Raw genomic sequence first — 57,671 nt, 5'->3', positions numbered from 1 at the left:
ACGTGAGCCGGCCGGGCTCGCGCTCCGGGTCGATCTTGTCGATCAGGGCCAGCGCCTCGTCCACCGAGGTGGTCGGGCCGAGCTTCACACCGATCGGGTTGCGGATCTTTGCCGCGAATTCGATGTGCGCGCCGTCCAGCTGCCGGGTCCGCTCACCGATCCACAGCATGTGGCCGGACACGTCGTACAGCTTGCCCGTACGCGAGTCGACGCGGGTCAGCGCCGATTCGTAGTCGAGGACCAGCGCCTCGTGGGAGGCGTAGAACTCGACGGTCTTGAACTCCTCCGGGTCCACCCCGCAGGCGTTCATGAAGTTCAGTGCCCGGTCGATCTCACGCGCCAGCGCCTCGTACCGCTGCCCGGACGGGGAGGACTTCACAAAGTCCTGGTTCCAGGCGTGCACCTGACGCAGGTCGGCGTAGCCACCGGTGGTGAAGGCCCGTACGAGGTTCAGCGTCGCGGACGAGGCGTGGTACATCCGCTTCAGCCGCTCCGGGTCCGGGGTGCGGGCCTCGGGCGTGAACTCGAAGCCGTTGACCGAGTCGCCCCGGTACGACGGCAGGGTCACACCGTCCCGGGTCTCGGTCGGCTTCGAGCGCGGCTTGCTGTACTGCCCGGCGATCCGGCCGACCTTGACCACCGGCACCGAGCCGGCGTAGGTCAGCACCGCGCCCATCTGGAGCAGCGTCTTGAGCTTGTTGCGGATCTGGTCGGCGCCCACGGCGTCGAAGGCCTCGGCGCAGTCACCGCCCTGCAATAGGAACGCCTCGCCCTTGGCGACGGCTCCCAGGCGGGCGCGCAGCTGGTCGCATTCGCCCGCGAAGACGAGCGGAGGATACGACTCGAGGTCCGCGATCACATCGCGCAGAGCCTCGGGGTTGGGCCACTCGGGCTGCTGCGCCGCGGGAAGGTCTCGCCAGGTGTTGCCACCGGCGTGGGATTCAGCGTTCACGGTCACGGCGTCAACCTTACGGGGTCCTGACAGCTGTCCAGCCTGACGCCCAAAGAATGAGACATTCCTGCGCAGGCTGTCACACAGGCGTGGCGCCCGTGCGGCCCGGCAGAAACCGTACGGCCACCAGACGCGCTCCCCGCACGGTCTTCCGTGCGCTAGAGTCCGGACCATGTTCGCGCAGATGACCATGGACTGGTGGTGGACCGCCTCGGCGGCCCACTGATCGCGCGTTCCCCAGACCCGCGAAGGCCGCCCGAGGGGCGGCCTTCCGCGTGTGTGACATGGCGCACCCGGGCCGTTCCTCCCCCCACCCGGAAGGAACCCCACAGGTGCACACCGATACCGCCGCTCTCGTCCAGCGGCTCACCGCAGCCGACTGCCCGCCGTTCGCCCTGCTCCACCGCCGCGCCCCCGGCCGCGACCATGACACCGTCGAGGTGCTGATCGGCGCCGTGCGGGACGTGGACCGCCTCGCCGACATCCCACTGCCGCAGGGCGCACCGGAGGAGGGGCGCGCCGTGGCCGACGCGCTCGCGCTCGTACCGTTCCGGCAGATCCGCGAGCGCGGCTTCGACGTCCATGACGACGGCACGCCGCTGACCGTGCTGCAGCCGCGGGAGTCGTACGAGCTGCCGCTCGCCGCCGTACGGGACGCGCTGCCGCGGCACGCCGTACGGGTCGAGGGAGGGGCGTTCGACGTGCCCGATGCCGAGTACGCCGCGATCGTGCGACGGGTGATCGAGGACGAGATCGGGCAGGGCGAGGGCGCGAACTTCGTCATCCGCCGGACCTTCCAGGGCGAGATCCCCGGTTTCGGCCGGGCCGATGCGCTGGCGCTGTTCCGCCGGCTGCTGGCGGGTGAGCGCGGGGCGTACTGGACGTACGTCGTCCACACCGGAAATGGCGAAGGGCCCGATGGGCCTTCCTCGGAAGGGCGGTGGCGGGAGACGGGCGGGCGCACCCTGGTCGGCGCGAGCCCGGAGGTGCATGTCCGGATGACCGGCCGGACCGTCGTGATGAATCCGATCAGCGGCACATACCGCTATCCGGCGGAGGGTCCCAGCGCGGAAGGGCTGCTGGAGTTCCTGCACGACCGCAAGGAGGTGGAGGAGCTGTCCATGGTCGTGGACGAGGAGCTGAAGATGATGTGCACCGTCTGCGACCAGGGCGGGGTGGTGATCGGCCCGCGGCTGCGGGAGATGGCCCATCTGGCGCACACCGAGTACGAGCTGCGCGGTCGCAGCACGCTGGACGTCCGGGAGGTGCTGCGGGAGACGATGTTCGCCGCGACGGTGACCGGGTCGCCGGTGCAGAACGCCTGCCGGGTCATCGAGCGGTATGAGCCCTGCGGGCCGGGAGGGGCAGGGCGTGGCTATTACGCGGGCGCGCTCGCGCTCATCGGGCGCGACGCCTGCGGCGCCCAGACGCTGGACTCCCCGATTCTCATCCGCACCGCCGACATCGACGCGGCCGGCCGGCTGCGGGTCCCGGTCGGAGCCACGCTTGTACGGCACTCCGATCCGCACAGCGAGGTCGGGGAGACGCACGCCAAGGCGGCCGGGGTGCTCACCGCTCTCGGGGTCCGGGCGGCGGCGGCCACGGCGAGTGAATCGGTGCGGCGGCCGCGGCTGGCGGACGACCCGCGGGTGCGGGCCGCGCTGGACGCGCGCCGCGCGGACCTCGCGCCGTTCTGGCTGCGGATGCAGACGGCGGACCAGGGCTCGATGACCGGCCATGCGCTGGTCGTCGACGCCGAGGACACCTTCACCGCGATGCTCGCCCATCTGCTGCGGACCTCGGGCCTGGAGGTGACGGTACGGCGCTATGACGAACCGGGGCTGCGGGAGGCGGCGCTGTCCCACCGCGGCCCGGTGGTGCTGGGGCCGGGGCCGGGCGATCCCGGCAATACGGCGGACCCGAAGATGCGGTTCCTGCGGGGGCTGACGGCTGAGCTCATGGCCGGGCACCGGTACGGTCCCACCCGTCACCCGGCATCGAGGCCTTCGGGCCGCACCTCCTTGTTGGGGGTGTGCCTGGGCCATGAGCTGATCGCGGCCGAGCTGGGGCTGGAGATCGAGCGTAAGGACGTGCCCTGTCAGGGCGCTCAGGAACGGATCGACTTCTTCGGGCGTGAGGAGGTCGTGGGGTTCTACAACACCTTTACGGCGCGCTGCGACGGGGCGGCGGAGGCGGAGTTGGCGATGGACGGGACCGAGCTGAGCCGCGACCCGGTGAGCGGGGATGTGCACGCGCTACGGGGCCCGACGTTCGCGGGTGTGCAGTTCCACCCGGAGTCGGTGCTGACGCTGAACGGCGCCGCGATCACGGCCGGGCTCCTGGCGCCCGTCCTGGGCGCCCCCCGCTGTGGCTAACGGCCGCTGCGCGGCGGTGCTTTCCCGCCCGCCCGCCCCCATCGTGGGACGGACGGGCGGGAAACCCCCATGCCGAAGACGCGGCGGCTGGTCAGCCGAAGAAGACACCCGCCTCGGTGTACAGCTTCGGGTCGACGGTCTTGAGCTTCGTCGTCGCCTCCGCCAGCGGCACCCGCACGATGTCCGTGCCGCGAAGAGCGACCATCTTCCCGAAGTCCTGGTCGTGCACCGCCTCAATCGCATGCAGCCCGAACCGCGTCGCCAGCCAGCGGTCGAACGCGGTCGGGGTGCCGCCGCGCTGCACATGTCCGAGCACCGTCGTGCGGGCCTCCTTGCCGGTACGGCTTTCGATCTCCTTGGCCAGCCACTCGCCGATGCCCGACAGCCGCACATGCCCGAACGAGTCCACCGAGCCGTCCTTGAGGACCATGTCGCCGTCCTTCGGCATGGCGCCCTCCGCGACCACGACGATCGGCGCGTAACGGATCTTGAAGCGGGACTCGACCCAGGCGCAGACCTGGTCGATGTCGAAGCGCTGCTCGGGGATGAGAATGACGTTGGCGCCACCCGCGAGGCCCGAGTGCAGGGCGATCCAGCCCGCATGACGGCCCATCACCTCGACCACGAGGACCCGCATATGGGACTCGGCGGTGGTGTGCAGCCGGTCGATGGCCTCGGTCGCGATGTTGACGGCGGTGTCGAAGCCGAAGGTGTAGTCGGTGGCGGACAGGTCGTTGTCAATGGTCTTCGGAACGCCGACGCAGGCGATCCCGTACTCGTCGGCGAGCCGCGCGGCGACCCCGAGGGTGTCCTCGCCGCCGATCGCGATCAGCGCGTCGACCTCGTACTTGGCGATGTTTTCCTTGATCCGGCGGATGCCGCCTTCCACCTTCAGTGGATTGGTGCGCGAGGACCCGAGGATGGTGCCACCGCGGGGCAGGATGCCGCGCACCGCCGGAATGTCGAGCTGGACCGTGTCGCCCTCGAGCGGGCCGCGCCAGCCGTCCCGGAAGCCCAGGAAGTCGCAGCCGTACTCCTGGACGCCCTTGCGGACGACGCCGCGAATAACCGCGTTGAGACCGGGGCAGTCACCGCCACCGGTCAGAACTCCGACCCGCATGGAATCTTCCCTTCTCCCGCTTGGACCCGATATCGGGGCCACGCTAGCGGTGATCCAGATCACAGCAGCACGGAAGCCGGGTGAATTCTTCTTCTCCGGCGCTCAGTTGGGCTCAGCGTTTCACCCGTAAGAGCGCACGGTCGTACGGCTACTCGTCGTCCAGGCCGCGCTCTATGGCGTAGCGCACCAGCTCCACGCGGTTATGGAGCTGCAGCTTGCCCAGGGTGTTCTGGACGTGGTTCTGGACCGTGCGGTGCGAGATGACAAGGCGCTCGGCTATCTGCTTGTACGACAGCCCCTTCGCCACCAGCCGCAGCACCTCGGTCTCCCGGTCGGTGAGCCGCGGCGCATCCGGCGTGTTGGGGGCCGCGGGAGCCGGGTCGGCGGCGAGACGCCGGTACTCACCGAGCACCAGCCCGGCCAGCCCCGGGGTGAACACCGGATCGCCGACCGCCGTCCGGCGCACCGCGTCCAGCAGCTCCTCCGTACTGGCCGACTTGAGCAGATAGCCGGTCGCGCCGGACTTCACCGCCTCGAGCACGTCCGCGTGTTCGCCGCTCGCGGAGAGCACCAGGACGCGCAGCTCCGGGCGGGAGCCGACCAGTTCCTTGCAGACCTCGACCCCGGGCAGCCCGGGCAGGTTGAGGTCGAGAACGAGCACATCGGGGGCCGCGGCGCGGGCGCGCCGCACCGCCTGCGGGCCGTCCCCGGCGGTCGCCACCACCTCGTATCCGGCGGCGGTCAGATCGCGGGCCACCGCGTCCCGCCACATCGGATGGTCGTCGACCACCATCACCTTGAGCGGCGTCGGCTCGCTCATCGCCCTCCCTCACACCGTTCTTCGATCACTCGCCGCCGGGGCTCGGTCAACCCTTCCCCCAGCCGCCCGGGTTCGGCTGCTGCCCGGACGGTCCGCCCTGGGGCGCGCACCCTCCCCAGCTACCTCCCCAGTTGCCGCTGGGGGCCCCTCAGGAGGGTGCCCCACCCCGCGGAATCCTCAACTCGACTTCCGTGCCCTGCCCGGGGAGCGACAGCAGTTCGGCGCTGCCGCCCAGATCCCGCAGCCTGCCGCGGATCGAGAGCGCGATCCCGAGGCGGCCCTCGCGCTCGGCGTCCGCCAGCCGGCCCTCCGGGATGCCCGGGCCGTCGTCCCGCACCGTCACGATCACCGCCTCCGGCTCCTCCTCCAGCAGGATCCACGCCTGGGCGTTCTCACCCGCGTGCTTGCGCACATTGTCCAGGGCGGCACCGACAGCGGCCGCCAACTCGGCGGCCGCGGCAGCCTCGAGGAGTACGGGGGTGCCCGGTTCGGCGAAGGAAACCCTGCGGTCGGCGTACGGGGCGAGCAGCGCGCGCAGATCACAGGGGCCGCCGTCGCCTTCCTGGTCCACCAGCGTCGCGGACGTCGCACCCGCTGCGGATACGCGCTCCGCGTCCGCCGTCCGCGTGCCGGCAGTTGGTGCCGTACGGGGGGCGGCGACGAGTCCGCCTGCGACCAGAGCGCGCAGGGCGACCTCCTGCTCCCCCGCCAACCGGCCCAGTTCGGCCGCCTCGCCGCCGATCTGCGTACCGCGCCGCTGCACCATCGCCAGCACCTGCAGCACGCTGTCGTGGATGTCCCGGGCCAGCCGCTCCCGCTCGCGGGTGGCCGCCTCGATCTGCAGTGCGCGGGCGAGAGTCCGCTCACTGGCGCGGGCCACCTCGACGACGTAGCCGATCGCCGTGCACGCCACGAAGAGCAGCACAATGCTGTGCACATTGCTCTTGGCGATCTCACCGCGCTCGACGATGTTGGAGATCCCCATGACCGCGGAGGCGGCCGCGGCCGGGCGCCAGCCGCCCTTGATGGCGAAGCCCAGGACCGGGCCCGCGCTCCAGATCGAGGGCAGTGTCGTCTCGCCGCTCGCGACCCGTTGAGCGGAGTCGATCAACGGGGTGAGCAGTATCCCGGTGAGGCCGATGACCATGTCGGCCGCGAGGAAGCGGTAGGTGCAGCGGGTTGCCGAGGACACCTTGTGCGAGGTGGCCAGCGTCCAGACGTCGAGGACGGCTATGTAGGCCCAGCCGGCGAGCGGGTGGTCGTACTCGGGGTACGTGTAGGCGTACCGGGCCAGGGCGTAGGCCATGGTCAGCAGCCGGAAGGCGGTGAGCGCGTGCCACAACGGCTGTTCGACGGACATCCCGACGACGTGTCGACGCCCGCCGGCCGCTGTGGACCACGGCAGCATGCGCGCCACGGTGCGCGGTGCCAATCTCCCCACCCCCCGGCCAGGTCGGCTTACGACCCGGCTCTGTCCTGTTTCGCGTCCTCAGCCTGCCTCTTGGCCGCTTCCGCGATCTGCCGCTTGGCGGCGGCCGCGTACATGTCGACGTACTCCTGGCCGGACAGCCTCATGATCTCGTACATGACCTCGTCCGTCACCGAACGCAGGATGAACCGGTCGCCGTCCATGCCGCGATAACGGCTGAAGTCCAGCGGCTTGCCGATCCTGATGCCCGGCCGGACCATCTTCGGCATGATCGTGCCGGGCGGCTGCACCTTCTCGGTGTCGATCATCGCGACCGGGATCACCGGGGCGCCGGTGGCGAGCGCCACGCGCGCGAGGCCGCCGGGCTTGCCGCGGTAGAGCCGGCCGTCGGGCGAGCGGGTGCCCTCGGGATAGATGCCGAACAGCTCGCCGCGCTCCAGGACGCTGATGCCGCTCCTGATGGCGGCCTCGCCGGCGCCGCGGGCTCCCGAGCGGTCCACCGGAAGCTGGCCCACGCCCTTGAAGAAGGCCGCCGTCAACCTGCCTTTGACACCGGGAGTGGTGAAGTACTCGGCCTTGGCGATGAAGGTGACCTTACGGTCGAGCACCGCGGGCAGGAAGAAGGAGTCCGAGAAGGACAGGTGGTTGCTGGCCAGGATCGCGGGGCCCTCGGCTGGAATGTTCTCCAGACCTTCCACCCAGGGGCGGAAGGCAACCTTCAGCGCCCCTCCGATGGACAGCTTCATTGCGCTGTACAGCAACCGAGGACCTCCTGTATCTGACGAACAGACCTTAGCCTGCGGTGGCCGTGGTCCGTTCGCCGAGCCCACCGTCGGACCTACCCGGGTGTCGGTCCCGTCGCGTACCGTGAAGTACGCCCCGCGCCCGCGGCGCTCCCACCCCGCTGGACCACGCTGTCCACCGATGACGAACAGGAGACCTCTGGTGCAGGTCCTCCCCGGAGCCGAGCCGTTCCGCCACGAGGGCGGAGAGGTCGGTGTGCTCCTCTGCCACGGCTTCACCGGTTCCCCGCAGTCACTGCGTCCCTGGGCCGACTTCCTGGCCGAACGCGGCCTGACGGTCTCGCTGCCGCTGCTGCCGGGGCATGGCACGCGCTGGCAGGACATGCAGCTCACCGGCTGGCAGGACTGGTACGCCGAGGTGGACCGGGAGTTGCGCGTGCTGACCCAGCGCTGCCGCCAGGTCTTCGTCTTCGGCCTGTCGATGGGCGGGGCCCTCACCCTGCGGCTGGCCGCCCGGCACGGCGATGCGATCAGCGGCATCGTCGTCGTCAACCCGGCGATCAAGGTGCACGGGCTGTCGGCCTATGCCCTTCCGGTGGCCCGCCACCTGGTGCGGACCACCAAGGGCCTGGCGAGCGACATCGCCAAGGACGGCGTCCAGGAGGCCGCCTACGACCGGGTCCCGCTGCACTGCGCGTACTCGGTGCGCAAGTTCTTCCAACTGGTCGACTCCGAGTTGCCGCAGGTCACCCAGCCCATGCTGCTGCTGCACAGCCCGCAGGACCATGTGGTGCCGCCCGCCGACTCGGCGCACATCCTCAGCCGGGTTTCGTCCACGGATGTCATCGAGACGCTGCTGGAGCGTAGTTTTCATGTAGCGACCCTCGACTATGACGCCGAGCGGATCTTCCAGGACAGCTACGAGTTCATCGGGCGGCTCACGACGAGCGACGATGAAGCGGGCGGGGAGAAGGAAACGGCAGGCAAGGAAGGAACGGCGACCGGTGGCTGAGCGCAATACCGGCACGGGCCGTGGCGATGGCCCCGATCCCGTCGACGAGGACGCGGCGTGGGCGGCGATCGTGGCGGGGTACGGGGAGGAGCCCCCGGACCCTGACCTGTCCGCGGACGCGGACGCGGACGCCGACGGGGACGGGGACGCTGACGGGAAGGGGAACGGGGGCACGCACGCCGACGCGGACGGCAGCACGGACGCGGCGGGCAACGAGCAGGACCGGCCGAGCGGCGCCGACGCGGTGAGCCGGCCGCTCGGCTCCAGCATCACGGTGTTCGGAGCCGGCATCGGCCCGCGCGACTGGAGCGCGGCCGACGCCTCCGACGACGACTTCGACGAGAGCGACGAGGGGCACTTCGAACCCCCGGAGCCCCCGCCCCTCCCCCAGGCCGACCTCACCGCCAAGTTCGCCTGGATCGCGGTCCTCGGCGGTCCGCTGCTGCTCGTCCTGGCGGTGCTGCTGCAGTGGAACATGACGTGGTGGCTCGCCACCGTGGGTATCGGCGGTTTCCTCGGCGGCCTCGGCACGCTGTTCTTCCGTATGAACGACGGCGATGACGAGCAGGACGACGACCCGGGCCGGGGCGCGGTGGTCTGAATACCTGTGCGGTGACTGCCCTCGGTGGCCGACTCACCGGGGAGCGGCGGGCACGCGGAGGGCGGCCAGGACCGGAAGGTGGTCCGTGGCCGCCCTCAGGTCCGCTTCGGTGATGCCGGGCAGGCCGGCCGGGACGCCGCAGCCGAGCACATCAATGCCCGGCGTGGCCAGCACCGCGTCGATGCGCTGGTGCGGACGCGCGGCAGTGGAGGTGTACTCGCTGCCCCACGGTTTGACGGCCCGTGCGTCCTGCAGCTCCGCGGTCAGCCTGCGAAATGCCCGCCCGTACGGCCGCTCGTTCAGGTCACCGGCCGCGACGGCATGGGGGGCGCCCATGGCGGACAGCCGCTTGAGCAGCATCCCGGCCTGCTCGTAGCGCTCGGCCGCGTTCAGGCTCAGATGACAGCTGACCGCGCAGAGCCGGGCCCGGCCGAAGCGGACCACCGCCGTCGCGAAGCCGCGCCGGTGCAGGCCCGAGGTGCGGGGCAGCAGCACATCCTCGGTGTGTTCAACGGTCGCCCGCAACGAGGACAGGATCATGGGCCCGGTGGCTGTGGCGCCGCCGGTGACGTACACGAGGTCGGACTCGCGGGCCAGCCAGGCCGCGGCCTTGCGCCAGCGGAAGAAGCGCGGCGCCTCCTGGACGAAGAGGAGATCGGGGGCGCCGGCCCGGATGATTCGGGCCAGCGCCGCCCTGTCGTCGCGCATGGAGCGGATGTTGTAGCTGAGCACGCGGATCACCGCCGCGCCGTCCGGCTCAGTGCAGGAGGCAGGCAGGTCCGCGAGCATCAGCTCACTCCTCTCGGGCCGGTCCTCCGACCCTGTTCTCTCGGTCGCCCGGCCTGGCGTCAGCCCTGCCGGGCCAGGTCGGCGGCGCCCACGAGCCCGGCCTTGCCGCCCAGCTGAGCGGCGAGCACCTGGGCGTGCGGCCGGTACTGGCCGCCGACCAGCCAGCGGCGGAAGGACTTGCGGATCGGCTCGAGCACGAGATCGCCCTCGTCGGAGACCCCGCCGCCGACGATGAACGCCGACGGGTCGAACAGCGACGCCAGGTCGGCCAGCCCGGCACCCGCCCAGCGGGCCAGCTCGCGGAACGAGTCGATGGCCACCCGGTCGCCCTTGCGGGCGGCCTCACTGACGTGCTTGCCCTCGATGCCGTCCGGGGTGCCGTCGCCGAGCCCCAGGAGGATGGTGGCGTTCTCCGGGGTCGCGACGGCCCGCTGCTTGGCGTAGCGGACGAGGGCCCGCCCGGAGGCGTACTGCTCCCAGCAGCCCTGGCTGCCGCAGCCACACAGCAGACCGTCCGGGACGACGCGGACGTGCCCGAACTCGCCGGCGACGCCGAAGCGGCCCCGGCGCAGCTTGTTGCCGATGATGATGCCGCCGCCCAGGCCGGTGCCGAGCGTGATGACGATGACGTCCTCATGGCCCTGGCCCGCGCCGAAGCGGTACTCGCCCCATGCGGCCGCGTTGGCGTCGTTCTCCACGACGACCGGCAGGCCGACGCGCTGCTCGACCTTGTCCTTCAGTGCCTCGTGCCGCCAGTCGATGTTGGGAGCGAAGAGTACGGTGGCGCGCTTGTCGTCCACGTACCCCGCGGCGCCGATACCGACGGCCTCGATGTCGTAGCCCTCGCTGACCCTGCGAATCGCGTCCGCGATGGCGTCGATGACTCCCTGGGGCGTGGGCGGCGTGGGTACCTTGCACGTCTCGAGAATCGAGCCCTCTTCGTCGACCACGCCAGCTGCGATCTTGGTGCCGCCGATGTCGACGCCGATGGTGAGTCCCATGTGTCCCTCAGTTATCCGGTCGATCCCCGCTGCGTCCCAACCGTACCCGAGGGGCGGTCAGTCGAGGTCGATCGTCTCAGTCCCGGACCAGCCTTCGGGGTCCCGCGAACCCGTGCCGCGCGCCCCCTTGCCCCGGGGGCTGTCGCCGTGTGGCTGGTCACCTCGTGTCCAGCGGCGCTCCTGGCCCTCGACGGCGGCCCGGTAGGCGGCGAGCAGCTCGGAGCCGGCGGCGGCGAGATGCCCGAAGACCTCGGGGTTGCGCTCGACGACCGGCATCGCCGCGGCCTTCGCCTGGTCGATCAGCTGCTGTACGGCGTCCTGGGCGGCCTTGGCCGCATCCGGAATCTGCAGCGAGGAGAGCTTGTCGGCGAGCGCGTCGGCGAGCTTGCGCAGCTCCTCGGCGGCGCTGCCGGGCTGGGAGCCGTAGCGCGCGCGGTACCGGGCCTGCTCGGCGGCAAGGTCCTCGGCACAGGCCTTCGCCCAGGCGTCGGCGTCGGCTGCGTCGGCGGTGTCGGCTGCTGGACGCTCGGTGGCATCGCTCATGGCGGGCTCCTGCGGCGAAGTCTTCGTCAGGTGTTTCGACGGTACCCGACCCGCCGTATGCCGTTCACGGCGTACGAGGCCACAGGGCCGGATCGGGGGTGAAGCGGATGTTCAGCATGCCGTCGGCCAGGCCCGCCCCGGAGACGCTGCAGCGGCGCAGCGCGGACGGCAGGGTGACGATCCGGCGGAAGGAGCCGACGGCGATGACGAGTTCGTCGCCGCGCCGGACCAGGCCGAGGTCGCGGCGCTCGGCTCCGGGCAGCGGCAGCCGCCACAGCAGGATGCCTTCCTCGGCGTCGCGCCGGTCCTCGACGGTCCAGGGGTCACGGCGCGGGCCGTCCGGCCGGTCGAGTTCGTCGGCCAGGCCCTCGCCCTCGATGAGGCCGACGGTGCCGTCGTCGCCGCTCAGCGTGGTGGACGTGGCGCGGCCGGCGAGGTCGTCAAGGTCGTCGAGTCCGCGTGGGTCGCGTCCGAGGTGCGGCAGCTCGCACAGGGGGTGCGCGATGGCGCAGCCTTCGTACAGCTCCTTGAGCGCGCTCTGCTGCCGGCCGGAGAGGGCGGCGAGCCAGGGGTCGTCGGAGCCGGTGGGCAGCAGCCGGTTGACGACAACACTGTCGATGGGCAGGCCGTGCAGGGCGAGGCCGGTGCGGGCGGTGCGGAGGGCGGCGACGCCGGCCGGCCCGGGGTCGACCACGATCCGTACGCTCGTCGCGTTCGAGGCGAGCAGGCCCTGGGCGGCGGCGAGTTCACGCTCACAGCGGTCGGCGGTGTCGTAGAGCCACTGTGCGGGCATCGACATGCCCGCCAGCTGCGCGAGCATGGGGCGCAGCGCACGGGCGGCCTGCCGTTCCGGCGGCAGCAGCCGCCGCAGATAGCGCCGCAACTCCTCGGGCAGCGCGAGTACGGCCACGGTCTCCGGCGCGGGCGGCATGTCGATGACCACGACGTCCCAGGCGGCGGTGTCGTCGTGCAGCGCGCGCAAGGCGCGGAGGAGGGCGAAGTGCGGTGCGCCCGGGAGGACGGTCAGCTCCTCGCGCTCCAGAGGCGTCGCGCCGAGCAGGTCGAGGGCGGCGGCGGTGCGCTGCTGCAGGGCGAGGAACTCGTCGCGGAAGTGCTCCGCGGCGTCGATCCTGGCTGCCCACAGGCCGGGCGCGGCTTCCATAGGCGGACTCCAGGGCTTGCGCGCGGGGGCGTACGCGGCCGTCTCGTGCGCGGGCTCATGGGCCGCGTCGCGCGCCGGGAGCGGTCCGGTACCGAGCGCCGGCTCCAGCGTGCCGCCGGCGTCGGCGGAGAGCAGCAGGGTGCGGCGGCCGCGACGGGCCGCGGTCAGGGCGGTCGCGGCCGCCACCGTGGTGCGGCCGGCGCCTCCGGCGCCCGTGACCAGGACCGTACGCACGCTCAGGCCTGCGCCCCGCTCTCGACCCGCTTCTTCAGCCCGGCCAGGGCGCGGTCGATGATGACCTTCTCGGCCTTGCGCTTGATCATCCCGAGCATCGGGATCTTGACGTCGACGGTCAGCTGGTACGTGACCTCGGTGCGGTCGCCGTCGTCGATCGGCTTGAGGCTGTACGAGCCGTCGAGGGCGCGCAGCATCTGGGACTTGACGAGCGACCAGCTGACCTCGTTCTCGCCGCCCCAGACGTAGGCGAGGGTGTGGTCGTCCTTGATCGCGCCGGCGTCGAGCAGCAGCCGTACCTGCTCGGCCCGCCCCTGCGCATCCTTGGCGAGAACCTGGGCCTCCTTGACCTCTCCGGTCCACTCCGGGTAGCGGTCGAAGTCGGCGATCACCGCCATGACCACGGACGGTGCCGCGTCGATCGTGATGCTCGAGCTGGTGTGTTCCGCCATCGCCGGGGCTCCTCCACTACGGTCCGGTCCGCAGCCTGCATGCCTGCCGGTGAAGGCTACCGCGCGCAGGTCGGACGGCAGAGCGCGGCCCTTTTCGTGGCTCGCTCTCACCTACGGCGACATCCAGCCGTCCCTTCTGGGGCGGGCGGGTGGGCGAACCTCGGGCGAGCGGGCCGAAGGGCGCGCCGGTGTCGAAATCCACCGGCGGTAGTCCCCCTGGGCCCAACGGCCCGGGTGGGGGGTACCCCAGGGGGACCCGGAGGGCTCACCACTCGAGCGCGTACGGCTCCCCCGTGGCGGCGAAGTGCCCAACGTTCACGCACTCGGTCGCCCCGATCCGCATCCGCCGGACCAGCGGCTGGTGCACATGCCCGAAGAGCGCGTACCGCGGCCGCGTCGTACGGATCGCCTCCAGCAGCGCGGAACTGCCCCGCTCAAGGCGCCGGGCGACGGTGTCGTAGCACAGTTCCGGCACCTCGGGCGGGATGTGCGAGCACAGCACGTCCACCTCGCCCAGCGCAGCGATCTTCGCGGCGTACTCCTCGTCGTCGATCTCATACGGCGTGCGCATGGGCGTACGCAGGCCGCCGCCGACGAATCCGAAGACACGGTCGCCGATCTCCACCCGCTGCCCATCGAGAACGGTTGTGCCCGGCCGGGCGTATTCGGACCACAGATGCGGCATGTCGACGTTGCCGTAGGTGGCATAGGTCGGCCGCGGAAAGGCGGCGAACAGGTCCGCGTACTGCTTGCGCACCGCCGCCTCGATCGCCTCTTCGCGATCGATCCCGGCCCACAGCCGGGCGCCCAGCGCACGGGCCTCCTCGAAGCGGCGGGCGGTGCGCAGTTTGACAATGCGGTCGGCGTTCTCCACACCGAAGAGGTCGGGGAAGATGCCGCGCGAGTGGTCGGCGTAGTCGAGGAAGAGCACCAGGTCGCCGAGGCAGACCAGCGCGTCCGCCCCGTCCCCGGCGCGGGCGAGGTCCTGGCTGTTGCCGTGCACGTCGCTGACCACATGAACACGCATGCGCACGACCATACGCGGTGGAAACCGCTCCCCGGCAGGGGCTGGACCTGGGGCTACTTCCGGGTCACCGAGCGTCTGGACTACCCTGCGCAGGCAGCCGCCTCGCGGTATGTGACGCATCAAACATCTGACCGAGACCCCTATCCGGACAGCTTTACCGGTCGGTAACGTCCGGGCATCCACCCAACCTGCCCGACCATGGACAGCAGCCGGCGCAGCACAAGCACACAACGGCGTGGCGCCGGTGCCCGACGAGGAGCAGCAGTCTTGCGCGAGTTCAGCCTTCCGGCCCTCTACGAGGTCCCTGCCGACGGAAACCTGACGGATCTCATCCGCCGCAACGCCGCGCAGCATCCCGATACGGCTGTCATCGCCCGCAAGCGGGACGGCCGTTGGGAGGACGTGACCGCTGCCGCCTTCCTGGACGAGGTCCGCAGAACCGCCAAGGGCCTCATTGCCGCCGGCGTCCAGCCGGGCGACCGGGTCGGTCTGATGTCGCGCACCCGCTACGAGTGGACGCTGCTGGACTTCGCCATCTGGAGCGCGGGCGGCGTCACCGTCCCGGTGTACGAGACCAGTTCGCCGGAGCAGATCGCCTGGATCCTCGGCGACTCGGGCTCGGTTGCCTGCCTGGCCGAGACCGATGTGCACCAGACGGCGATCGAGTCCGTACACGACCGGCTGCCCGCGCTGAAGAACGTCTGGCAGATCGAGCGCGGCGCCGTAGAGCAGCTGTGTACCGACGGCGCGGCGGTCTCCGACGCCGAGGTCGACGAGCGCAGCAGGCTCGCGAACGCCGACTCCCCCGCCACGATCGTCTACACCTCGGGGACCACCGGCCGTCCCAAGGGCTGTGTGCTGACCCACCGCAACTTCTTCGCCGAGTGCGGCAACGTCGTCGAGCGGCTGCGCCCGCTCTTCCGTACCGGCGACTCCTCCGTACTGCTCTTCCTGCCCGTCGCGCACGTCTTCGGGCGGCTGGTCGAGGTGGCGTCGGTCCTGGCGCCGATCAAGCTCGGCCACGTACCGGACATCAAGAACCTCACCGACGAGCTGGCCTCCTTCCGCCCGACGATGGTGCTGGGCGTGCCGCGCGTCTTCGAAAAGGTCTACAACTCGGCGCGGGCCAAGGCCCAGGCGGACGGCAAGGGTAAGATCTTCGACAAGGCCGTGGACACCGCGATCGCCTACAGCCGCGCTCTGGACACCCCGTCGGGGCCCTCGCTGGCTCTCAGGTTCAAGCACACGGTCTTCGACCGGCTGGTGTACAGCAAGCTGCGGGCGGTGCTCGGCGGCCGTGGCGAGTACGCGATCTCGGGCGGTGCGCCGCTCGGCGAGCGGCTCGGCCACTTCTACCGGGGCATCGGCTTCACGGTGCTGGAGGGTTACGGCCTGACCGAGTCCTGTGCCGCGACCGCGTTCAACCCGTGGGACCGGCAGAAGATCGGCACGGTGGGCCAGCCGCTGCCGGGCTCGGTGGTACGGATCGCCGACGACGGCGAGGTGCTGCTGCACGGCGAGCACCTGTTCTCCGGCTACTGGAACAACGAGGCCGCGACCGCCGAGGCGCTGTCGGACGGCTGGTTCCACACCGGTGACATCGGCACCCTCGACGAGGACGGCTATCTGGCGATCACGGGCCGGAAGAAGGAGATCATCGTCACGGCGGGCGGCAAGAACGTCGCCCCGGCGGTGATCGAGGACCGGATCCGGGCGCATGCGCTGATCGCCGAGTGCATGGTGGTCGGCGACGGCCGGCCGTTCGTGGGCGCGCTGATCACGCTGGACGAGGAGTTCCTGCCGCGCTGGGCGGAGGAGCACGGCAAGCCGGCCGGTTCCACGGCCGCCGACCTGCGCGAGGACTCCGAACTGCTGGCGGCTGTCCAGACGGCGGTGGACGACGGCAACGCGGCGGTGTCGAAGGCGGAGTCGGTGCGCAGGTTCCGCATCCTGCCTGCCCAGTTCACCGAGGAGTCGGGCCATGTCACGCCCTCGCTGAAGCTCAAGCGCAATGTGGTGGCGAAGGACTTCGCGGACGAGATCGAGGCGATCTACAGCAGCTGACCCCCGTATATGGCACGGGCCCGGCACCACAGGTGCCGGGCCCGTTGGCCTTCCGGACGGCCGGCAAGGGCGGACGGTCCCTGACCTCACCGCCCGGCCGCGGGGTTACGGGTCACAGCAGGGCGGCGAGCCGCTCGGCGAGCAGGTCCCAGCGCCAGCGCTCCTCCACCCAGGCGCGGCCCCGCTCGCCCATCCGACGGCGCAGGTCCGGGTCCTTCAGGAGGGCGACGATCCGGTCGGCCGCGTCGTCCGGCGAATCCCCGCGGACCACCCAGCCCGTCTCCCCGTCGAGCACCGCGTCCGGCGCGCCGCCCGAGTTGCCCGCCACGACCGGCAGTCCGGTCGCCGAGGCCTCCAGGTAGACCATGCCGAGCCCTTCGACGTCGAGGCCGCCCCGGCGCGTTCGGCACGGCATCGCGAAGACGTCGCCCGCGCCGAAGTGGGCGGGCAGTTCCTCCCACTGGACGGGGCCGGTGAAACGGACGGAGTCCGCCACGCCCTGCTCGGCGGCCAGCTTTTCCAGCTCCCGGGCGTACGGGCCGCCGCCGACGATGAGCAGCACCGCATCCGGAACCTCGGCCAGGATCCGCGGCATCGCGCTGATCAGGGTGTCCTGGCCCTTGCGCGGTACGAGCCGGGACACGCACACCACGACGGGGCGGTCGGACAGGCCGAGCCGTTCCCGTACCTCCGGGCCGCCCGACTCCGGGTGGAAGGTCTTCTCGTCGACGCCGGGCGGCAGTTGGACCATGCGTGCCGCGGCCTGCGGGGTGAGGGCGGCGGCGATCCGGGACCGGGTGTACTCGCCCAGAAAGGTGATGGTGTCGGTGCCCTCGCCGATGCGCCGCAGCAGCTGCCGTGCCCCGGGCAGCTGTGCCCAGCCCGCCTCGTGCCCGTGCGTCGTCGCGACCAGCCGCCGAGCGCCGGCCTTGCGCAGGGCGGGCGCCATCAGCCCGAGCGGGGCCGCGGCCCCGAACCACACCGAGCGGCACCCGTGTTCGCGCAGCAGCGCGACCGCGCGGCGGGTCACCCGCGGGGTCGGCAGCAGCATGGTGGTTCGGTCGCGGACCACGGTGAAGGGCTGCTCGGCGTCGAAGGCGGCGGTGGCCTCGATGCCGTCCTGGGTGCGCTTCCAGGTGGAGGCGTAGACGACGACCTGGGCCGGGTCCAGGCGCAGCGCGATGTTGTGCAGAAAGGCCTGGATGCCGCCGGGGCGGGGCGGAAAGTCGTTGGTGACGATCAGGGTCTTGTCCATTGCCGACCGACAGTACCGGGTGCCCTCCGGGCGGCTTCACGGCACCGCCGAAGGGCGCGCCCCTGTCGAAAGCGACGAGGTGGGGTCCCCTGGGGGCACCTCCCAGACGGAGTCTGGCGGAGAAGCGAGAGGGAGAGGAAGAGGGCGCGAGGGACGAGCGACCGCGCGACGAGAAGTGTCGGCAGGGGCTCCGTGCGGCGGGAGGCCGGGCTGCCGCGCGCGCCTGGAGGCGAACGATCGAACCGGCGCTGCCGGGGCGTCCTGCCGGGGCGGCGGGGCGTCCTGCCGGGGCGTCCTGTCGGCGCACCGCGCGGCCTTCGGGCCCCGCGGTGCGCGGCCAGGCAAGATGCAGCGCATGAGCGATTCCCCGGACGCCGATCCCGGACGCGGGCGTCCAGACGGCCACCGGCGGCGCCTGCCGGGGCGACCCGTGGTGGTGTGGACGGCCACCCGAGTCGTACTGCTGCTGTGCGTGTTCAAGGTGCTGGTGCTGCCCGGCCCGGACGTCACCAGCGATGTCACGGTGATCTACCAAGGGTGGTCCGAGGTGCTGCGGACCGGCACCTTCCCGCTGGACGACGTCACGTGGCAGTACCCGCCGGCGGCGGGGCTGGCCATCCTCGCGCCCGGTCTGCTGCCGTTCCTCGACTACCCCTCGGCCTTCTTCCTGCTGGCGTGCGTGGCCGACGCGATCGTCCTGGCCCTGCTGCTGCGCTCGGCCGGCCGGGCACCGGCCACCGGGCACCGGCCTGCCGGGGTGTGGGTCTGGGTCGCCGGTGTGCCACTGCTCGGCCCGACCGCCTACGCCCGCTACGACCTGATGGTGGCGGCGGTGGCCGTGGCCGCGCTGCTCGCCCTGGGGCGCCACCTGCGCGCGGCGGGGGCGCTCGCGGCGTTCGGCGCGCTCCTGAAGGTCTGGCCGGCCCTGCTGCTGATCGGCATCCCGCGCGGCGGCCGCACCCGCGCCTTCTGGTCCGCGGCCGCCGTGACGGCCCTGGTCATCACCGTGCTCTTCACTGTGGCGATGCCGGGCGCACTGGCGTTCCTCACCTTCCAGCGCGGCCGCGGCACCGAGATCGAATCCCTGGGGGCGCTGGTCTTCCATCTCGCGCGGCACACCGGCTGGGACGGCCAGGTGCTGCTGAACTACGGCTCGGTGGAGTTCCTGGGCCCGTACGTCACCGAGGTGAGCCGGCTCGCGCTCGCGCTCACGGTCCTCGCCTTCGGCTGGCTGCTGCTGTGGCGGCTGCGCACGCGGGAGTTCACCGCCGCCACGGCGTACGACGCAGCCTTCACGGCCGTACTGCTGTTCGTCACGACCAGCCGCGTCATCAGCCCCCAGTACATGATCTGGCTCGTCGGCCTCGCGGCGGTGTGCATGAGCAGCCGCGGGAGCCGCCAGGGGCTGCCCGTCGCGCTGGTCCTCGCGGCGACGGCCGTGACGACGCTGGAGTTCCCGATCTGGTTCTCGCATGTGGTGGCGAGCGATCCGCTGGGCATCGCGCTGCTGATGCTGCGCAATGGTCTGCTGGTCGCGGCGACGGTCACGGCCTGCCGCCGGCTGTGGTCCCGGCCCGCCACCACGCGTGGTCAGCGTGCCGGTGCGGCGCACGAATCCGCCGATGCGCCCGGCGCGACGGCCCCCAGCCCCTGACCATGACGCCACGCCCCTGTCACCGCAGCCGGTCTCCGTACGGCGTCAGCCGAGCTCCCGCTGGACGTACCCGCGCCAGAGCGCAGCAAGTTCGCTCGTGCTCACGTGCAAGGTGTCACGCAAGGCCCGGTCCACCGTGCCACGGTCCTTGCCGGAGCCCACGGCGCGGTACAGCGCCGTCAGCCGGTCCTCACCCCACCGTTCCGCGATCATGCGGCAGACCAGCCAGCCGCCTTCGTACGCCCGGGCCAGCCGGTCGCCGTCCCCGCCAAAGCCGAAGTCGGCGTCGGCAGGCAGCTCTCGCGGCACACGGCCCGCTGCCACCTCGCGGGTCAGCGTGGGGGCGATCTGCCGGGCAGTGCGGCCCGTGCCGTGGTAGCCGGCCCAGTCGGCGAAGCCTTCCGACAGCCACAGCGGAGTGGCCGCGGAAGTGTCCCTACGGGTCGCGACATGCGCCGTCTCATGCGTGAGCACGACCCGCTGCCCGAAGGCGCCCAGCACGGCGTACGCCTCCGGGTTGACGATCACCCGGTCCGTCGGCGCGCCGCCGGAGCCGCCCGCCTCCCCCGTGGTCACGGCCGCGATTCCCCGATAGCCGGCCGCCGGCGTGCCCAGCAGCTCCGCCATCGACTCCACCGACTTCGGTACGAGCACCACCACCCGGTGTGCCCAGCCGCCTGGCCAGACCTCGTCGACGGCGGGCACGGCCTCGTCCGCGGTCCGCGCGATCTCCCGCAGCCGACGGGGATCCTGACCGACACCGAGCACCAGGCTGTGGCTGCCGCGCGCGACCGCGACCGGACCCTGCTCCCACAGCTGCCGGGCCTGCCGTCGCCCCCCGTCCGCCGGCAGCGCTTCCGCGGCCACGTACCAGCGGCCGTCCCGCCTGGTGAGGGTCAGCCGCTGCACCGTGGACACCGGCGTGGTGTCGTACCCCGTGAGGCGATACCGGAACCGCACCTGGGCGGCGATGCGCCGGCCGTCGCCGCGCGCGGCATCGAACCCGCCGATCCGGACCAGCTCGTACCGCCAGTCCGCCAGGGGTACGTCCGCAAGGTTGCCGAACACCCGCCGCTGCTCATCGCGATAGCCGTCCGCGGCGGGGTCGACGGCGGCCAGAAAGCCATCGGCGTCCCGGTGCAGCAGCGCGGCGGCCCGCCGGTCCAGCATGCGCTGGATGCCGCGGGCGTCGGAGTCCGGAACGGCCGGAGCGCCGCATCCGGCGAGGGCAGTCGCCAGCACCACCAGCACGGTGAGAAGCGTCGCGAGACGCGAGGCGACACGCGACGCCGCCCACTGCTCTGTCCCGCATCGGCCACTCGCCACGCGCTCGATCGTACGGGCGAACAGTTCCCCTGCGTACGGCCCGGGATGGCCAGGTGAGCGGCCCGGCGGCGCTCAGACCCGCGTCACCGACGAGACCGGCATCATGCCGACCGGGTCATAACGCACCCGGGCGCCGGGGTACGGGGCGTGCACGACCTGGCCGTTGCCGACGTACATCCCCACATGGCTGGCGTCGTCGCGGTAGACGACGAGGTCGCCCGGCCGGGCCTGGCTCAGCGGCACCTGGCGCCCGGCGTACCGCTGCGCCTGCGAGGTCCGCGGGATGGCCACCCCGGCCTGGGCGTACGACCACTGGGTCAGCCCCGAGCAGTCGAAGCCGCTCGGCCCTGCCTGCCCCCAGACGTACGGGCGGCCGACGGCCCCCCTGGCGGCCGCCACGGCCGCGGCGGCGCGGGGCGAGGACGGCCCGAGGCCCTGCCACCCGCCACCCAGGTCCAGCCGGCCGACGGCGCGCGACGCACGCCCGTACGCCGCCCGCTCCGCCGGGGAGAGCGCGTCCAGCATCCGCTGCGCGCGGGCCAGCCGGCGCTCCACCGTCTTCTTGTAGCGGGCCACCTCGGCGCGGCTGCGCTGGAGTTCGGCGAGCATGCCGGCGGACTCCTGGCGCTGCTGACGCAGCGAGCGCTGGGCTTCCTGCAGGGCGCGCAGCTGTCCGGCCTCGTTGTCGCTGATGCGGTCGAGGGTGGCCGCCCTGTCGAGGTAGCCGTCCGGGTCGGAGGAGAGGATGAGAGCGAGGGCGGGGTCGATGCCGCCGGAGCGGTACTGGGCCCCCGCGAGGACGGCGAGTCCGTCCCGCATCCGGTTGACCCGTTCCTGGCTGCGGGCCAAGCGGTCCTGGACGCGCTCGAGTTCCTTGCGCAGCCGGTCGGTGTGCTCGTCCGCCGCGTCGAACCGTTCGATGGCCTGCTCCGCCTGCTCGTACAGCTGGTCCACACGGGACCGCACATCGGCGGCGCTGTCGCCCGGTTCGGCCGCCACGGGTGCGGCGGACAGGGCCGCGGCGGCCGCGGCGGCCGACACGACGGTCGTCCGGGACGTACGGGTGGTCCGGTCCAGGCCGGACTGCGAAGAACGGCGATGGGATGCCACGTTCGACGGCGCTCCTACTCGTGAGCCGGTCCGCGCTTCCGGCTTCCTGCCGTCCGCGCAAACGGACATGGGCGCCAGGGCGGAACCGCGCTGACAGACGGGCGGACGCTAGCAGCTCGCCGGACGGCCGGCGGCGCGCCGATGCCGGGGTACGACAGCGCCCCGCCGGTGACGTCGCAGGTCACCGGCGGGGCGTGAAGTCAGGCGCGAGGTGTCGGATTCGCCCGATCGGGCGGGTGCCGACGGGGTGTCAGATCCGCACTCCGAACATGAACGGCATGTTGTTGATGGACTCGTAGCGCACCGTGGTGCCGGTCCGCGGGGCGTGCAGGACCTGCCCGTTGCCGGCGTAGAGGCCGACGTGGTGCAGGTCGCTGTAGAAGATCACCAGGTCGCCCGGCTTGAGGTCGTTGATGCCGAGGTGCGTACCGGCATTGGCCTGCGCCTGCGAGGTCCGCGGGATGGAGACGCCGGCCTGGTTGTACGCCCACGAGGTGAGGCCGGAGCAGTCGAAGGAGCTGGGACCGGTCGCGCCCCAGACGTACGGCGAACCGATCTTGCTCTGGGCGGCCGACAGGGCGGCGGCGGCGCGGCCCGAGGCGGAGGAGTCGTTGCCCAGACTGGCTCGCTGTTGGGCGCGGTTGGCGCGCGCCCGCTCCTCGGCGGCGAGGCGGGCCCGCTCCTCGGCGGTCAGGGAGTTGAGGAGGGCCTGTGCCTTGCGGAGCTTGGCCTGGACCTCGTCCTTCTTCTCACCCAGCGCCTTGCGGGTCTGGGAGAGCTCGGAGAGCTTGTCCTTGGCATCTTCGCGCTGCTGCTGCAGGGTGCGCTGCTTGTCGGCGATGCGCTGAAGGGCGTCGGCCTGCTTGGTGCTCAGCTGGTCGAGGGTGGACGCCTTGTCGAGGTAGTCGTCCGGGTTGGAGGAGAGCAGCAGCTGCACGGACGGGTCGATGCCGCCGGAGCGGTACTGGGCCGTGGCCATCGCACCCAGGCCGTCGCGGAGCTGGTTCAGCTCGTCCTGACCGCGCGCCACCTTGTCCTGCAGGTCGCCGATCTGCTTGTCGAGCCGGTCCTGCTTCTCCTTGATGCCGTTGTACTGCTCGGTCGCGTGCTCGGCCTCTTCGTAGAGCTTGTCGACCTTCGCCTTGACCTCGTTCTTGCTCGGCCCGGGGGCCGCCTGTGCGGCTTGGGAGGTCAGGGCGACGGCTGCGGCGGCGGTAGCGGTGAGCACGCTCACGCGAGCGCGGCTCGGCTGCTTGGGTCGACGGTGGGACGCCACGGGGGCGATCTCCTTCTTCCTCCAGCCGCCTACCGGGAGGTGGGGGTTGCAAAACCCCGGCTCCGCCGTCGGGCTCCCCCTGCTCGACATACGGATTCGGCGGTACCTCCGCTGTCGCCCCGGATGGACGATCAACCGCGCGGAGGTTCGAGGCCAGACCTTAGTGACCTTCTTGTGATCGGTTCAAATCCTGATCGGAAAAAACTTCCGCGCGCCATGTTTTCTTTACTTTCGTCACACAGGCAGTAATGGCGGCTTGACGCTGTGAAACGCCAATTCGGGCAATTCACGCAGGAGTTGATCAGGTACGCGAAAGCCGTTTCAGCAACAGAGCGGACGCGACCGGGCGGGCACCGGCACGCGCCACCCCGTCCGCCACCTCACGGTCACTGGAGACCACCACAACCGGCCGGCCGGTCGGCTCGGCCCGCACCAGCTGCCGGATCAACTCATCGGCGGTTTGCCCCGGTTTGCTGAACAGCACCCGGACTCCGCGCGGCGGCGCGAGCAGTACCGGCGCCGCCAGCTCCGCCCCGTCGAAGACACACGTCATCTCGGCGCCCGTCTGAGCCGCCAGCACCGCCAGCCCGCCGAGCAGCCGCAGCCGCTGCTTCTCCAGCGGCAGCGTCGGATAGCCGGTCTTGGTGACGTTGTAGCCGTCCACCACCAGATGCGCCTGCGGCAGCGCCAGCAGCTGGTCCAGCAGCGCCGGATCGCTCTCCGACAGCGCCCGGGCGGCGATGTCCTTCGGTGTCATCCGCCCCGGCTCCACCGCCTCCACCATGTCGGCCGGATGCATCGAGGCGGGTGGCAGGGCCAGTTCGCGCCGCAGCCCCTGCGCCGCGTCCAGCACCGTGTCCAGCAGCAGACGCAGCCGCATGTCCTCCACGCTGCGCCCCTCGCGCACGGCCCGGCGGCTCGCCTCGAGCGCCGACTCCGCCTCCGACAACCGGGCCTTGAGCCGGCGCAGCTCGCCCTCGGCAGCCGCCTTCTCGGCAGCGGCGGCGGACCGTACGGCCTCCAGCTCGGCGGCGGCCTTCCGCAGCGCCGCCTCGCCCCGCCGTACATCGCTCACGGCGCTGCGCAGCTTGCGCTGCAAACCGTCCGATTCCTTGCGAGCCGCGTCCAGTTCCGCGCGCATCCGATCTGCCTCGGCCCGGGCCGCGTTGCGGGCCTCCGCCAGCTCCTCGCGCAGCCGCCGCAGCTCGCGCGCCGCATCCTCGCCCGCCTTCTCGGCGTGCGCCCGCTGCGCCTCCTCGCCGGCGGCCGCGACCAGCTTGACCCAGCCGGGCGGCCGCAGCACATAGGCGGCCGCGGCCACGTCCAGCGGGTCCGCGGCGGCCGGGATGGAGCCCGACTCCAGAGCCTCGGCCAGCTCGGACTGCGTCTCCCGCAGCCGCTCGCCGACCCGCTGCCGGAACAGGGCGTGGCTCTCCAGCGCGGCCGCCATGGCATTGCCGGCGAACTTGGCCCGGCGGGTCGGGGTGAAACGGGCGTACTGCCTCAGCTGAGGCGGGAGTTCCGCGACCGTGAGCGTGCCGAAGGCGTCCGCGACGACCGCGACGACCCGGCGCCGGACTCCCTCCGGCAGCGGGCGGTCGAGCACCTCGTCGGCCGCCGCGCGGCCGTCATCGGCCTCGCCGGCGCCGTTCGTCCGCTCCACCACCTGTCACCGCTCCGTTCTCAGGCGTTCGCGCCCGGGCGGTCCACCAGTTCGATCTGGTCGACTGCGTTGCACCAGCGGCAGCGCACCGACTCGATGGTCTCACTGATCACCTCGCGCTCCTCGACCTTCGGCTCCCCGGCCAGGTCGAGGTGCACGTACTCGACCGCCTTGGTCGAGCGGGTCACATCGAAACGCGTGAGGTTGCCGCACAGAGTGCAGCGCCACCGGGTCTCGGCTGTCGGCTGGGGAACGCCCATCGGTTCCGCCCTCGTCTTCCTCGTCGTCCGCCTGTGCTGCCGCGTTTCTGGTAACCCTACGACCTGGCCACTCGCAGGCGCGGGGGCCGGGCAACCAACGGCGGCACGGCGAGGCACTCTGGGCAGGTCCGTCCCGTTACGACATGCTCTGGACATGATCCGGAAGCCGCTGGCGACGACCAAGGAGACGGCCCGCGGAGGGCCCGTGGTGACGTACAGCCTCATGGGCCTGTGCTGCCTGGTATTCGTTCTCGGGCCCACCTCCGGGCTCAGTCCCGCCTACGGCACGGGCGAGGACCTGCTTGCCGCCCAGGCCGCCTACTTCGAGCGCTGGGGCGTGATCCCCAGCGATCTGCTGACGGGGCGGCCGGGCGCCCTGGTCACCCCGCTGACCGCGCTCTTCGTACACGGCAGCTGGCTGCATCTGCTCGGCAACATGCTGTTTCTGCACGTCTTCGGCGGCATGACCGAGGCGCGGATGGGACGGGCCGCCTACGCCCTGTTCTACCTGGTCACCGGCTATCTGGCGCTGGTCGGATACGCGGTGGCGCACGCCGGCTCCACCCAGACGCTGGTGGGGGCCTCCGGGGCGATCTCGGGGGTGCTGGGCGCCTTCCTGCGCTTGTTTCCGAGCGCCCGGGTGACCAGCCTGTTCCCGTTTCTGTTCTTCCTGCCGCTGCGGTTTCCCGCCTGGGCGGTGCTGATCTTCTGGTTCGCCCTGCAGTGGCTGGCGGCCCGGACCGCCACCACCCAGCCGGGCGTGGCCTACCTCGCCCACCTTGTGGGCTTCTGCCTCGGCTTCCTCTTGGCCTCGGGGCGCTACCGGGGTGGGGCTAGAGTGAGCAGCGCAGCCAGGGCGAGCGAGGGAGACAGCCAGCCGTGATCACCGCAGTCGTGCTCATCAAGACCAGCGTGGACCGCATCCCGGAGATCGCCGAGTCGATCGCCGCCCTGGAGGGGGTCAGCGAGGTCTACTCGGTCACCGGTACGTATGACCTGGTGGCCATGGTGCGGGTGGCGCGGCATGACGACCTGGCGGATGTCATCCCGGGGCGGATCAGCAAGATCCCGGGTGTGACCGCCACGGACACGCACGTGGCCTTCCGTACGTACTCGCAGCACGACCTCGAGGCGGCGTTCGCGATCGGCCTCGACGCGTAGCGTCCCCTGGCCTTCGGCATGGGGCACCCCACCAGCGCGGCACCCTCACCCCGGCGCTGCCCGCCGGGGCTTTGCCGCGCCTACGGCACGGGGTTTTCCGCCCACCCGCCCCATAAATGGGGCGAGTGGGAAGACCTGACACATACCCCGCCCTCCCAGGGCGGCCGGTAATCCCCGCGCATCCGCCCGCCCGCCAATGAAGGGCGGCGTGCCCCGGGCGCGCACCGTCCGGGGCACACCGCCCGAGCCGTTCGGGGCGCTAGCCGCGGGCGGGAACACACCGCCCCTCCTCCGTCCGGTACGTCCACTTCGCCCCGTCCCGGACCAACTCCCTCACCGCCCCGAGGAACCGCTCCACGTGCTCGTCCGGCGTACCCGCGCCGAAGCTGACCCGGATGGCGTTCAGCGACCTCTCCCCCGGCTCCGCATCGGGAGCCCCGCACTCGCCCGGCTCCTGGGGCTCATTGCCCACCAGGGTCCGTACGAGCGGGTGGGCGCAGAACAGACCGTCGCGCACCCCGATGCCGTACTCCGCGGACAGCGCGGCCGCGAAGTGCGAGCTGGAACGGCGCGTACAGCTTGTGCCCGGAGAAGGCCACCCAGTCGACGTCCAACTCCGCGATGTTCACCGGGTGGTGAGGGGCGAGCTGGGCGGCGTCGAGGACGATGCGGGCGCCGTGCGCATGGGCGACGGCAGCCAGTTCGCGCACCGGCCACAGCTCACCGGTGACATTCGACGCGCCCGTCACGCACACCAGCGCGGTCCCGCCCGGTTTATGGCCGGCCAGGGCCCGTTCCAGCGTCCGCACCGCCTCCTGCGGGGAGCGCGGCGCATTGAGGTAGCTGACGTCGGCGTCCCGCCACGGCAGGAGCGAGGCGTGGTGCTCGGTCTCGAAGACGAAGACCTGCGTACCCTGAGGCAGCGCTCCGGCCAGCAGATTGAGGGAGTCGGTGGTGGAGCGGGTGAAGACGGCCTGGTCCCCCTCGCGGCAGCCGAGGAACTCGGCGACTGCGGCGCGGCTGTTCTCGAACAGGTCGGTGGACAGCTGCGAGAGATATCCGGCGCCCCGGTGCACACTTCCGTAGTACGGGGCGTACGCGGCGACATCGTCCCACACCCGCTGCAGCGCGGGGGCACTGGCGGCGTAGTCGAGGGCCGCGTACGTCACCTCGCCACCGGTCACGAGTGGCACAAGAACATCCCATCCAAGAACGGGCAATGGGGAACAAATCGACTGGTCGGCGACGGCGGTGGGGACAACCATGGCGAACTCCCGTGAAAACGCAGGCGAGGAGCACCGCGGCAGCGCAGGTGTGAGGAGCTAAAACAGCCGGGCAACGCAGCAGATGGCCGTGCCAGGGCGGTGAGCGGGGCAAACCCTGGCTGACGCGGCACTAGGTGTTACTGGCTTCGACCCACCGCTCCAGCACCCGCCGCGCCGCACCGGAGTCGATCGACTCCGCGGCCCGCTCCATGGCGGCCGCGATCTGCTCCACCAGCGGCGCGTCCGTGGGCCCCAGAGCCACCAGCGCCGCCGCCGAGTTGAGCAGCACCGCGTCCCGTACGGGCCCCTTCTCCCCGCCGAACAGCCGACGGGCGACATCGGCGTTGTACGAGGCGTCCGCCCCGCGCAGAGCCTCGACCGGCACCAGCTCGATCCCCACCTCCCGCGGGTCGAAGGCCTCCTGACGCACGGTCCCGTCGCGGACCACCCACACCTGCGAGGTGGCGGTCGTCGTCAGCTCATCAAGGCCGTCGTCGCCGCGGAACACCAGCGCCGAAGTGCCACGCTCGGCAAGCACACCGGCCACGATCGGCGCCATCCGGGCATCGGCGACACCAGTGGCCTGGGCCCGTACCCGCGCCGGGTTGGTCAGCGGACCCAGGATGTTGAACGTGGTACGGATGCCCAGTTCGCGCCGAGCGGCGGCCACATGGCGCAACGAGGGGTGGAACTTCACCGCGAAGCAGAAGGTGATGCCGGCCTCCTCGGCCACCTCCACCACCCGCTGCGGCGACAGTTCCAGATTGACCCCGAGCTTCTCCAGCACATCCGAGGCACCGCTCGCCGAGGAGGCGGCGCGGTTTCCGTGCTTGACGACCTTGGCACCCGTACCGGCCACGACGACCGACGACATGGTGGAGATGTTGACGGTCTTCGCGCGGTCGCCCCCGGTGCCGACGATGTCGACGCTCGGGCCGGGCACGTCGATCAGATGCGCGTGCGCGTACATGGTCCGTACGAGCCCGGAGACCTCGTCCACCGTCTCGCCCTTGGCGCGCAGCGCGACCGCGAAGCCTGCGATCTGCGCGTCGGTCGCCTCCCCCCGCATGATCCGGTCCATGGCCCAGGCCGTGTCGTCGGCGCTCAGGTCCTGGCCCTCGAGCAGCGTACTCAGCACGTCCGGCCAGGAGGGGGCACCCCCGGACGGAGTCTGAGGAAGGTCCGCCACGCTGTCGCGCCCCCTGGCTTCGCCGGGGGTGCCCCCACCTGCCGGGGTCACAACGTTCATGGTCCGCTCCTGGATCCGTGGGTGTCTGGGCAGGTCCAGCCTATCCGGGCCGGGGAGCGGCAAAGAGCCCCGTCCAGCGGATGGACGGGGCTCTTGCCGTGGCGATTCACGGGTTGGAGATCAGTGGTGGCCGTGGCCGCTGGTGATCTCCCGGTACTCCTCGGCGCTCGGCTTGGGGATCTGGTTGTCCCTGCCGTAGAAGGCCTCCGAGAGCTTCGCCCGCAGCTTCTGCGTGAGCGGGATCTTGCGCTCCACACCGTTCTTGTCGACGGCGGGCCCGATCTCGAGCGGCCTGGGCTGCTCGTGCTGGGTGAGCACGTACAGCTGGTCCTGCGAGAGCGGCTCGTGCACCTCGATGAACTCGCCGTGCGGCAGGCGCTTGATGATGCCGGTCTCGCGACCGTGCAGCACCTTGTCCCGGTCGCGACGCTGCAGCCCGAGGCAGATCCGCTTGGTGATCAGGAACACCAGCACCGGGATCGCGAAGAAGCCGATCCGGACGAACCAGGTCACCGCGTTGATCGACAGGTGGAAGTGGGTGGCGAAGATGTCGTTGCCGCCACCGATCAGCATCACGAAGTACGCGGCGACCCAGGCGGCACCAATACCGGTGCGGACCGGGGTGTTGCGCGGGCGGTCCAGGATGTGGTGCTCGCGCTTGTCGCCGGTGACCCAGGACTCGATGAACGGGTACACCGCGATGGCGATCAGCATCAGCGGGAACAGCAGGATCGGAACCAGCACACCCAGGTTGAGGGTGTAGTGGTGGCCGAAGTTGATCTCCCAGCCCGGCATCGCACGGACCAGGCCCTCGGCGAAGCCCATGTACCAGTCGGGCTGCGCACCCGTGGAGACCTGGTCGGGGCGGTACGGCCCCATGGCCCAGATCGCGTTGATGGAGAAGGTGCCGGCGATCAGCGCGATGATGCCGAAGACCAGGAAGAAGAAGCCTCCCGCCTTGGCCATGTAGACCGGCAGCAGCGGCATGCCGACGACGTTCTTCTCCGTCTTGCCGGGCCCGGGGAACTGCGTGTGCTTGTGGTAGAAGACCAGGATGAGGTGCGCCACCAGCAGGCCCAGCATGATGCCGGGCAGCAGCAGGATGTGGATCGTGAAGAACCGCGGAATGATGTCCGTGCCCGGGAACTCGCCTCCGAAGATGAAGAACTGGAGGTAGGTGCCGACCAGCGGGGTCGCCAGGATGACGCCCTCGATGAAGCGGACACCGGTGCCGGAGAGCAGGTCGTCCGGCAGCGAGTAGCCGGTGAAGCCGGTGAACATACCGAGCACGAACAGCAGGAAGCCGAAGACCCAGTTGATCTCACGCGGCTTGCGGAAGGCGCCCGTGAAGAACACGCGCATCATGTGCAGGAACATCGCCGCGAGGAAGATCACCGCGGCCCAGTGGTGGATCTGCCGGATGAGCAGACCGCCACGGACGTCGAAGCTGATGTCCAGCGTCGAGGCGTACGCCTCGGTCATCCGGATGCCGTGCATCGGGATGTAAGAGCCGTGGTACTCGACCTCGGCCATGCTGGGCACGAAGAACAGCGTCAGATACACACCCGTGAGGATGATGATGATGAAGCTGTAGAGGGCGACCTCGCCCAGCATGAAGGACCAGTGGTCCGGGAAGATCTTGCGCATGTTGGTCTTGGCCAGGCTGTAGATGCCCAGCCGGCCGTCGGTCCAGTCGGCAATCCGCTCGCCCTTGGAGGCCGGGCGCCGCGTGGCCTGTGCGCTCGTCGAAGTACTCATCCGCGCTCCCAGAAGCTCGGGCCGACGGGCTCCTCGAAGTCGCCGAGCGCCTCGAGGTAGCCGTCCTTGTTCACGCCGATCCGCAGCTGCGGCAGTGCGTGACCTGCCGGGCCGAAGATCACTCGACCGCCGTCGGACAGGTCGAAGGTGGACTGGTGGCACGGGCACAGCACGTGGTGCGTCTGCTGCTCGTACAGGCTGATCGGGCAGCCGACGTGGGTGCAGATCTTGGAGTACGCGACGATGCCGTCGTGCGACCAGTCGAGCTCGCGCTTGTCCTTGATGTCCTCCGGCTGCAGCCGGACGATCATCAGCGCCGCCTTGGCGATCTCGACGTTGAAGTCCTCGGCGTCGTCCTCCAGGCCCTCCGGCTTGGCGAAGGTCAGGGAGCCGACGGTGACGTCCTCAGGACGCAGCGGCTCATTGGTGTTCTGGTTGACCAGCAGCTTGCCCTTGCCCCACAGCGTGTGGCGGAGCTTGTCCTCCGGCAGCGGGCCGAGGTCGCGCAGCAGCACCACACCGGACAGCGGGACCATGGCCAGCGCACCGAGCATGGTGTTGCGGATCAGCTTGCGCCGGCCGATGCCGGACTCCTCGGCGCCCTGCTTGAAGTCGGCCATGACCTTGGCCTTGACCTCGGGCGGGGCCTCGATGGGGTGCCGGTCGTCGGCGATTTCCACGTCCGACATCAGGGTGCGGGCCCAGTGGACCGCGCCCGCGCCGATGCAGAAGAGCGCAATGCCGAGGGTGGCGCCCAGAGCGAGGTTGAGGGCGCTGATGTGACCGAGCGGCCACACGAACACGATCTCGTCGATCGGGAAGACCACGTACGAGGCGATGAAGGCGATCGTCGCCAGCATGGACGTGGTGAAGAGCAGCGCGACCGTGCGCTCGGAGCGCTTGGCGGCCCGCTCGTCGATGTCCTGCTTACGGTGCGCGTGAGGCGGCAGCCCCGGGTCGGCGAACGGGTTCTCCGCGACGGCTACCGCGCCTTCGTGAGCCGCCTGCTCACTTGGCAGGTGTTCTTCGGGCACGTTGTTGTGGGATCCAGTCTGACTCATGACTTCTTGGCCTTTGCGGTCCGGGCGGCGACCCAGATGGCGGCGGCGACGCACAGGCCGAGGCCGAAGATCCAGCCGAACAGGCCCTCACTGACCGGGCCGAGCCCGCCCAGGTTGAAGCCGCCGGGGCTCGCCGAGCTGCCGCTGTTGACCGTCTCCAGGTAGGCGACGATGTCCTTCTTGTCCTTCTCCGGCATCACGGTGTCCGGGAAGGAAGGCATGTTCTGGGGGCCGGTCTGCATGGCCTCGTAGATGTGCTTCGGCTCGACGCCCTCGAGCGACGGGGCGTACTTGCCGCCGGTGAGGGCACCGCCCTTGCCGGTGAAGTTGTGGCACTGCGCGCAGTTCGTACGGAAGAGTTCTCCGCCGTTCGCGATGTTCGCACCCTCGGGGCTGTACTCGTCCTTGGCCGGCTTCGCCGGGCCCGGGCCCAGGGAGGCGATGTACGCGGCCAGCTGGTCGATCTCGGCCTGCGTGTAGATCCTCTTCTTCTTCGGCACCTGGGCGCCCGGCTGCTGGGCCGGCATACGGCCGGTGCCCACCTGGAAGTCCACGGCGGCGGCGCCCACGCCCACCAGGCTCGGGCCGTCGGAGGTGCCCTGACCGCCGGTGCCGTGGCAGCTGGAGCAGCCTACGGAGTAGAGCTTCTTGCCCTCCTCGATGGAGAGGGATTGCGCGGCATCATCGGCCTGTGCCTTGTCCGCGGGCGCGAACGCGGCGTACAGCCCCCCGGTGACCGCCAGCGCGAAGAGTAGGACGACAAGCGCCGCCAGCGGATGGCGCCGTCGTGCGGAGAGCTTTTTCACGGATTACCCCGGTGTCAGGATCTTCTGCGTCGATGCTTCTGGCTGCTGTGTCTGTCGGTAATGCGGGTCTCGTTCAGCGACCGATTACTTGATCATGTAGATCGTGGCGAAGAGGCCGATCCAGACGACATCGACGAAGTGCCAGTAGTAGGACACGACGATGGCGGCCGTGGCCTGTTCGTGGGTGAACCTCCTGGCCGCGTACGTCCTGCCCAGGACCAGCAGGAAGGCGATGAGACCGCCCGTCACGTGCAGGCCGTGGAAGCCGGTGGTCAGGTAGAACACCGAGCCGTACGGGTCGGAGGAGAGCGAGATGCCCTCGTGCTTGACCAGCTCGGTGTACTCGAAGATCTGGCCGCCGATGAAGATCGCACCCATGATGAAGGTGATCACGAACCATCCGCGCAGCTTCTTCACGTCACCGCGCTCAGCGGCGAACACGCCCAGCTGGCAGGTGAGGGAGGAGAGCACCAGGATGGTGGTGTTGGTCGCGGAGAACGGGAAGTTCAGCGCGGAAGCCATTTCCTTCCAGTGCGCCTCACCGGTCACCGACCGCAGGGTGAAGTACATCGCGAAGAGGGCCGCGAAGAACATCAGCTCGGAACTCAGCCAGATGATGGTACCGACGCTGGTGAGGTTCGGCCGATTGACCGACGGGTGCGCGTGCCCGATTTCTACTGTCGTTGCTGTCGCCACGACCGACATTATGTCGGTCGCTTATCCCGCCCTCACTCCGGGGGGTGCCAATCGGTGTGTCAAGGACGTGTGCCCTGCTCAAACGGTGCTGAAGGCAGTCCCTCGAAGGAGGGAAGCGTATCTTCCGGAGCGCCCTGCCGGGCCCGCGCCGACCAGTCCTGACGAGCCGTCGGCCGGATCTTGAATCGTTGCAACCCTCTTCCCCGGAGCCGCTTGCGGAGTAGCATCCTTGCCTACCTTCGGTGGGGAGATCCCATGCACGCTCCCACCCAGTGCTGTGCTCATTGAGAAGCGTGGAGGAACGATGCAGCCGACTGCCACGGTGCTGGTCTACAGCGACGACGCGGGCACCCGGGAGCAGGTACGGCTGGCGGCCGGGCGCCGCCCCGCCGCCGATCTGCCGCCCGTCGAGTTCGTGGAGTGCGCCACGCTTCCGGCGGTCCTCAGCACCCTGGAGCAAGGCGGGATCGATGTGTGCGTACTCGACGGCGAGGCGGTGCCCGCCGGCGGGATGGGCGTGTGCCGGCAGATCAAGGACGAGATCTTCCAGTGCCCGCCGGTGCTGGTGCTCATCGGCCGGCCCCAGGACGCGTGGCTTGCGTCCTGGAGCCGGGCCGATGCCGCGGTGACGCTGCCGGTGGACCCGGTGGAGCTGGCGACCGCCCTGGCCGGGCTGCTGCGCGCCCGGCTCTCGCTGAACGCCTGAACCGCCGCACGTCTCCGGCAGGGACCGCTCACACCCGGGGCCGCAGCCGGGCCGAGTCGCCGGAAGTGCCGCTGTCCCCGGGCTTGGCCGTGATCTGGACGAGGCTGCCCTTGCGCCACTCGTCCCAGGACATGTTCCAGTCGCCGAAGCCGTTGTCGAAGGCGGTCATCATCTCGCCGTTGCTGTTGACGACCTGGACGATGTCGCCCAGCCGCACATTGTCGTACAGCCACTTGGCGTTGTCGGTGCTCATGCCCGTGCAGCCGTGGCTGGTGTTGGCGGAGCCCTGAGAGCCGACCGACCAGGGGGCGGCGTGGACGTACTCGCCGCTCCAGGTGACGCGGGTCGCCCAGTGGACCTGCAGGTCGTAGAAGTCCGAGGCGCCGATGCTGGCGCTGGTCATGCGGACGAGGGGTTCCTTGGCCAGGACGACCTTGATGCCGTTGCGGGTCTCGTAGCCCGGCTTGCCGGTGGTGATGGGGATCGTACGGAGGACCTTGCCGTTGCGTTTGACGGTCATGGTGTGCGACCCGGCGTCCGTGATGGCCTCGAACCGGTCGCCGATTTTCAGCTGCAGGGGTTCGGCGGCGCCCCCGTGCAGGCCGTTGCCAAGGCTCACGCCGTCCAGGTTGCTGCTCGCACGGATCGTGGTGTGAGCGGGCCAGTAGTCGCGGGGGCGGTAGTGGAGGGTCTTGTCGTCCACCCAGTGCCAGGCGCCCTCGGTTCGGGGCTGGGATTCGACCTTCAGCCCGTGTTCGACGGCGTCGCGCGCCTTGTCGTCCTTGACGGGGTGGCTGAGCTTGGCGGTGATCGGCTGTCCCACGCCGTACGTACCGGCGTCGGGGCCGAAGGTGATGCGTATCAGCTTGCCTGCGGAGGCGGTGTCGAACTCGACCGTCTTGCGGCCGGGAGAACCGTCCTCGTTCTCGGTGCTGACGCGGAGGGTGTAGTGGGCGCCTGCGGCGAGCGGCGATGTGCTGCGCCAGCGGGAGCCGTCGGCGGCCAGTTCGCCGCGTATGTAGCGTCCGGCGGCGTCGGTGACGGTCACATCGGTTATTCGGCCGTCATGACCCTTGGCGGATATCTCGAGCGGCTTGTCGGGATCTATTTTGCCGCCTGTCGACGCCCCGTCGAAGACGACCTGCCCGGCGGCGTCGTAGGGCTTGGCGGACAGCGGGTGCGACCCGGAGTCGCAGGCGGAGACGAACACCGCAACGGGTGCCGCCACCAGCAAGGCACAGCTCAGCACGGTTCGTATTCGAGGCGTGTGACTCATGGTCACAAGGTAGGAAAAACTACGCGAAATGGCGCGCTGGATTCGTACAAATGGGTCGGGTCCGGCAACCGAGGTTTACCGGACCCGACCCACGCTGCGGTGCCACGACGCGCTACTGGTTGGCGTTCTCGCCGTGGTAGTACTCGAACACCCAGCCGAACAGACCCACGAGGATCACAGGCAGGGAGAAGTACAGCAGCCACCAGCCGAAGATCACGCCCATGAAGGCGAGCGCGCCACCGATGGCCAGCGAGAGCGGCTGCCAGCTGTGCGGGCTGAAGAAGCCCAGCTCGCCGGCGTCGTCGGCGACGTCCGCGTCCTTGTTGTCCTGCGCACCGGTGTCCACCCGGCGAGCGGTGAACGCCAGGTAGTAGCCGATCATGATGCTCAGGCCGAAGGCGAGGAACAGCGCCGTGGTGCCGACCGGCTCATGCGACCACACGCCATACACGATGGCAATGGCCAGGATGAAGACGGCCAGCCAGATGAACATGCGTCCCTGGATCTTCACTTGCCGGCCTCCTTGCCAGCCAGCTCCTTCTCACCTGCGTGGAACTGGAGCTCGTCGAGCGCGGCGATCTCGGGGTGGTGCAGGTCGAACGCCGGGGATTCGGAGCGGATCCGCGGCAGCGTGAGGAAGTTGTGCCGCGGCGGCGGGCAGGACGTCGCCCATTCGAGCGAACGGCCGTAGCCCCAGGGGTCGTCCACCTCGACCTTCTTGCCGTACTTGGCGGTCTTCCAGACGTTGTAGAAGAACGGCAGGACCGACAGGCCGAGCAGGAAGGAGCCGATCGTCGAGACGGTGTTGAGCGCGGTGAAACCGTCGGCGGCGAGGTAGTCGGCGTAACGGCGGGGCATGCCCTCGGCGCCCAGCCAGTGCTGGACGAGGAAGGTGGTGTGGAAGCCGACGAAGAGCGTCCAGAAGGTGATCTTGCCGAGCCGCTCGTCGAGCATCTTGCCCGTCCACTTGGGCCACCAGAAGTGGAAGCCGGCGAACATCGCGAAGACGACGGTTCCGAAGACCACGTAGTGGAAGTGGGCGACCACGAAGTACGAGTCCGAGACGTGGAAGTCCAGCGGCGGCGCGGCCAGGATGACACCGGTCAGACCACCGAAGAGGAAGGTGACCAGGAAGCCGATGGACCAGAGCATCGGCGTCTCGAAGCTCAGCGAGCCCTTCCACATCGTGCCGATCCAGTTGAAGAACTTCACACCGGTCGGGACCGCGATCAGGAAGGTCATGAAGGAGAAGAACGGCAGCAGCACACCGCCCGTGACATACATGTGGTGCGCCCACACCGTCACCGACAGACCGGCGATCGAAATCGTCGCGGCGACCAGACCGATGTAACCGAACATCGGCTTACGGCTGAAGACCGGGACGATCTCGGAAACGATGCCGAAGAACGGCAGCGCGATGATGTACACCTCGGGATGGCCGAAGAACCAGAAGAGGTGCTGCCACAGCAGCGCCCCGCCGTTGGCCGGGTCGAAGATGTGCGCCCCGAACTTGCGGTCCGCCTCCAGTGCCAGCAGCGCGGCCGCCAGCACAGGGAACGCGATGAGCACGAGCACACCGGTGAGCAGCACGTTCCAGCAGAAGATCGGCATCCGGAACATCGTCATGCCCGGAGCGCGCATGCAGATGATCGTGGTGATGAAGTTGACCGAGCCGAGGATCGTGCCGAAGCCGGAGAACGCCAGACCCATGATCCACATGTCGGCGCCCACACCCGGCGAGCGGACCGCGTCCGACAGCGGCGTGTACGCGAACCAGCCGAAGTCGGCCGCGCCCTGCGGGGTGAGGAAGCCGGCCACCGCGATCAGCGAGCCGAACAGGTAGAGCCAGTAGGCGAACATGTTCAGCCGCGGGAACGCCACATCGGGCGCGCCGATCTGCAGCGGCATGATCCAGTTCGCGAAACCGGCGAACAGCGGCGTCGCGAACATCAGCAGCATGATCGTGCCGTGCATCGTGAACGCCTGGTTGAACTGCTCGTTCGACATGATCTGCGAGCCGGGACGAGCGAGTTCGGCGCGCATCAGGAGCGCCATCACGCCGCCGATCAGGAAGAACGCGAACGACGTGGTGAGGTAGAGCGTGCCGATCGTCTTGTGGTCGGTGGTCGTCAGCCACTTCACCACGACATTGCCCGGCTGCTTACGGCGCACCGGCAGCTCGTCCTCGTACGAGGCAGTGTCGGCACCCTGGGGTTCGTTGAGGATGCTCATTCCTTGTTCGTCTCCGCATTCTTGGCGGCTTCCGTCTGCGGGATGCCCGACGGGATGTAGCCGGTCTGGCCCTTCTTCGCCAGGTCCTTCAGATGGGCCTGGTACGCCTCCGGGGAGACGACCTTGACGTTGAAGAGCATCCGGGAGTGGTCAACGCCGCACAGCTCGGCGCACTTGCCCCGGAAGGTGCCCTCCTTGTTCGGAGTCGCCTCGAAGACGTTGGTGTGGCCCGGAATGACGTCCATCTTGAAGAGGAACGGCAGCACCCAGAAGGAGTGGATGACGTCACGCGAGGTCAGGATGAACCGGACCTTCTCGCCCTTCGGCAGCCACAGGGTGGGGCCGGGGCTGGGATTGCCGGGCGTCTTCTCGCCCGGGGTGCCCGTCTCGTAGACGCCCTCGGCGCCGGTCGGAACGCCCTTCAGGGCCCGGTCCGCGATGCTCGAGAGCTCCTTGGGCAGCTTGCCCGGCGTAGCCGGCTTGCCGTCCACGTCCTCGACGTAGTTGAAGCCCCAGCTCCACTGGTAGCCGACCACGTTGACGACATGGTCCGGCTTCTTGGAGATCTTGAGGAGCTCGCTCTCGTCACGGGCGGTGAAGTAGAAGAGCACCGAGACGATGATGATCGGGACCACGGTGTAGAGGGCCTCGATCGGCATGTTGTACCGCGTCTGAGCGGGGATCTCGACCCTGGTCCTGGACCGCCGGTGGAAGAACACGCTCCACAGGATCAGGCCCCACACCAGCACGCCCGTGGCGAGCGCAGCCGCCCAGGAGCCCTGCCACAGGGAAAGGATCCGCGGCGCCTCGTCCGTAACGGGGCTTGGCATACCGAGGCGGGGGAAGTCCTTGTATGTGCAACCGGTGGCGGTCGCAAGGACCAGGCCCGCGGCCAGCGCCTGCGGCAGCTTCCGCCGCATCGGGCGCCGCGACGAGCGGTCGGAGCCGTTGGGACTCACGTAGCGCCTTCCCGAGAGTCTCGCCCGCACGGCCGGCTGCGGCCGTCTCGCTGGTCGGTCGCCGGCCCTGGCGCGGGCAGGGGTTTGGATGTTTATGCGGACCAAACCCTACTGGACGCTTTTTGGGGCTGCGCGGGGAGGGTGCCCAACGCGCCGCGCCGCACCCCGAAGGGGTGGAATCGCGGGCTCCGCGACCCATCTGACGTGCCATCTCGCCTCCGGCGGGGTTGGGGGACGAGGGACGTCGGCCGGCGGACTGCCCGCCGGCGGGCGTCCCACCACCGGTGGCCTTCCGCCCCCACCGTCGAACTTGCCCCGGCCAAGCGGCCGGTGGCGCGGGTCTCTCACCCTACCCGCCCATAAATAGGCGGTTACGTGGGGAAATGCCCGGGGCGCAGCGCCCCGGCGGCCACAGTGGGCCGTGGTGGCACGATGCCAACGGACCACCGCCGTGCGCCGGGTGGCTGGGTCGGCGCCGGGCCTCCGGGGGGCCTGGACTGCGCGCCCTCGGGCCTGGCGGCCCTGGGCGGGGGCACCTCCCAGCGGTAGCTGGGGGAGCTTTTACGTCCAGGACCCCACCCCGGAGGCCCCGTCGCCTCCCGTCCGTACCCGGCGGCAGGCACAGCCGTGCCGGTGCAGGTTCGGTGCCGGTGCCGATCCGGCGCGGGGAGGGCGCGGGTTTGCGGGGGCGCGGCCGCGCGTGCGAGCCGGGGCCCCGGCGGGGTGCCGGGCCGTCCGCGAGTGCGGCGGCGGACGCAGGTCGGCGGCCGTACTGGGGCGGTGCCCGCGGGGGGGGAGCGTTAGCGTTCGTACGTGGCCTACTTCGATTCGGCATCGTCCGCTCCTCTGCACCCCGTCGCTCGCGAGGCGCTGGTCGCCGCGCTCGACGAGGGCTGGGCCGACCCGGCCCGGCTGTACCGCGAGGGCCGGCGGGCGCGGATGCTGATCGACGCCGCCCGCGAGGCCGCCGCCGAGGCCGTCGGCTGCCGGCCCGACGAGCTCTCCTTCACCTCGTCCGGCACCCAGGCCATCCACAGCGGTATCGCCGGAGCGCTGGCCGGCCGCCGCCGCATCGGCCGCCATCTCGTCGTGTCCGCCGTGGAGCACTCCTCCGTGCTGCACTCCGCCGAGGCCCACGAGAGGGACGGCGGCTCGGTCACCGAGGTCCCCGTGGACCGTGCGGGCCGGGTGGACCCCACGGCGTACGGACAGGCACTGCGCCCGGACACCGCGCTCGCCTGCCTCCAGTCCGCCAACCATGAGGTCGGAACAACCCAGCCGGTGGACGAGGTGGCAGAGCTCTGCGGTGAAGCCTCGGTCCCCCTGCTGGTGGACGCCGCGCAGTCGCTGCCCTGGGGGCGGGTCAGCGGCGACTGGTCACTGCTGGCCGCGAGCGCGCACAAGTGGGGCGGCCCGCCCGGTGTCGGCCTGCTCGCCGTACGCAAGGGGGTCCGGTTCGCCCCACAGGGCCCTGCGGACGAGCGGGAGAAGGGGCGAGCGCCCGGGTTCGAGAACATCCCTGCGGTGGTGGCGGCCGCCGCCGCGCTCCGGGCGGTCCAGCAGGAGGCCGCGACGGAGGCTGAACGGCTGCGCAAGCTGGTGGACGACATCCGGGCCCGGGTGCCTGAGCTTGTGCCCGACGTCGAGGTCGTCGGGGATCCGGTACGGCGCCTGCCGCACCTGGTCACCTTCTCCTGTCTCTACGTCGATGGGGAGACCGTGCTGCACGAGCTGGACCGGGCCGGGTTCTCGGTGTCCTCCGGCTCGTCCTGCACCTCCAGCACACTGACACCGAGCCATGTGCTGCGGGCAATGGGTGTGCTTTCGGAGGGGAATGTCCGGGTGTCGCTGCCGCTCGGCACCCCCGAGGAGGAGGTTGAGCGGTTCCTCACCGTCCTGCCGGATGTCGTGCGGGGCGTACGCGAGCGGCTCGGCGCGCCGACGGCCGACGCTGCCTCCGCGGCGTCCGAGGCGACGGGCGGGGAGACGCCCGCGCTGACGGTCGACTCGCTGGGCAAGCGGTGCCCGATCCCGGTGATCGAGCTGGCGAAGGTGATCGGGGACGTACCGATGGGCGGTCTCGTGGCCGTACTGGCCGATGACGAGGCGGCACGGCTGGACATCCCGGCGTGGTGCGAGATGCGGGGGCAGGAGTACGTCGGCGAGCGCGCGGCGGAGCGCGGCTCGGCCTACCTGGTCCGCCGCCTGTCGTAGCCGTCGGCGCCTGCGGCGCGGTTGTTTCCGCCCACCCGCCCCATGTGGGCGGGTGGGCGGAGCACCGGGAGGTGGGGGCAGAGCCCCCACAGGGCTGGGTCAGGCCAGGTGGGCCTGAACCTCGGCCGCCGCCTCCTCGCCGTAGGCCTTGGTGAAGCGGTCCATGAAGTGCCCGCGCCGCAGCTCGTACTCCTGCGTCCCCAGCGTCTCGATGACCAGCGTCGCGAGCATGCAGCCCAGCTGCGCCGACCGCTCCAGGGAGAGCTGCCAGGACACACCCGCGAGGAAGCCCGCGCGGAACGCGTCGCCGACGCCGGTCGGGTCGACCTTCGCCTCCTCCTCCGGGCAGCCGACCTCGATCGGCTCCTCGCCCTTCCGGTCGATCCGCACGCCCCGCGCGCCGAGCGTCGTCACGCGCGTGCCGACGCGGCCGAGGATCTCCTCCGCCGTCCAGCCGGTCTTGGACTCGATCAGCGCCGCCTCGTACTCATTGGTGAACAGGTACGCGGCACCGTCGACGAGGACCCGGATGTCGTCGCCGTCGAGGCGGGCGAGCTGCTGGGAGGGGTCGGCGGCGAACGGGATGCCGCGCGAGCGGCACTCCTCCGTGTGCCGGATCATCGCCTCGGGGTCATCGGCTCCTATAACGACGAGGTCCAGCCCCCCGACCCGCTCCGCGACCGGGTGCAGCTCGATGTTCCGGGCCTCGCTCATCGCGCCCGTGTAGAAGGACGCGATCTGGTTGTGGTCGGAGTCCGTCGTGCACACGAAGCGGGCCGTGTGCAGCACTTCCGAGATCCGTACGGAGGCGGTGTCCACCCCGTGCCGGTCCAGCCAGGCGCGGTACTCGGCGAAGTCCGTGCCCGCCGCGCCGACCAGGATCGGGTGCAGCCCGAGCAGGCCCATGCCGAAGCAGATGTTGGGGCCGACGCCGCCACGGCGTACGTCGAGGGAGTCGACCAGGAAGGAGAGGGAGACCGTGTGCAGCTGCTCGGCGACCAGTTGGTTGGCGAAGCGGCCGGGGAAGGTCATCAGATGGTCAGTGGCGATGGAGCCGGTGACTGCGATACGCACGGCGAGAGTGCTCCTGCGGGACGGACCGGAACGGACAGTCAACGCTACCCCGCTCGAATCTCCGCACTCGACCTGGCGAAACTACCCGATAGTAGGGCTTTTCCCCCCGCGTGGCTGGTGCATACGGTGCCTCATACGGGGTCCGCGGCTGTGCGGAGCCCATGGACCGCGCGAGGCGAGCCGAAGGGTGCGCCGCAGTGCCGAGGTCCCTCGAATTCTGCCCGGGGACGCTCCCATTGACCAGGCGAGCGAGCAATGATCGAGCACAGCCGTCGTGGGGCATTCCCCAGGCCGGCGGGCTGAGGGAAGACGTCGGTACGGGGCGCACGAGCCCGGAGACGAGCCGAGCCGAAAGGGAGTTACGTATGCCGAAGCACATGGAGTCCGCTCCCCTGCCGCTCGCCGTGGAGAACGAGTCCCTTGCCGAGCTGCTCGGTGACTGCGCCCGGATGGCGCCGGAGTGGGTGCCCTTCCCGGAGACTGCCGAGGCACCGGTGTCGCCCTCCCTGATTCACGGGGTCACGGTCCCGGCCCGCTCCGCCCATCTGCTGGACGGCATGTCCGACTACGGCGACTGACGCGTCGCTCCCACTCCGGCCCGGGGGAACCGCGTACGCTCCGGCTCCGTCCAATCCGCGTCCCCGTCACCTCGGCGGGTGACCCGAAATCACCCGTCGAGCGGAGTCGAAGGAGCAAAGCGGTGACCACCGAGCACCCCCACGAGGGCACCCCGGAAAGTCCCCCGGCCGAAACCCCGCCGCGCCGGCGGTCCACGCTCGTCGCCGTAGCCGTGGCGGCCGCGGTCCTGCTGGCCGGCGGCGGTGGCGCCTACTGGGCGTCGACCGCTTCGGCCGGCGGCGCCGGCGCCGACACGTCAGGTGCCGGCAAGGACGGCAGTCCCCCACCGCTGAAGCTGGACGGCTACGGCCCCGGCCCCGGATCCGGGAACGGCGAAGGCAGCGTGGGCATCGCCCCAGGAGAGCCGGACCCGTACGGGGTGACCTACCGAACGAAGGGCCCGCTGCCCGACGGGCCGGACTCGGCTCCGGTGTACCGGCCGCAGGGCGATGTCACGCGGGAGCAGGCCGAGCGGCTGGCGAAGGCCCTCGATGTGCCGGGCGCTCCGCGCCTGGACCACGGCAGCTGGAAGTTCGGGATCACCCGGGACGCGGCGGGTCCCACGCTCACGGTGAGCAAGAAGGCGCCGGGCACCTGGACGTACGCCCGCTACGGGATGGGCGGCGGCACCGGCTGTGCGGAGCCGTCGGCGCCCTCGCCCAAGGACAGCCGCGCCGGCAAGAGCAGCGGCGCACGCTGTCCGGCCCCTGGTGACCTGAACAGGGACGGCGCGGGCCCGGTCTCCGAGGCGGCGGCGAAGAAGGCGGTCGCGCCGGTCCTGAAGGGGATCGGGCTGAGCGGCGCCAAGCTCGACGCGGGCCAGACGCTCGGTGCCATCCGGACCGTGAACGCGAACCCGGTGCCGGACAAGCTGCCGACGTACGGCTGGCACACGGGCCTGCAGGTCGGCGCGGACGGGCAGGTCGTGAGCGGCAGCGGCCATCTGGCGACGCTGCGCAAGGGCGCGGACTACCCGGTGCTCGGTGCCGAGGAGACGCTCGCCCTGCTCAACAAGTCCGGCGGGGGCGGCACGGTCGGCATCGCCGGCTGCGCGACGCCCGTACCGCTCAACGAGGACAGTGCCGTCACCAAGCCCGACACGCAGCCGTGCGCGTCAACGAAGGACGCGAAGCCGAAGAAGACGCAGGTGCCCGTACGCGATGCGGTCTTCGGTCTGGCGATCCACTTCGTGGGCGGGCAGGAGACGCTGGTGCCGTCGTGGCTGTACCAGGTGGAGCAGCCGGGCGCGACGGGCCCGCAGCGTACTTTCACGGTCACCTACCCGGCCGTGCAGCAGAAGTACATCGCGCGCCCCTCGAGCACGCCGCCCCCGGAGCCTGCGAAGCCGGGGACCGGGGCCGTGACCCCGGTGCACATCGAGTCGTACAGCATCGACGGCCGAGTCCTGTCCCTGCACTTCTGGGGCGGAGTGTGCAGCGACTACTCGGCCCGCGCCGAGGTGACGGACGGCACGGTGAAGGCCAAGGTCACCGCCAAGGAGCGGAAGCCGCACCAGGTGTGCATCAAGATCGCGAAGCACTTCACCAAGAAGGTGTCCCTGGACAAGCCGCTGGACGGCCGGAAGGTCGTCGACGCCTCCACCGGTAATGACGTCCCGAAGCTGGGGGACCTCCCGAAGGTGCGGTGAACGACCGGCCCATGAGGAAGCGGCGAAGGCTGCGGACCCGAAAGGATCCGCCGCCTTCGCCGTCTGCGTATGGCCCGAAACTCGCTCTTAGTGGAAGGAGTCACCGCAGGCGCAGGAGCCCGTGGCGTTCGGGTTGTCGATCGTGAAGCCCTGCTTCTCGATGGTGTCCACGAAGTCGATGGAGGCGCCGCCCAGGTACGGGGCGCTCATACGGTCAGTGACGACCTTGACACCGTCGAACTCCTTGACGACGTCGCCGTCGAGCGACCGCTCGTCGAAGAAGAGCTGGTAGCGCAGGCCAGAGCAACCGCCGGGCTGAACGGCGACGCGGAGGGCGAGGTCATCGCGGCCTTCCTGCTCCAGCAGGCTCTTCACCTTCGCCGCGGCGGCGTCGGACAGGATGATGCCGTCGCTCACGGTGGTCTCGTCCTGAACGCTCATCTGGTCTTCTCCCGGGTTGTACGGACCGTTGCCCTCGGCTGCAACCGAAGGAGCCCCGGATTCATTCCGGGCCTGGCACGTTCTTTCCGCCTTCATGCTCGCACACCGGCTGGGCTTGGGGCACGGGCTCCCCGCCGACGGTGTGCCACCCGGGGATGCGTCACATCGACACGATCCCCATCGTCAAACTGACACGAAGCAGTTATGATAGATAGCGTCATTTCGACGAAAAGGCTCGTCTCTGCAGAAACAGAAAGGGTGCGTGACGTGACCACCGCCCAAACTCTCGACGTCCAGCCGACTCCGCTCGCCCTGCTCCTCCTCGGCCGCCAGGCCGACCCGAAGAGCGAGCGCGGCGTGGAGTGCCCCGGTGACCTGCCCGCCCCGTCCGACCCGGACCTGGTGGAGCGGGCCCGTGCGGCCAAGGCGAAGCTCGGGGACAAGGTCTTCGTGCTCGGCCACCACTACCAGCGCGACGAGGTCATCCAGTTCGCCGACGTCACCGGCGACTCCTTCAAGCTCGCGCGGGACGCGGCCGCCCGGCCGCAGGCCGAGTACATCGTCTTCTGCGGTGTTCACTTCATGGCGGAGTCGGCCGACATCCTGACCAGCGATGAGCAGCAGGTCGTCCTGCCGGACCTGGCCGCGGGCTGTTCCATGGCCGACATGGCCACCGCCGAGCAGGTGGCTGAATGCTGGGACGTGCTGACGGAAGCCGGGATCGCCGAAGTGACGGTCCCGGTCTCGTACATGAACTCCTCCGCCGACATCAAGGCCTTCACCGGCAAGCACGGCGGCACGATCTGCACCTCCTCGAACGCGAAGCGGGCGCTGGACTGGGCCTTCGAGCGGGGGGAGCGCCGGCAGAACAAGGTCCTCTTCCTGCCCGATCAGCACCTGGGCCGCAACACGGCGGTACGGGACATGGGGATGTCGCTGGACGACTGCGTCGTCTACAACCCGCACAAGCCGGGCGGCGGGGTGACGCCTGAGGAGCTGCGCGCGGCGAAGATGATCCTGTGGCGCGGCCACTGCTCGGTGCACGGGCGGTTCTCGCTGGACTCCGTCAATGACGTCCGTGAGCGGATCCCGGGGGTGAACGTGCTGGTGCACCCCGAGTGCAAGCACGAGGTCGTGGCGGCGGCGGACTACGTCGGCTCGACGGAGTACATCATCAAGACCCTGGAGGCCGCGCCGGCCGGGTCGAAGTGGGCGATCGGCACGGAGCTGAACCTGGTCCGGCGGCTGGCCAACCGCTACGCCGACGAGGGCAAGCAGATCGTCTTCCTCGACAAGACGGTGTGCTTCTGCTCGACGATGAACCGGATCGACCTGCCGCACCTGGTGTGGGCGCTGGAGTCCCTGGCCGAGGGCAAGGTGGTCAACCGGATCCAGGTCGACGCGGAGACGGAGAAGTTCGCGAAGCTCGCGCTGGAGCGGATGCTTGCCTTGCCGTAGGCAGCGGTTCGGGGGCATGCGTTCCGCGGGGCTGGAGGCACCTCCGGGGGGCACCCCCAGCCGTAGCTGGCTGGAGGCACCTCCTGGGGCGCACCCCCAGCCGTAGCTGGCTGGAGGCACCTCCTGGGGCGCACCCCCAGCCGTAGCTGGGGGAGGGCGGCCCGAACCGGCCACCGGTCACGGTCTGCAACGGTGCGCCCGGGGCTGTCTCATACGCGGCTGCACGCAGGTAGGTTGTGCCCCCACCCGTTCCGCAGGGCGGAACGGGTGGGGGCACAACGGGGCTCTGTGCGTCAGACGCCCGCGGGTTCCGGGGCGCGGGTGTCGCCCGCATCCGCACCTTCGGCCAAGCGGCCATCCCGCTTGGCCGCCCGCTTCGTACGACGCCGCTCCTTGCGGAGCTCGATCATCGCGTACAGCGTCGGCACCAGCAGCAGCGTGAGCAGCGTCGAGGTCACCAGACCGCCGATCACCACCACCGCCAGCGGCTGCGAGATAAAGCCGCCGTCACCGGTGATCGACAGTGCCATCGGCAACAGCGCGCAGATCGTCGCCAGCGCGGTCATCAGAATCGGCCGCAGCCGGTGCCGGCCGCCCTCGACCACCGCTTCGACGATGCCGTAGCCCTGCGCCCGGTACTGGTTGATCAGGTCGATCAGCACGATCGCGTTGGTGACCACGATGCCGATCAGCATCAGCATGCCGATCAGCGCCGGGACGCCCATCGGGGTGCCGGTGGCCACCAGCAGGCCGATCGCGCCGGTCGCCGCGAACGGGATGGACACCAGCAGGATCATCGGCTGCACCAAGCTGCGGAAGGTCGCGACCAGCAGCATGAAGACGATCGCGATGGCCGCGAGCATGGCCAGGCCCAGCGAGGAGAACGCGTCATCCTGGTCCTGCGAGACGCCGCCGATCTCCGCGGTCGCGCCCTCGGGCAGATCCAGCGCGTTGATCTTCGACTGGAGCTGAGCGCTCACCGCGCCGGTGTTGTCGGCGGTCGGCTTCGCGGTGATCGTGGCCGCCCGGGCCCCGTCGATCCGGGTCATCTGCACCGGCCCGGCCACCGTACGGACGTCCGCGACCTCGCGAAGCTTCACCGTGCCCGCCGCGGTGGGCAGCGGCAGGTTCTTCAGCTGGGCCTCGGTCGTCGCGGGCTTGGCGGACTTCACCACGATGTCCCGCTCGGTGTCGTCGAGGAGCGCCTTGCCGGAGGTGGTACCCCGTACCGCCTGCGCCACGGCCTGACCGAGGGTCGCGTCGGTGAAGCCGTACCGGGCCGCGCGGTCGTTCGCCGTGACCGAGATCCGCGGGACGCTCTGCGCGAGGTCGCTCTGGACGTCGGTGACGTCGTCGAGCCTGGCGACCTCATCGCGCACCTTGTCGGATGCCTCGCGCAGCACCTTCGCGTCCGCGGCCTTGACCACGACGCGCAGGTCCTGGTTGCCGAAGCCGTCGCCGACCGCGACCGTGGTCTGGCCGATCCCCGGCCCCAGCTTGTCGAGCCCGTCGCGGATCGCCTTGATCGCCGCGTCGGAGCCGCCGGAGTCCTTGAGCTTCACCTGGTACGAGGCCTGGTTGGCGCCCGTACCACCGCCGAAGGCCGCCATGATGCCGGAGGAGCCGACCGTGACCTGGTAGTCCTTGACCTCGTCCAGGCCGGCCAGCATCTTCTCGACCTTCTTCGCGGACGCGTTGGCGGCATCCAGGCTGGTGCCGGGCTTCAGCTCCTGCTTGATGGAGAGGGTGTCCTGGTCGCCCTGGTCGAAGAAGTTGGTCTTGAGCAGGGGCGCCATGCCGAAGGTGCCGACGAGCACCGCCACGGCGATGACCAGGCTGGTGAAGCGGCGGCGGGTGGCGAACCGCAGCACCGGCACGTACAGCCGCTGCAGCAGGCTGCGCGCCTCCTTCGCCTCGGCCTGCCGGCGCAGCTCCTCCGCGTCAACGCCGGCACCGGTCTTCGGAGCGCGCAGGAACCAGTACGCGAGCACCGGCACGACCGTGAGCGAGACGATCAGCGAGGCCAGCAGCGCGACCGTGACGGTCAGCGAGAACGAGCCGAACAGCGCGCCCACCATGCCGCCGACGACACCGATCGGCAGGAAGACCGCGACCGTGGTGAGCGTCGAGGAGGTGATCGCCCCGGAAACCTCGCGGACCGCGGTGAGGATCGCGTGCTGCCGCTCCTCGCCGTAGGACAGGTGCCGCTTGATGTTCTCCAGCACCACGATCGCGTCGTCGACGACCCGGCCGATGGCGATGGTCAGCGCGCCCAGCGTCAGCATGTTCAGCGACAGATCACGGGTCCACAGCACGATCAGGGTGATGACCACGGACAGCGGGATCGACACCGCCGTCACCAGCGTCGAGCGCAGCGAGGCCAGGAAGACGAGGATCACCACGACGGCCATGAGCAGGCCGAGCATGCCCTCGGTCGTCAGGCTCTCGATGGCCCGGGAGACCGCCGGGCCCTGGTCGCTCACGACCGTGAGCTCCGCTCCGGTGCCCAGGTCCTTGCGCAGCTCGGGCAGCTTGTCCCGGACCGCGTTGGAAATGGCGACGGCGCTGCCGTCCTGACCCATCGTCATGACGATGCCGAGGCTCGGCCGGCCGTTGGTACGGGTGATGGAGGTGGCCGTCGCGGGCTCCTCCTTCACCGTGGCGATGTCGCCCAGGCGTACGGGCTTCGCCGCCCGGTCACCGCCCGTGGGAGCGCCCGAAGCGGGGGCGGGCGCGACGCGCAGGCCCTCGATCTGCCGCAGGGTGGTGAAGCTACCGCCCACCTGGACGGTCTTGCTGCGGCCGTCCTCGGGGAAGGAACCGGCCGGCATGGACGCGCCGCCCGCCTGCAGGGCCTGCCCGATCGCGGCCGGCGTCAGACCGGCCCGCGCGAGCTTCGCGTCGTCCGGTGTGACGGAGACGATCCTCTCCTGGACGCCCTCCACCCTGACCTGGCCGACGCCGTCGATGTCCTTCAGCACCGGCACGACGGTGCGGTCCACCCGGTCGGCCAGCGCCTGCTGGTCCTGACGGGAGGAGGAAGCGGCCAGGACGACGGCCGGCATGTCGTCCGTACCCCCGGCGACGACCTGCGGGTCGACGTCCTCCGGCAGCTGGGCGCGGGCCCGGTTCACGGCCTGCTGGACATCGGCGGTCAGCCGCTTGGTGTCATTGCCGTAGTCGAACTGGGCCATGATCACGGCCGAGCCCTCGCTCGCCGTGGATGTGATGCCCGTGATGCCGTCGACCGCCTGGATGGTGTCCTCCAGGGGCTCGACGACCTGCTTTTCGACCACATCGGGCGACGCGCCCTGGTACGGGGCCAGCACCGACACCATGGGCAGGTCGATGGACGGCAGCAGCTGCTGCTTGAGCTGGGGAATCGCTACGGCTCCGAAGGCGATCGCGACAATCGCCATCAGGGCTATCAAACCCCTTTGTACGAGGCTGATTCTGGACAGCCAGGACATGGGTGAAGGTCTCTTTTCGTTGCTGATCGATGCGAGCGACAGAAAAGGGCACAACGGCCCGCTTATATGATCAGCTATGCGTAAGGGTGTTTTCGTCGCTCCCAGGTCGGTTCTCTTCACCGGCCGTGTACCGCGCTCGCAGTACGCGCCTCTCCACCCTCTCCCCCGCCACGTTCGCCGGGCACCTACGGGTCATTGCGGGGATCTTGGGCGTACCAGGCCCGACTCATAGGCGATGACGACCAGTTGGGCCCGGTCGCGGGCCCCGAGCTTGGCCATCGCCCGGTTGACATGGGTCTTGACGGTCAGTGGGCTGACCTCCAGCCGCTCGGCGATACGGTCGTTGGAGAGCCCGCCCGCGACGAGGATCAGGACCTCGCGCTCGCGGCCGGTGAGCGTGGCCAGCCGCTCGGCCTCTTCGCCCCCGCTCTCACCGAGGCCCGAATCCTCACTCTGCGCCAGGAACTTGGCGATCAGTCCCTTGGTCGCGGCCGGGGAGAGCAGCGCGTCCCCGGCGGCCGCGACCCGGATCGCGGACAGCAGCTCGCCGGGCTCCGCGCCCTTGCCGAGGAAGCCGCAGGCCCCCGCCCGCAACGACTGCGCAACGTACTCGTCGGCCTCGAAGGTCGTCAGCATCACGACGCGGACGCCGTCCAGCGCCGGATCCGCACTGATCTCGCGGGTGGCGGCGATGCCGTCCACGCCGGGCATGCGGATGTCCATGAGGACGACATCGGGAACGGTCTCCTTGACGAGACGGACGGCCTCCGCGCCGTCGGACGCCTCCGCGACCACCTCCATGCCGGGCTCGGACTCCACCAGGACGCGGAACGCGCTGCGCAGCAGCGCCTGGTCGTCCGCCAGCAGTACCCGTATGGTCACGCCGCCCCCTCCCCGGCCTTGACGGTCGTCAGCGGCAAGCGTACGTGCACCCGGAAGCCGCCTCCGTATCGCGGCCCCGCCGTGCACTCGCCGCCCAGCGCGGCGGCCCGCTCACGCATGCCCATCAGGCCATGACCGCCGGAGACGACAGGGCCTCCGGCGCCATCGTCGACGACCAGGATCTCCAGCAGGTCACCGGCCCGGGCGATACGGGCGACCGCGCGGGTGCCCTCGCCCCCATGCTTGTGCGCATTGGTCAGGGCCTCCTGGACGACCCGGTAGGCGGTCAGGTCCACGGCCGCCGGCAGATCGCCGATGACGGCGGACGCCTGCTCCGGGCTGCGGCTGTGCCACGGGCCTCGCCCCTGCCCGTCCGGCCGCCCCGTCGGCTCGGTCGTGGACAGCTCGACCTCCACCGGCAGTCCCATGCGCCCGAAGCCGTCGATCAGCTGGTCCAGTACGCCAAGTCCGGGGGCGGGCTCGGTCGGTGCCTCGGGGTCGCCGGACTGGCGGAGCAAACCGACCGTCGCACGCAGCTCATTGAGGGCGGACCGGCTCGCCTCCCGTACGTGTGCCAGGGCCTCCTTGGCCTGGTCCGGCCGGTTGTCCATGACGTGGGCGGCCACTCCCGCCTGCACGTTGACCAGCGCGATGTGGTGGGCGACGACATCGTGCAGCTCGCGGGCGATCCGCATCCGCTCCTCGGCGACCCGGCGCCGGGCCTCCTCCTCACGGGTCCGCTCGGCCCGCTCGGCCCGCTCGCGGATGGCGTCGACGAAGGCCCGGCGGCTACGGACGGCGTCGCCCCCGGCCGCGGCCATGCCGGTCCACGCGAAGAGAGCCAGATTCTCCTGTCCGTACCAGGGGCGGGGCCCGAAGAGCATGGCGGCGGCGGTCAGGCCGACGGCGGTGAGGGCGCCGACCCGCCAGGTGGTGGGGCGGTCGGTGCGGGAGGCGACAGTGAAAAGCGCGACCACCACGCTCATTCCGACAGGGGCCCGGTCGGCCTCGCTGGTGACGAGCTCCACCAGGGTCACCAGGCCGGTGAAGCCAAGCACGCCGAGCGGCGCCCGGCTGCGTACGACCAGCGCCCCGCACGCCAGCACCGAGAGCAGCACGCTGGTCACGTCCAGATGCCGGTGTTCGAAGTGCGGGCCGTACCGGCCGTGCGGGTCGGCCACCGATCCGATGAGGATCAGTGCGAACACGACCGCGGCCACGAGAGCGTCGAACGCGAGCGGGTGAGCGCGCAGCCAGCGCTGGGGGCGGGCGAGGCCCTGCCCGACGGCGGGGGAGGTCACGGCAAGCAACGGTAAGCGGTACGAGGTGCCGTACGCACCGCGCGTCCCCCGCAGAGACGGCATCGCGCCCCGCTTCCCCGGGTGAGGAAGCGGGGCGCGATGCCGGGGTCCTGTGGGGGTAGCGCGGTACGGGCCGGTCAGCCGGGGATGAGCCCCTCATCGGTGAGTATGGCCCGGACCTCCTCGAGCGTGGCGTCCGGTGCGGGGAGGATCAGCTCGGACGGCTCCAGGGAGTCGTCGGGCAGCGGCTCGCCAAGCTCGCGGACCGCGCCGAGCAGCGCGCTGAGCGTACGCCGAAAGCCGGCCTCGTCACCGCTTTCCATCTCGGCGAGCAACTCGTCGTCCAGCTTGTTGAGTTCGGTGACGTCGCTGTCCGCCAGCCTCAGCTGCCCCTCACCCATGATCCGTACGATCACGACGACCTCCCGTTGTGCCGATCCGGGCAAGGGCTGCTACTGCTTGTCCAACCGGTTCTGGCCCTGGGACTGCCGGCCCTGCCGGCCCTGCTGCTCCGCCTGACCGCCCTGCTCCTGACCGCCCTGCTCCTGACCGCCCTCGATGGCCTGAGGAGCGCCGCCGCCCGCGAGCTCGGCCTTCATCCGCTGGAGCTCCAGCTCGACGTCGCTGCCGCCCGAGAGCCGGTCCAGCTCCGCCTGGATGTCGTCCTTCGCCATGCCGCCCGGCTCCTCCAGCGCGCCGGAGGCCAGCAGCTCGTCGATCGCACCGGCCCGCGCCTGCAGCTGCGCCGTCTTGTCCTCGGCCCGTTGGACCGCCAGGCCCACGTCGCCCATCTCCTCGGAGATGCCGGAGAAGGCCTCGCCGATCCGGGTCTGCGCCTGGGCAGCGGTGTAGGTCGCCTTGATGGTCTCCTTCTTCGTACGGAAGGCGTCGACCTTCGCCTGCAGCCGCTGGGAGGCCAGCGTCAGCTTCTCCTCCTCGGCCTGCAGCGTCTGGTGCTGCGTCTCCAGGTCGGTGACCTGCTGCTGGAGCGCGGCCCGCCGGGAGAGCGCCTCACGGGCCAGGTCCTCACGGCCCAGCGCGAGGGCCTTGCGTCCCTGGTCCTCGTACTTCGCCGACTGCTGCTGCAGCTGGTTCATCTGCAGCTCCAGCCGCTTGCGGGACGTTGCCACATCCGCCACACCACGGCGCACCTTCTGCAGCAGCTCCAGCTGTTTCTGGTACGAGTAGTCGAGGGTCTCGCGCGGGTCCTCGGCCCGGTCAAGGGCCTTGTTGGCCTTCGCGCGGAAGATCATCCCCATCCGCTTCATGACACCGCTCATGGGCCTCGCGCGCCCCCTTCTCCGGACTCGGGCTACAGCACCTCTTCAGACCCCACAGTACGGGCCATGCCTCTATTACCGCACTGATCGGGCGCCGATGCGCTCCTCCTGCAGGACGAGCACCACACAGTTCCTCCGGCGCAGGGATGAGGACGCCGCGGCCGGCGCCCCTGCCGTTGCCGGATCGTTCCCCAGGGGGCTGGGGTCCACACTCCGGACGCCGTACGCTTGGGTTTTGTGTTCCGAAGCCGTTCCAAGGATGAGCAGGCCGCGACCCATCAGGTGACCGCGGACCAGCAGAAGCAGACCCGCGACCCGCAGGCTCCGAAGGGTCGTCCCACTCCCAAGCGCAGCCACTCCCAGCGGCGCCGCACCCTGGCGTCCCTGCCGACCAGCCGCAAGGAGGCCACGCGGCGGCAGCGTGAGGCGCGGCGGGCGGACCTGGCGCGGCAGCGCGAGGCCCTGGCCAGTGGCGACGAGCGGTACCTGCCGCTGCGAGACAAGGGCCCGATCCGGAGGTTCGCCCGCGACTGGGTGGACTCCCGGTACGTCGTCGCCGAGTTCTTCCTGCCGCTGGCAGTGCTGATCCTGCTGCTCAGCATGGTGCCGTCCATGCAGGTCAAGAACATCTCGCTGCTGCTGTGGCTCGTCGTGATCGTCCTGATCGTCATCGACTCGATCGTGATCGCGATCCGGCTGAAGAAGCAGCTGCGCAGCCGCTTCCCGGACGAGAACCTGCGCGGCGCCGTTCCGTACGCCCTGATGCGCACCCTGCAGATGCGTCGGCTGCGGCTGCCGAAGCCGCAGGTCAAGCGCGGAGAGAAGCCCTGAGCGACACTGCCGGCTTCAGCGGCGCCTCCGGCTGGCTCCGCGGTCTGAGCGGACTGCGGAACATCGTTCGTCAGGAGCTCGTGGCCCGTCAGCTCGAGGAGCAGATAACCAGCCGTTTCCCGGTCGGGCAGCGGCTGCGCGTCCTCGACGTAGGTCTCGGCCAGGGGACGCAGGCCCTGCGGCTGGCCCGCGCGGGCCACGAGGTGACGGGGCTGGAATCCGACCCGCAGATGCTGGCGGTTGTGCGGGGCGCCCTGGCCGACGAGCCGGAGGGGATACGGGCGCGGGTCCGGCTGTTCGAGGGCGACGGGCGCGACACCGGCGTGCACTTCCTGCCGGGCAGCTTCGATGTGGTGCTGTGCCACGGGGTGCTGATGTACGTCGCCGAGCCGGATCCGCTGCTGGCCGGTCTGGCCCGGGTGCTGGCTCCCGGCGGGCTGCTGTCGCTGCTGGTACGGAACGCGGACGCGCTCGCCATGCGGCCGGGGCTGGCCGGTGACTGGGACACCGCGCTGGCCGCCTTCGACTCGCCCTCGTACACCAATCGGCTGGGGCTGCGGGTGCGGGCCGACCGGCTGGACGCGCTGACGGCGACGCTGGCCGGGATCGGCGCCCCGCTGCACGCCTGGTACGGGGTGCGGGTCTTCACCGACCAGGCCGCCGACGACGCCAAGCCGGTGAGCGAGCGGGAGCTGGAACGGATCTTGGCCGCGGAGGAGCGGGCCGGGCGTACGGATCCGTATCGCGGGGTGGCGGCGTTGCTGCACTTGTGTGGGGTGCGGGGCTGAGGGGTGCGGGGCTGAGGGGTGCGGGGCTGAGGGGTGCGGGGCTGAGGGGTGCGGGGCTGTGCGGGTCACGGGCTCGCCGCCGTGGCGGGTGCCGGGGGCCGGGGCCTCCGGGGTGGGAGGCCTGGACTGCGCGTTCTCGGGCCTGGCGGCCCTGGGGGCACCTCCTGGGGTGGAGGTAGGGAGCTTTTACGTCCAGGACCCCCTGCCCCTGCGGACGACCCGGGCCCCCTCCCGCTCTGGCTCCCGTACCCCCGCGGTCGGATGCCATCGGCCACAGCCGCGTTCCGGCGGCGGCCTCAACGACGCCGGGTCAGACCTGCTCGGCGTGCAGGCTCATCGGGCCGTAGACCTTCGTGCCGTCCTCGAAGAGGGTGACCTGGTCGGCGCCGCCGTCAAGCAGTTCCCGCCACACCTCGCCGATCCAGGACTCCGCGTCGCCCTGCGTGGTGAACTCCTCGGGCTGCACCGCCGGTTCGGTCTCCGTCCCGTCGGACTTCTCGAACCGCCACGTCCATGCCATGTCCGCCTCCTGAGTCCCGCCGAGTACGTGCTGCCCGCAGCCTAACGGGCCGATCAGGTGTCCCCGCGCGCCCCTCGCGCCACGACGCGAGACGATCAGTGCGTGGAACTGACACTGCTCGGCACCGGGAACCCCAGCGGACTGCCCCGTCCCGACTGCCCGTGTGCGAACTGCGCGACCTCCGTCGGCAGCGAGGCGCGGGCCGCTACCGCGCTGCTCGTGGACGGAGCCCTGCTGATCGACCTCACCCCCGGCGCGGCGCTCGCCGCTGCCCGCGCGGGGCGCTCGCTCGTCGGCGTACGGCAGGTGCTGCTCTCCCATCCGCACGACGGCCCGGCCGTCGAGGTTCCGGCGGGCCTGCCGGCACCGGGCCGGGTGCCGGAGGGGCGCGAACTGGCGCTGATCAGCGGGCATCGGGTACGGGCCGTGGCGGTCGATGTGCCGGGGACCGGGTACGCGGTCACGAGCCCGGACGGCTGGGCCCTCCACGGCGCCGGCCCGGCCCGGCTGCTGTATCTGCCGCCGGGGGCCGCGCCGGCGGGCCTTGCCGAGGACGTCGTGCCGTACGACATGGTCCTGCTCGACGTCATCGGGCGGCCGGACGCGCTCGCCCGGCTGCGCGCCGCGGGGGCTGTCACGGCGACGACGGATGTGATCGCCGTGCATCTGGACCACGATGTGCCACCGGGTGCGGAGCTGCGCCGGCGGCTGGCGTCGGCCGGGGCGCGTGCCGTGCCGGACGGGCAGACGCTGGTGGTCGGCGAGTACCACGCCGTCCCCGACCTGCCGCGGCGCACGCTCGTGCTGGGCGGCGCGCGCTCCGGGAAGTCGGTGGAGGCCGAGCGGCGGCTGGAGTCCTTCCCGGACGTGCTGTACGTCGCGACGGGCGGCACCCGTGACGGCGACCTCGACTGGGCGGACCGGATCGCCCTCCACCGTGAGCGACGGCCGAGTTCCTGGCACACGGTGGAGACGTGCGATCTGGTCCCGCTGCTCGCCGAGGAGGGGCCTCCACTGCTGATCGACTGCCTCGCGCTGTGGCTGACGGATGCGATGGACTCCGTCGGGGCGTGGGATGACGAGAAGTGGCGCGAGGGCGGGGAGCGGGCGCTGCGGGAGCGGATCGAGGCGCTGGTGGCGGCGGTACGGGGGACGCGGCGCAGGGTTGTCGCCGTGTCGAACGAGGTCGGTGCGGGGGTGGTGCCGGCGACGGCTGCGGGGCGGCGGTTCCGGGATGAACTGGGGCGGCTCAATGCGTTGTTCGCGGCGGAGTGCGAGCACGTTCTCCTGGTGGTAGCGGGCCAAGCCCTGCCCCTCCGCGGCTAACGCCCCGCCTCCGGCCGTGTTTGCCCGCTCGCGACCTCTTCCACGGCTGACGCCGCCGCCCACGCCCCGCCCTCCGGGGGCTTTCCCGCCCGGGCAGACCGGATCGAGGCCGGACCGGGCGATGACAAGGTGACGGGAGACAGCGTCTCGCTCACCGGCGACGCCACAGGCGCCGACGACGACATCCTCAACGCGGGCCTCTTCCGAAATGGTTCGTCGGTAAGGCGTTTCCGCGTGCTCTGGGCGCAGGCGCACCGGCCTTCGGACCTGCCCCCCACAGCGCCGCCCAGCAGCGTCCAGGAGGCCGGCACCTGGGGCCGGCTCCCCGCCGGAGCGACGGTCGCCAAGGGCGAGATCTTTTGGGGGCCGGTGGAAAAGGGGCTGGCGCGAAGCGCCGGGCCAACGTCCGCCGGGCCGGGCGTCATGCCGGCCCTTGCGCGGGGTGGCGCTCCCCTCGAACCGGGCGCGGTCTGCCGGGGCAGGGAAGCGGGCCGCCTCCGCAAAGGGCACGGGCTGTCCGGGGCGGGTGGGTGGGAAGAGGCGTCGGCGCGAAGCGCCGGGCCGGGGCGGGGCGGGCGGGGAAGGCGGCCCTGTCCCCCGCAGGGCAGGGAATGAGGGCCGGAGCGGAGCGCCGGGTGGGGGCGGTGGGGGCGAGGGCCCTCCGGCGTGGAACGGCCGCCGCGGCGAGCGGTAGGGTTCCGCGGATGAGCGGCCTCAATCTCGACGACTTCGGCAATCTGATCGAGCGCCCCGATGCCGGCGTCCGGCGTGACGCCGAGGAGCGGCGGGAGCGCCTGACCGTACCCCCCGGTGCACTCGGGCGCCTTGACGAACTCGGCGAATGGCTCGCCGCCGCCCAGGGCGTGGTGCCCGTCAGGCCCATCGAGCGTCCCCGCGTGGTGCTGTTCGCGGGTGACCACGGCGTCGCCGCACTCGGGGTCTCCGCCCGCCCCGCGGGCACCGCGCACCGCCTCGTGCGCGCCGCGCTCGAGGGCGAGAGCGCTGTCGCCATCCTCGCCCGCCGCTTCGGCGCGGAGCTGCGCATCGTGGACATGGCGCTGGACTGCGACCCGGCCGAGTTCCCCGAGGAGCTCGTACGCCACCGGGTGCGCCGCGGCTCGGGCCGTATCGACGTCGAGGACGCGCTGACCGCCGAGCAAGCGGAGCAGGCGTTCCGGGCCGGCATGGCGATCGCCGACGAGGAGGCCGACTCCGGCACCGATCTCGTCGTCCTCGGCGATCTCAGCGTGGGCGGCACCACCGCCGCGGGCACCCTGATCGCGGCGCTCTGCGGTACGGACGCCTCCGTCGTAACCGGACGCGGCGGCGCGGGCATTGACGACCTCGCCTGGATGCGCAAGTGCGCGGCCATCCGCGACGCACTGCGCCGCGCCCGCCCCGTACTCGGCGATCAGCTGCAACTGCTCGCCACGAGCGGCGGTGCCGACCTGGCCGCGATCACCGGCTTTCTGCTGCAGTGCGCGGTGCGCCGTACGCCCGTGCTCCTCGACGGAGTCGTCTCCGCGGCATGTGCGCTGGTCGCGCAGCGCGTGGCGTTCCGCGCGCCGGACTGGTGGCTGGCCGGCCAGGCCAGTGGCGAGCCGGGCCAGGCGAAGGCGCTCGACCGGATGGCGCTCACTCCCCTGCTGGACCACGGCGTCACAGTGGGCGAGGGCACGGGTGCCCTGCTCGCGCTGCCCCTGGTGCAGGCGGCCGCGGCCCTTGCGGCGGAGCTGCCGGAGCACCCGTCGGCGGAGCAGTCCGAGCAGGCGCCCGCGGACAG

The 57,671-nt window shown here is 70.8% G+C and carries 50 protein-coding genes and 1 pseudogene (1 of these 51 running past the window's edge); 16 read left to right on the top strand and 35 right to left on the bottom strand.

From position 1 onward, the window contains the following. A protein-coding gene (locus ACY34J_RS17205) for a class II 3-deoxy-7-phosphoheptulonate synthase (protein WP_462727367.1) crosses the window boundary here: on the bottom strand, positions 1-958 show its 5' portion. 392 nt of this gene lie to the left of the window's left edge; the window shows 958 of its 1,350 coding nt (coding positions 1-958); it begins with the start codon at positions 956-958; its stop codon lies off the left edge, out of view. 278 nt (positions 959-1,236) lie between these two features. Here ACY34J_RS17205 and ACY34J_RS17200 point away from each other — a divergent pair, with 278 nt between their 5' ends. Beyond that, positions 1,237-3,327 (top strand): anthranilate synthase family protein, encoded by a 2,091-nt coding sequence (locus ACY34J_RS17200; RefSeq protein ID WP_462727368.1) that lies wholly within the window; start codon positions 1,237-1,239, stop codon positions 3,325-3,327. 91 nt (positions 3,328-3,418) lie between these two features. On the opposite strand, the gene ACY34J_RS17195 is transcribed toward ACY34J_RS17200, so the two are convergent. The 4 genes from ACY34J_RS17195 to ACY34J_RS17180 all read right to left on the bottom strand — a co-directional run bounded on the left by ACY34J_RS17195 (position 3,419) and on the right by ACY34J_RS17180 (position 7,457). Continuing rightward, complete coding sequence (locus ACY34J_RS17195) at positions 3,419-4,447, bottom strand: 6-phosphofructokinase (protein ID WP_462727369.1); 1,029 nt, start codon at positions 4,445-4,447, stop codon at positions 3,419-3,421. A gap of 148 nt (positions 4,448-4,595) precedes the next feature. Beyond that, positions 4,596-5,267 (bottom strand): response regulator, encoded by a 672-nt coding sequence (locus ACY34J_RS17190; RefSeq protein ID WP_462727370.1) that lies wholly within the window; start codon positions 5,265-5,267, stop codon positions 4,596-4,598. 148 nt (positions 5,268-5,415) lie between these two features. Continuing rightward, positions 5,416-6,627 carry a MacS family sensor histidine kinase gene (gene macS / locus ACY34J_RS17185; RefSeq protein ID WP_462727371.1) on the bottom strand — a complete coding sequence of 404 codons (1,212 nt, stop codon included), beginning with the start codon at positions 6,625-6,627 and terminating at the stop codon, positions 5,416-5,418. Positions 6,628-6,725: 98 nt separating this feature from the next. Next, a complete protein-coding gene (locus tag ACY34J_RS17180) occupies positions 6,726-7,457 on the bottom strand; it encodes a lysophospholipid acyltransferase family protein (RefSeq protein WP_462727372.1) in 732 nt (243 codons plus the stop codon). A 184-nt stretch (positions 7,458-7,641) separates the two neighbouring features. Between ACY34J_RS17180 and ACY34J_RS17175 the strand changes: the two genes are divergently transcribed. After that, on the top strand, positions 7,642-8,451 hold the full coding sequence (locus ACY34J_RS17175) for an alpha/beta hydrolase (protein WP_462727416.1): 810 nt from the start codon (positions 7,642-7,644) through the stop codon (positions 8,449-8,451). Then, a complete protein-coding gene (locus ACY34J_RS17170) occupies positions 8,444-9,052 on the top strand; it encodes a hypothetical protein (protein ID WP_462727373.1) in 609 nt (202 codons plus the stop codon). The genes ACY34J_RS17175 and ACY34J_RS17170 overlap by 8 nt, the downstream gene beginning before the upstream one ends. A 33-nt stretch (positions 9,053-9,085) precedes the next feature. On the opposite strand, the gene ACY34J_RS17165 is transcribed toward ACY34J_RS17170, so the two are convergent. The 6 genes from ACY34J_RS17165 to ACY34J_RS17140 all read right to left on the bottom strand — a co-directional run bounded on the left by ACY34J_RS17165 (position 9,086) and on the right by ACY34J_RS17140 (position 14,260). After that, the gene (locus ACY34J_RS17165; protein ID WP_462727374.1) at positions 9,086-9,841 is read right to left on the bottom strand and encodes an endonuclease/exonuclease/phosphatase family protein; all 756 of its coding nucleotides are present in this window, start codon (positions 9,839-9,841) and stop codon (positions 9,086-9,088) included. Between the two features lie 59 nt (positions 9,842-9,900). Further along, complete coding sequence (locus ACY34J_RS17160; protein WP_462727375.1) at positions 9,901-10,842, bottom strand: ROK family glucokinase; 942 nt, start codon at positions 10,840-10,842, stop codon at positions 9,901-9,903. A gap of 57 nt (positions 10,843-10,899) precedes the next feature. Continuing rightward, a complete protein-coding gene (locus tag ACY34J_RS17155) occupies positions 10,900-11,385 on the bottom strand; it encodes a DUF5304 domain-containing protein (protein WP_462727376.1) in 486 nt (161 codons plus the stop codon). Between the two features lie 64 nt (positions 11,386-11,449). Then, on the bottom strand, positions 11,450-12,781 hold the full coding sequence (locus ACY34J_RS17150) for an ArsA family ATPase (protein ID WP_462727377.1): 1,332 nt from the start codon (positions 12,779-12,781) through the stop codon (positions 11,450-11,452). Between the two features lie 2 nt (positions 12,782-12,783). Beyond that, positions 12,784-13,233, bottom strand: coding sequence for an SRPBCC family protein (locus ACY34J_RS17145; protein WP_462727378.1), 450 nt, complete (start codon positions 13,231-13,233; stop codon positions 12,784-12,786). A 265-nt stretch (positions 13,234-13,498) separates the two neighbouring features. Next, entirely contained in the window at positions 13,499-14,260 is a 762-nt protein-coding gene (locus ACY34J_RS17140) for a metallophosphoesterase family protein (protein ID WP_462727379.1), read from the bottom strand. A gap of 267 nt (positions 14,261-14,527) precedes the next feature. Here ACY34J_RS17140 and ACY34J_RS17135 point away from each other — a divergent pair, with 267 nt between their 5' ends. Continuing rightward, positions 14,528-16,324: an AMP-dependent synthetase/ligase gene (locus tag ACY34J_RS17135; RefSeq protein WP_462727380.1), complete on the top strand. Its 1,797-nt coding sequence runs from the start codon at positions 14,528-14,530 to the stop codon at positions 16,322-16,324. Between the two features lie 112 nt (positions 16,325-16,436). On the opposite strand, the gene ACY34J_RS17130 is transcribed toward ACY34J_RS17135, so the two are convergent. Continuing rightward, entirely contained in the window at positions 16,437-17,579 is a 1,143-nt protein-coding gene (locus tag ACY34J_RS17130; RefSeq protein WP_462727381.1) for a glycosyltransferase family 4 protein, read from the bottom strand. A gap of 355 nt (positions 17,580-17,934) precedes the next feature. Here ACY34J_RS17130 and ACY34J_RS17125 point away from each other — a divergent pair, with 355 nt between their 5' ends. Then, the gene (locus ACY34J_RS17125) at positions 17,935-19,233 is read left to right on the top strand and encodes a glycosyltransferase 87 family protein (RefSeq protein ID WP_462727382.1); all 1,299 of its coding nucleotides are present in this window, start codon (positions 17,935-17,937) and stop codon (positions 19,231-19,233) included. Between the two features lie 45 nt (positions 19,234-19,278). On the opposite strand, the gene ACY34J_RS17120 is transcribed toward ACY34J_RS17125, so the two are convergent. From ACY34J_RS17120 to ACY34J_RS17100, 5 genes are all read right to left on the bottom strand, one after another. Then, positions 19,279-20,559 carry a hypothetical protein gene (locus ACY34J_RS17120; protein WP_462727383.1) on the bottom strand — a complete coding sequence of 427 codons (1,281 nt, stop codon included), beginning with the start codon at positions 20,557-20,559 and terminating at the stop codon, positions 19,279-19,281. Between the two features lie 72 nt (positions 20,560-20,631). Continuing rightward, on the bottom strand, positions 20,632-21,669 hold the full coding sequence (locus ACY34J_RS17115; protein ID WP_462727384.1) for a C40 family peptidase: 1,038 nt from the start codon (positions 21,667-21,669) through the stop codon (positions 20,632-20,634). Between the two features lie 250 nt (positions 21,670-21,919). Then, the gene (locus tag ACY34J_RS17110) at positions 21,920-22,945 is read right to left on the bottom strand and encodes a C40 family peptidase (protein WP_462727385.1); all 1,026 of its coding nucleotides are present in this window, start codon (positions 22,943-22,945) and stop codon (positions 21,920-21,922) included. A gap of 301 nt (positions 22,946-23,246) precedes the next feature. Next, positions 23,247-24,611, bottom strand: coding sequence for an NYN domain-containing protein (locus tag ACY34J_RS17105; protein WP_462727386.1), 1,365 nt, complete (start codon positions 24,609-24,611; stop codon positions 23,247-23,249). A gap of 17 nt (positions 24,612-24,628) precedes the next feature. Next, positions 24,629-24,868, bottom strand: coding sequence for a hypothetical protein (locus tag ACY34J_RS17100; RefSeq protein WP_462727387.1), 240 nt, complete (start codon positions 24,866-24,868; stop codon positions 24,629-24,631). A gap of 154 nt (positions 24,869-25,022) precedes the next feature. Here ACY34J_RS17100 and ACY34J_RS17095 point away from each other — a divergent pair, with 154 nt between their 5' ends. Both ACY34J_RS17095 and ACY34J_RS17090 read left to right on the top strand, forming a co-directional pair. Then, entirely contained in the window at positions 25,023-25,751 is a 729-nt protein-coding gene (locus ACY34J_RS17095) for a rhomboid family intramembrane serine protease (protein WP_462727388.1), read from the top strand. Continuing rightward, complete coding sequence (locus ACY34J_RS17090) at positions 25,748-26,029, top strand: Lrp/AsnC family transcriptional regulator (RefSeq protein WP_462727389.1); 282 nt, start codon at positions 25,748-25,750, stop codon at positions 26,027-26,029. The genes ACY34J_RS17095 and ACY34J_RS17090 overlap by 4 nt, the downstream gene beginning before the upstream one ends. A 259-nt stretch (positions 26,030-26,288) precedes the next feature. Here the strand turns inward: ACY34J_RS17090 and ACY34J_RS17085 are convergent. From ACY34J_RS17085 to ctaE, 6 genes and pseudogenes are all read right to left on the bottom strand, one after another. Next, positions 26,289-27,294, bottom strand: a pseudogene (locus tag ACY34J_RS17085) (aminotransferase class V-fold PLP-dependent enzyme). 130 nt (positions 27,295-27,424) lie between these two features. Then, positions 27,425-28,543 carry an anthranilate phosphoribosyltransferase gene (trpD, locus tag ACY34J_RS17080; RefSeq protein WP_462727390.1) on the bottom strand — a complete coding sequence of 373 codons (1,119 nt, stop codon included), beginning with the start codon at positions 28,541-28,543 and terminating at the stop codon, positions 27,425-27,427. A gap of 120 nt (positions 28,544-28,663) precedes the next feature. Further along, entirely contained in the window at positions 28,664-30,301 is a 1,638-nt protein-coding gene (gene qcrB, locus ACY34J_RS17075) for a cytochrome bc1 complex cytochrome b subunit (protein WP_462727391.1), read from the bottom strand. Further along, positions 30,298-31,362: a cytochrome bc1 complex Rieske iron-sulfur subunit gene (qcrA, locus tag ACY34J_RS17070; RefSeq protein ID WP_462727392.1), complete on the bottom strand. Its 1,065-nt coding sequence runs from the start codon at positions 31,360-31,362 to the stop codon at positions 30,298-30,300. The genes qcrB and qcrA overlap by 4 nt, the downstream gene beginning before the upstream one ends. After that, positions 31,359-32,168 (bottom strand): cytochrome bc1 complex diheme cytochrome c subunit, encoded by an 810-nt coding sequence (gene qcrC, locus ACY34J_RS17065; protein ID WP_462727393.1) that lies wholly within the window; start codon positions 32,166-32,168, stop codon positions 31,359-31,361. Before qcrC ends, qcrA begins: the two co-directional genes overlap by 4 nt. 84 nt (positions 32,169-32,252) lie before the next feature. Beyond that, positions 32,253-32,873, bottom strand: coding sequence for an aa3-type cytochrome oxidase subunit III (gene ctaE, locus ACY34J_RS17060; protein ID WP_462727394.1), 621 nt, complete (start codon positions 32,871-32,873; stop codon positions 32,253-32,255). A 295-nt stretch (positions 32,874-33,168) separates the two neighbouring features. Here ctaE and ACY34J_RS17055 point away from each other — a divergent pair, with 295 nt between their 5' ends. Continuing rightward, on the top strand, positions 33,169-33,570 hold the full coding sequence (locus ACY34J_RS17055; protein WP_462727395.1) for a hypothetical protein: 402 nt from the start codon (positions 33,169-33,171) through the stop codon (positions 33,568-33,570). Positions 33,571-33,598: 28 nt separating this feature from the next. Here ACY34J_RS17055 and ACY34J_RS17050 read toward each other — a convergent pair whose 3' ends face one another. From ACY34J_RS17050 to ctaC, 4 genes are all read right to left on the bottom strand, one after another. Next, positions 33,599-34,846 (bottom strand): L,D-transpeptidase, encoded by a 1,248-nt coding sequence (locus tag ACY34J_RS17050; protein WP_462727396.1) that lies wholly within the window; start codon positions 34,844-34,846, stop codon positions 33,599-33,601. 112 nt (positions 34,847-34,958) lie between these two features. After that, complete coding sequence (locus tag ACY34J_RS17045; protein ID WP_462727397.1) at positions 34,959-35,357, bottom strand: cytochrome c oxidase subunit 4; 399 nt, start codon at positions 35,355-35,357, stop codon at positions 34,959-34,961. Then, positions 35,354-37,078: an aa3-type cytochrome oxidase subunit I gene (gene ctaD / locus ACY34J_RS17040; protein ID WP_462727398.1), complete on the bottom strand. Its 1,725-nt coding sequence runs from the start codon at positions 37,076-37,078 to the stop codon at positions 35,354-35,356. Before ctaD ends, ACY34J_RS17045 begins: the two co-directional genes overlap by 4 nt. Continuing rightward, positions 37,075-38,037 carry an aa3-type cytochrome oxidase subunit II gene (gene ctaC, locus ACY34J_RS17035; RefSeq protein WP_462727399.1) on the bottom strand — a complete coding sequence of 321 codons (963 nt, stop codon included), beginning with the start codon at positions 38,035-38,037 and terminating at the stop codon, positions 37,075-37,077. The genes ctaD and ctaC overlap by 4 nt, the downstream gene beginning before the upstream one ends. 813 nt (positions 38,038-38,850) lie before the next feature. Here ctaC and ACY34J_RS17030 point away from each other — a divergent pair. Further along, positions 38,851-40,251: an aminotransferase class V-fold PLP-dependent enzyme gene (locus ACY34J_RS17030; RefSeq protein ID WP_462727400.1), complete on the top strand. Its 1,401-nt coding sequence runs from the start codon at positions 38,851-38,853 to the stop codon at positions 40,249-40,251. Between the two features lie 99 nt (positions 40,252-40,350). Here ACY34J_RS17030 and ACY34J_RS17025 read toward each other — a convergent pair whose 3' ends face one another. Further along, entirely contained in the window at positions 40,351-41,325 is a 975-nt protein-coding gene (locus ACY34J_RS17025; protein ID WP_462727401.1) for a carbohydrate kinase family protein, read from the bottom strand. Between the two features lie 365 nt (positions 41,326-41,690). On the opposite strand from ACY34J_RS17025, the gene ACY34J_RS17020 reads away from it, so the two are divergent. Together ACY34J_RS17020 and ACY34J_RS17015 are read left to right on the top strand one after the other, a co-directional pair. Further along, a complete protein-coding gene (locus tag ACY34J_RS17020) occupies positions 41,691-41,903 on the top strand; it encodes a hypothetical protein (RefSeq protein ID WP_462727402.1) in 213 nt (70 codons plus the stop codon). Between the two features lie 122 nt (positions 41,904-42,025). Continuing rightward, the gene (locus ACY34J_RS17015; RefSeq protein WP_462727403.1) at positions 42,026-43,591 is read left to right on the top strand and encodes a hypothetical protein; all 1,566 of its coding nucleotides are present in this window, start codon (positions 42,026-42,028) and stop codon (positions 43,589-43,591) included. 87 nt (positions 43,592-43,678) lie between these two features. Here the strand turns inward: ACY34J_RS17015 and ACY34J_RS17010 are convergent, their stop codons facing one another. After that, a complete protein-coding gene (locus ACY34J_RS17010) occupies positions 43,679-44,032 on the bottom strand; it encodes a HesB/IscA family protein (protein WP_462727404.1) in 354 nt (117 codons plus the stop codon). Between the two features lie 267 nt (positions 44,033-44,299). Between ACY34J_RS17010 and nadA the strand changes: the two genes are divergently transcribed. After that, positions 44,300-45,490 (top strand): quinolinate synthase NadA, encoded by a 1,191-nt coding sequence (nadA, locus tag ACY34J_RS17005; RefSeq protein ID WP_462727405.1) that lies wholly within the window; start codon positions 44,300-44,302, stop codon positions 45,488-45,490. A gap of 293 nt (positions 45,491-45,783) precedes the next feature. On the opposite strand, the gene ACY34J_RS17000 is transcribed toward nadA, so the two are convergent. From ACY34J_RS17000 to ACY34J_RS16980, 5 genes are all read right to left on the bottom strand, one after another. Next, complete coding sequence (locus ACY34J_RS17000; protein ID WP_462727406.1) at positions 45,784-48,960, bottom strand: efflux RND transporter permease subunit; 3,177 nt, start codon at positions 48,958-48,960, stop codon at positions 45,784-45,786. Between the two features lie 192 nt (positions 48,961-49,152). Then, positions 49,153-49,842 (bottom strand): response regulator, encoded by a 690-nt coding sequence (locus tag ACY34J_RS16995; RefSeq protein WP_462727407.1) that lies wholly within the window; start codon positions 49,840-49,842, stop codon positions 49,153-49,155. Further along, a complete protein-coding gene (locus tag ACY34J_RS16990; protein WP_462727417.1) occupies positions 49,839-51,152 on the bottom strand; it encodes a sensor histidine kinase in 1,314 nt (437 codons plus the stop codon). Before ACY34J_RS16990 ends, ACY34J_RS16995 begins: the two co-directional genes overlap by 4 nt. 128 nt (positions 51,153-51,280) lie before the next feature. After that, on the bottom strand, positions 51,281-51,559 hold the full coding sequence (gene pspAA / locus ACY34J_RS16985) for a PspA-associated protein PspAA (protein ID WP_462727408.1): 279 nt from the start codon (positions 51,557-51,559) through the stop codon (positions 51,281-51,283). Positions 51,560-51,595: 36 nt separating this feature from the next. After that, positions 51,596-52,423, bottom strand: coding sequence for a PspA/IM30 family protein (locus ACY34J_RS16980; protein ID WP_462727409.1), 828 nt, complete (start codon positions 52,421-52,423; stop codon positions 51,596-51,598). 237 nt (positions 52,424-52,660) lie between these two features. On the opposite strand from ACY34J_RS16980, the gene ACY34J_RS16975 reads away from it, so the two are divergent. Both ACY34J_RS16975 and ACY34J_RS16970 read left to right on the top strand, forming a co-directional pair. Continuing rightward, positions 52,661-53,254 (top strand): DUF3043 domain-containing protein, encoded by a 594-nt coding sequence (locus ACY34J_RS16975; RefSeq protein WP_462727410.1) that lies wholly within the window; start codon positions 52,661-52,663, stop codon positions 53,252-53,254. 80 nt (positions 53,255-53,334) lie between these two features. Beyond that, complete coding sequence (locus ACY34J_RS16970; RefSeq protein ID WP_462727411.1) at positions 53,335-54,042, top strand: class I SAM-dependent methyltransferase; 708 nt, start codon at positions 53,335-53,337, stop codon at positions 54,040-54,042. Positions 54,043-54,352: 310 nt separating this feature from the next. Here the strand turns inward: ACY34J_RS16970 and ACY34J_RS16965 are convergent, their stop codons facing one another. Then, positions 54,353-54,562 carry a hypothetical protein gene (locus ACY34J_RS16965; RefSeq protein ID WP_462727412.1) on the bottom strand — a complete coding sequence of 70 codons (210 nt, stop codon included), beginning with the start codon at positions 54,560-54,562 and terminating at the stop codon, positions 54,353-54,355. Positions 54,563-54,664: 102 nt separating this feature from the next. On the opposite strand from ACY34J_RS16965, the gene ACY34J_RS16960 reads away from it, so the two are divergent. Then, positions 54,665-55,888 (top strand): bifunctional adenosylcobinamide kinase/adenosylcobinamide-phosphate guanylyltransferase, encoded by a 1,224-nt coding sequence (locus ACY34J_RS16960; RefSeq protein WP_462727413.1) that lies wholly within the window; start codon positions 54,665-54,667, stop codon positions 55,886-55,888. 704 nt (positions 55,889-56,592) lie between these two features. Beyond that, the coding region (gene cobT / locus ACY34J_RS16955) for a nicotinate-nucleotide--dimethylbenzimidazole phosphoribosyltransferase (protein ID WP_462727414.1) at positions 56,593-57,671 on the top strand (1,079 nt) is incomplete at its 3' end.

It is taken from the genome of Streptomyces sp. HSS9-12, from assembly GCF_054963655.1.
The sequence above is the reverse complement of the archived record's forward strand: the minus strand, read 5'-3'. Positions and strand labels throughout refer to the sequence as shown.

Excerpts from the sequence above, each read along its gene's own strand:
- qcrA (WP_462727392.1), bottom strand. The coding sequence starts at position 31,362 with ATGAGTCAGACTGGATCCCACAACAACGTGCCCGAAGAACACCTGCCA.
- ACY34J_RS17140 (WP_462727379.1), bottom strand. The coding sequence starts at position 14,260 with ATGCGTGTTCATGTGGTCAGCGACGTGCACGGCAACAGCCAGGACCTC.
- ACY34J_RS16980 (WP_462727409.1), bottom strand. The coding sequence starts at position 52,423 with ATGAGCGGTGTCATGAAGCGGATGGGGATGATCTTCCGCGCGAAGGCC.
- ACY34J_RS17095 (WP_462727388.1), top strand. The coding sequence starts at position 25,023 with ATGATCCGGAAGCCGCTGGCGACGACCAAGGAGACGGCCCGCGGAGGG.
- trpD (WP_462727390.1), bottom strand. The coding sequence starts at position 28,543 with ATGAACGTTGTGACCCCGGCAGGTGGGGGCACCCCCGGCGAAGCCAGG.
- macS (WP_462727371.1), bottom strand. The coding sequence starts at position 6,627 with ATGTCCGTCGAACAGCCGTTGTGGCACGCGCTCACCGCCTTCCGGCTG.
- ctaE (WP_462727394.1), bottom strand. The coding sequence starts at position 32,873 with ATGTCGGTCGTGGCGACAGCAACGACAGTAGAAATCGGGCACGCGCAC.
- ACY34J_RS17050 (WP_462727396.1), bottom strand. The coding sequence starts at position 34,846 with ATGAGTCACACGCCTCGAATACGAACCGTGCTGAGCTGTGCCTTGCTG.
- ACY34J_RS16965 (WP_462727412.1), bottom strand. The coding sequence starts at position 54,562 with ATGGCATGGACGTGGCGGTTCGAGAAGTCCGACGGGACGGAGACCGAA.
- ACY34J_RS17195 (WP_462727369.1), bottom strand. The coding sequence starts at position 4,447 with ATGCGGGTCGGAGTTCTGACCGGTGGCGGTGACTGCCCCGGTCTCAAC.
- ACY34J_RS17130 (WP_462727381.1), bottom strand. The coding sequence starts at position 17,579 with ATGGACAAGACCCTGATCGTCACCAACGACTTTCCGCCCCGCCCCGGC.
- ACY34J_RS17125 (WP_462727382.1), top strand. The coding sequence starts at position 17,935 with ATGAGCGATTCCCCGGACGCCGATCCCGGACGCGGGCGTCCAGACGGC.
- ACY34J_RS17020 (WP_462727402.1), top strand. The coding sequence starts at position 41,691 with ATGCCGAAGCACATGGAGTCCGCTCCCCTGCCGCTCGCCGTGGAGAAC.
- ACY34J_RS17055 (WP_462727395.1), top strand. The coding sequence starts at position 33,169 with ATGCAGCCGACTGCCACGGTGCTGGTCTACAGCGACGACGCGGGCACC.
- ctaD (WP_462727398.1), bottom strand. The coding sequence starts at position 37,078 with ATGAGCATCCTCAACGAACCCCAGGGTGCCGACACTGCCTCGTACGAG.
- ACY34J_RS17200 (WP_462727368.1), top strand. The coding sequence starts at position 1,237 with ATGGCGCACCCGGGCCGTTCCTCCCCCCACCCGGAAGGAACCCCACAG.
- qcrB (WP_462727391.1), bottom strand. The coding sequence starts at position 30,301 with ATGAGTACTTCGACGAGCGCACAGGCCACGCGGCGCCCGGCCTCCAAG.
- ACY34J_RS17010 (WP_462727404.1), bottom strand. The coding sequence starts at position 44,032 with ATGAGCGTTCAGGACGAGACCACCGTGAGCGACGGCATCATCCTGTCC.
- ACY34J_RS17190 (WP_462727370.1), bottom strand. The coding sequence starts at position 5,267 with ATGAGCGAGCCGACGCCGCTCAAGGTGATGGTGGTCGACGACCATCCG.
- ACY34J_RS17100 (WP_462727387.1), bottom strand. The coding sequence starts at position 24,868 with ATGGGCGTTCCCCAGCCGACAGCCGAGACCCGGTGGCGCTGCACTCTG.
- ACY34J_RS17165 (WP_462727374.1), bottom strand. The coding sequence starts at position 9,841 with ATGCTCGCGGACCTGCCTGCCTCCTGCACTGAGCCGGACGGCGCGGCG.
- ACY34J_RS17000 (WP_462727406.1), bottom strand. The coding sequence starts at position 48,960 with ATGTCCTGGCTGTCCAGAATCAGCCTCGTACAAAGGGGTTTGATAGCC.
- ACY34J_RS17145 (WP_462727378.1), bottom strand. The coding sequence starts at position 13,233 with ATGGCGGAACACACCAGCTCGAGCATCACGATCGACGCGGCACCGTCC.
- ACY34J_RS17155 (WP_462727376.1), bottom strand. The coding sequence starts at position 11,385 with ATGAGCGATGCCACCGAGCGTCCAGCAGCCGACACCGCCGACGCAGCC.
- ACY34J_RS17160 (WP_462727375.1), bottom strand. The coding sequence starts at position 10,842 with ATGGGACTCACCATCGGCGTCGACATCGGCGGCACCAAGATCGCAGCT.